This is a genomic window from Pseudoxanthomonas sp. 3HH-4, from assembly GCF_006716465.1.
Classification (GTDB): Bacteria; Pseudomonadota; Gammaproteobacteria; order Xanthomonadales; family Xanthomonadaceae; genus Pseudoxanthomonas_A.
This window is the reverse complement of the sequence record NZ_VFPB01000004.1, coordinates 369,290-426,503: the sequence shown is the minus strand read 5'-3', so window position 1 is coordinate 426,503 and position 57,214 is coordinate 369,290. Positions and strand designations below refer to the sequence as shown.

General features: G+C 67.0%; 51 protein-coding genes, 1 other RNA gene and 1 pseudogene (1 of these 53 only partly in view). 22 read left to right on the top strand and 31 right to left on the bottom strand.

Annotated features, from left to right (window positions below; all coding sequences use genetic code 11):
• Positions 1–102: 102 nt before the first annotated feature.
• Positions 103–2,031, top strand: coding sequence for a GGDEF domain-containing protein (locus FB548_RS14140; protein WP_185742117.1), 1,929 nt, complete (start codon positions 103–105; stop codon positions 2,029–2,031).
• Here FB548_RS14140 and FB548_RS14135 read toward each other — a convergent pair.
• Complete coding sequence (locus FB548_RS14135; protein WP_142125414.1) at positions 2,028–2,912, bottom strand: LytTR family DNA-binding domain-containing protein; 885 nt, start codon at positions 2,910–2,912, stop codon at positions 2,028–2,030. The genes FB548_RS14140 and FB548_RS14135 overlap by 4 nt on opposite strands.
• A 154-nt stretch (positions 2,913–3,066) precedes the next feature.
• On the opposite strand from FB548_RS14135, the gene FB548_RS14130 reads away from it, so the two are divergent.
• Entirely contained in the window at positions 3,067–4,278 is a 1,212-nt protein-coding gene (locus FB548_RS14130) for an acyltransferase family protein (protein WP_142125413.1), read from the top strand.
• Positions 4,279–4,287: 9 nt separating this feature from the next.
• Here FB548_RS14130 and recJ read toward each other — a convergent pair whose 3' ends face one another.
• The 14 genes from recJ to hrcA all read right to left on the bottom strand — a co-directional run bounded on the left by recJ (position 4,288) and on the right by hrcA (position 21,775).
• Complete coding sequence (gene recJ, locus FB548_RS14125; RefSeq protein WP_142125412.1) at positions 4,288–6,012, bottom strand: single-stranded-DNA-specific exonuclease RecJ; 1,725 nt, start codon at positions 6,010–6,012, stop codon at positions 4,288–4,290.
• Positions 6,009–6,962 carry a phosphoglycerate mutase gene (locus FB548_RS14120; protein ID WP_142125411.1) on the bottom strand — a complete coding sequence of 318 codons (954 nt, stop codon included), beginning with the start codon at positions 6,960–6,962 and terminating at the stop codon, positions 6,009–6,011. The genes recJ and FB548_RS14120 overlap by 4 nt, the downstream gene beginning before the upstream one ends.
• Positions 6,963–6,966: 4 nt before the next feature.
• Positions 6,967–7,431 (bottom strand): transcription elongation factor GreA, encoded by a 465-nt coding sequence (greA, locus tag FB548_RS14115; protein ID WP_185742123.1) that lies wholly within the window; start codon positions 7,429–7,431, stop codon positions 6,967–6,969.
• Positions 7,432–7,439: 8 nt separating this feature from the next.
• On the bottom strand, positions 7,440–10,685 hold the full coding sequence (carB, locus tag FB548_RS14110) for a carbamoyl-phosphate synthase large subunit (protein WP_142125409.1): 3,246 nt from the start codon (positions 10,683–10,685) through the stop codon (positions 7,440–7,442).
• Positions 10,686–10,816: 131 nt separating this feature from the next.
• Positions 10,817–11,437, bottom strand: a complete 621-nt coding sequence (locus FB548_RS14105; RefSeq protein WP_142125408.1) for a hypothetical protein — start codon at positions 11,435–11,437, stop codon at positions 10,817–10,819.
• On the bottom strand, positions 11,437–12,561 hold the full coding sequence (carA, locus tag FB548_RS14100) for a glutamine-hydrolyzing carbamoyl-phosphate synthase small subunit (protein ID WP_142125407.1): 1,125 nt from the start codon (positions 12,559–12,561) through the stop codon (positions 11,437–11,439). Before carA ends, FB548_RS14105 begins: the two co-directional genes overlap by 1 nt.
• Positions 12,562–12,787: 226 nt before the next feature.
• Entirely contained in the window at positions 12,788–13,507 is a 720-nt protein-coding gene (dapB, locus tag FB548_RS14095; protein ID WP_142125406.1) for a 4-hydroxy-tetrahydrodipicolinate reductase, read from the bottom strand.
• A gap of 51 nt (positions 13,508–13,558) precedes the next feature.
• Positions 13,559–14,833 (bottom strand): EAL domain-containing protein, encoded by a 1,275-nt coding sequence (locus FB548_RS14090; RefSeq protein ID WP_142125405.1) that lies wholly within the window; start codon positions 14,831–14,833, stop codon positions 13,559–13,561.
• Positions 14,834–15,025: 192 nt separating this feature from the next.
• Complete coding sequence (locus FB548_RS14085) at positions 15,026–15,739, bottom strand: MOSC domain-containing protein (protein WP_142125404.1); 714 nt, start codon at positions 15,737–15,739, stop codon at positions 15,026–15,028.
• The gene (locus FB548_RS14080) at positions 15,736–16,842 is read right to left on the bottom strand and encodes a prephenate dehydrogenase (protein WP_142125403.1); all 1,107 of its coding nucleotides are present in this window, start codon (positions 16,840–16,842) and stop codon (positions 15,736–15,738) included. Before FB548_RS14080 ends, FB548_RS14085 begins: the two co-directional genes overlap by 4 nt.
• 55 nt (positions 16,843–16,897) lie before the next feature.
• The gene (dnaJ, locus tag FB548_RS14075) at positions 16,898–18,016 is read right to left on the bottom strand and encodes a molecular chaperone DnaJ (RefSeq protein WP_142125402.1); all 1,119 of its coding nucleotides are present in this window, start codon (positions 18,014–18,016) and stop codon (positions 16,898–16,900) included.
• A 127-nt stretch (positions 18,017–18,143) separates the two neighbouring features.
• Positions 18,144–20,060: a molecular chaperone DnaK gene (dnaK, locus tag FB548_RS14070; RefSeq protein ID WP_142125401.1), complete on the bottom strand. Its 1,917-nt coding sequence runs from the start codon at positions 20,058–20,060 to the stop codon at positions 18,144–18,146.
• A gap of 104 nt (positions 20,061–20,164) precedes the next feature.
• Positions 20,165–20,683 carry a nucleotide exchange factor GrpE gene (gene grpE / locus FB548_RS14065; protein ID WP_142125400.1) on the bottom strand — a complete coding sequence of 173 codons (519 nt, stop codon included), beginning with the start codon at positions 20,681–20,683 and terminating at the stop codon, positions 20,165–20,167.
• Between the two features lie 42 nt (positions 20,684–20,725).
• Positions 20,726–21,775: a heat-inducible transcriptional repressor HrcA gene (hrcA, locus tag FB548_RS14060; RefSeq protein ID WP_142125399.1), complete on the bottom strand. Its 1,050-nt coding sequence runs from the start codon at positions 21,773–21,775 to the stop codon at positions 20,726–20,728.
• Positions 21,776–21,864: 89 nt separating this feature from the next.
• On the opposite strand from hrcA, the gene recN reads away from it, so the two are divergent.
• Positions 21,865–23,532, top strand: a complete 1,668-nt coding sequence (gene recN, locus FB548_RS14055) for a DNA repair protein RecN (protein WP_142125398.1) — start codon at positions 21,865–21,867, stop codon at positions 23,530–23,532.
• Between the two features lie 41 nt (positions 23,533–23,573).
• Here recN and fur read toward each other — a convergent pair whose 3' ends face one another.
• The gene (gene fur / locus FB548_RS14050) at positions 23,574–23,978 is read right to left on the bottom strand and encodes a ferric iron uptake transcriptional regulator (RefSeq protein WP_142125397.1); all 405 of its coding nucleotides are present in this window, start codon (positions 23,976–23,978) and stop codon (positions 23,574–23,576) included.
• A gap of 102 nt (positions 23,979–24,080) precedes the next feature.
• On the opposite strand from fur, the gene bamE reads away from it, so the two are divergent.
• On the top strand, positions 24,081–24,473 hold the full coding sequence (bamE, locus tag FB548_RS14045) for an outer membrane protein assembly factor BamE (protein WP_142125396.1): 393 nt from the start codon (positions 24,081–24,083) through the stop codon (positions 24,471–24,473).
• A 15-nt stretch (positions 24,474–24,488) separates the two neighbouring features.
• Here the strand turns inward: bamE and FB548_RS14040 are convergent, their stop codons facing one another.
• Entirely contained in the window at positions 24,489–24,737 is a 249-nt protein-coding gene (locus FB548_RS14040; RefSeq protein ID WP_142125395.1) for an RnfH family protein, read from the bottom strand.
• 1 nt (position 24,738) lies between these two features.
• Positions 24,739–25,167 (bottom strand): type II toxin-antitoxin system RatA family toxin, encoded by a 429-nt coding sequence (locus tag FB548_RS14035; RefSeq protein ID WP_142125394.1) that lies wholly within the window; start codon positions 25,165–25,167, stop codon positions 24,739–24,741.
• Between the two features lie 41 nt (positions 25,168–25,208).
• On the opposite strand from FB548_RS14035, the gene smpB reads away from it, so the two are divergent.
• Together smpB and ssrA are read left to right on the top strand one after the other, a co-directional pair.
• Positions 25,209–25,697: an SsrA-binding protein SmpB gene (smpB, locus tag FB548_RS14030; protein WP_142125393.1), complete on the top strand. Its 489-nt coding sequence runs from the start codon at positions 25,209–25,211 to the stop codon at positions 25,695–25,697.
• Positions 25,698–25,929: 232 nt separating this feature from the next.
• Positions 25,930–26,283, top strand: a transfer-messenger RNA (tmRNA) gene (gene ssrA / locus FB548_RS14025).
• Between the two features lie 89 nt (positions 26,284–26,372).
• On the opposite strand, the gene FB548_RS14020 is transcribed toward ssrA, so the two are convergent.
• The gene (locus tag FB548_RS14020; RefSeq protein ID WP_142125392.1) at positions 26,373–26,783 is read right to left on the bottom strand and encodes a hypothetical protein; all 411 of its coding nucleotides are present in this window, start codon (positions 26,781–26,783) and stop codon (positions 26,373–26,375) included.
• A 125-nt stretch (positions 26,784–26,908) separates the two neighbouring features.
• Between FB548_RS14020 and FB548_RS14015 the strand changes: the two genes are divergently transcribed.
• From FB548_RS14015 to FB548_RS13995, 5 genes are all read left to right on the top strand, one after another.
• Positions 26,909–27,385: a hypothetical protein gene (locus FB548_RS14015; protein ID WP_142125391.1), complete on the top strand. Its 477-nt coding sequence runs from the start codon at positions 26,909–26,911 to the stop codon at positions 27,383–27,385.
• Positions 27,386–27,597: 212 nt separating this feature from the next.
• Entirely contained in the window at positions 27,598–28,248 is a 651-nt protein-coding gene (locus tag FB548_RS14010) for a DUF3348 family protein (protein WP_255470564.1), read from the top strand.
• 16 nt (positions 28,249–28,264) lie between these two features.
• Entirely contained in the window at positions 28,265–30,340 is a 2,076-nt protein-coding gene (locus FB548_RS14005; RefSeq protein WP_255470563.1) for a DUF802 domain-containing protein, read from the top strand.
• Positions 30,337–30,984 (top strand): OmpA family protein, encoded by a 648-nt coding sequence (locus tag FB548_RS14000; RefSeq protein WP_142125388.1) that lies wholly within the window; start codon positions 30,337–30,339, stop codon positions 30,982–30,984. Before FB548_RS14005 ends, FB548_RS14000 begins: the two co-directional genes overlap by 4 nt.
• Positions 30,974–31,597: a DUF2894 domain-containing protein gene (locus tag FB548_RS13995; protein ID WP_142125488.1), complete on the top strand. Its 624-nt coding sequence runs from the start codon at positions 30,974–30,976 to the stop codon at positions 31,595–31,597. The genes FB548_RS14000 and FB548_RS13995 overlap by 11 nt, the downstream gene beginning before the upstream one ends.
• A 537-nt stretch (positions 31,598–32,134) precedes the next feature.
• Here the strand turns inward: FB548_RS13995 and FB548_RS13990 are convergent.
• The gene (locus FB548_RS13990; protein WP_221625965.1) at positions 32,135–33,445 is read right to left on the bottom strand and encodes a DUF1343 domain-containing protein; all 1,311 of its coding nucleotides are present in this window, start codon (positions 33,443–33,445) and stop codon (positions 32,135–32,137) included.
• Between the two features lie 147 nt (positions 33,446–33,592).
• Here FB548_RS13990 and FB548_RS13985 point away from each other — a divergent pair, with 147 nt between their 5' ends.
• The gene (locus tag FB548_RS13985) at positions 33,593–35,653 is read left to right on the top strand and encodes a hypothetical protein (protein WP_142125387.1); all 2,061 of its coding nucleotides are present in this window, start codon (positions 33,593–33,595) and stop codon (positions 35,651–35,653) included.
• A 117-nt stretch (positions 35,654–35,770) separates the two neighbouring features.
• On the opposite strand, the gene FB548_RS13980 is transcribed toward FB548_RS13985, so the two are convergent.
• From FB548_RS13980 to FB548_RS13930, 11 genes and pseudogenes are all read right to left on the bottom strand, one after another.
• The gene (locus tag FB548_RS13980) at positions 35,771–38,134 is read right to left on the bottom strand and encodes a Tex family protein (RefSeq protein ID WP_142125386.1); all 2,364 of its coding nucleotides are present in this window, start codon (positions 38,132–38,134) and stop codon (positions 35,771–35,773) included.
• A 151-nt stretch (positions 38,135–38,285) separates the two neighbouring features.
• Positions 38,286–38,858 (bottom strand): annotated as a pseudogene (locus tag FB548_RS13975) (OmpA family protein); the annotation flags it as partial.
• Between the two features lie 210 nt (positions 38,859–39,068).
• The gene (locus FB548_RS13970; RefSeq protein ID WP_142125385.1) at positions 39,069–40,529 is read right to left on the bottom strand and encodes a wax ester/triacylglycerol synthase family O-acyltransferase; all 1,461 of its coding nucleotides are present in this window, start codon (positions 40,527–40,529) and stop codon (positions 39,069–39,071) included.
• Positions 40,530–40,588: 59 nt separating this feature from the next.
• Positions 40,589–42,007 carry a deoxyribodipyrimidine photo-lyase gene (locus FB548_RS13965; protein WP_142125384.1) on the bottom strand — a complete coding sequence of 473 codons (1,419 nt, stop codon included), beginning with the start codon at positions 42,005–42,007 and terminating at the stop codon, positions 40,589–40,591.
• Positions 42,008–42,037: 30 nt separating this feature from the next.
• Complete coding sequence (gene alr, locus FB548_RS13960; RefSeq protein ID WP_142125383.1) at positions 42,038–43,234, bottom strand: alanine racemase; 1,197 nt, start codon at positions 43,232–43,234, stop codon at positions 42,038–42,040.
• Between the two features lie 39 nt (positions 43,235–43,273).
• A complete protein-coding gene (locus tag FB548_RS13955) occupies positions 43,274–46,234 on the bottom strand; it encodes a sensor histidine kinase (RefSeq protein ID WP_185742115.1) in 2,961 nt (986 codons plus the stop codon).
• Between the two features lie 302 nt (positions 46,235–46,536).
• Positions 46,537–47,937: a replicative DNA helicase gene (locus FB548_RS13950; protein WP_142125381.1), complete on the bottom strand. Its 1,401-nt coding sequence runs from the start codon at positions 47,935–47,937 to the stop codon at positions 46,537–46,539.
• 224 nt (positions 47,938–48,161) lie between these two features.
• Positions 48,162–48,611 carry a 50S ribosomal protein L9 gene (gene rplI / locus FB548_RS13945; protein WP_142125380.1) on the bottom strand — a complete coding sequence of 150 codons (450 nt, stop codon included), beginning with the start codon at positions 48,609–48,611 and terminating at the stop codon, positions 48,162–48,164.
• 97 nt (positions 48,612–48,708) lie between these two features.
• The gene (rpsR, locus tag FB548_RS13940; RefSeq protein ID WP_055942998.1) at positions 48,709–48,939 is read right to left on the bottom strand and encodes a 30S ribosomal protein S18; all 231 of its coding nucleotides are present in this window, start codon (positions 48,937–48,939) and stop codon (positions 48,709–48,711) included.
• 11 nt (positions 48,940–48,950) lie between these two features.
• The gene (gene rpsF, locus FB548_RS13935; protein WP_142125379.1) at positions 48,951–49,379 is read right to left on the bottom strand and encodes a 30S ribosomal protein S6; all 429 of its coding nucleotides are present in this window, start codon (positions 49,377–49,379) and stop codon (positions 48,951–48,953) included.
• 214 nt (positions 49,380–49,593) lie between these two features.
• On the bottom strand, positions 49,594–49,932 hold the full coding sequence (locus FB548_RS13930; protein ID WP_142125378.1) for an iron-sulfur cluster assembly accessory protein: 339 nt from the start codon (positions 49,930–49,932) through the stop codon (positions 49,594–49,596).
• Positions 49,933–50,051: 119 nt separating this feature from the next.
• Here FB548_RS13930 and asnS point away from each other — a divergent pair, with 119 nt between their 5' ends.
• From asnS to FB548_RS13880, 10 genes are all read left to right on the top strand, one after another.
• The gene (asnS, locus tag FB548_RS13925) at positions 50,052–51,452 is read left to right on the top strand and encodes an asparagine--tRNA ligase (protein ID WP_142125377.1); all 1,401 of its coding nucleotides are present in this window, start codon (positions 50,052–50,054) and stop codon (positions 51,450–51,452) included.
• Positions 51,453–51,455: 3 nt separating this feature from the next.
• A complete protein-coding gene (locus tag FB548_RS13920; RefSeq protein ID WP_142125376.1) occupies positions 51,456–51,761 on the top strand; it encodes a hypothetical protein in 306 nt (101 codons plus the stop codon).
• Positions 51,758–52,066 carry a hypothetical protein gene (locus FB548_RS13915; protein WP_142125375.1) on the top strand — a complete coding sequence of 103 codons (309 nt, stop codon included), beginning with the start codon at positions 51,758–51,760 and terminating at the stop codon, positions 52,064–52,066. Before FB548_RS13920 ends, FB548_RS13915 begins: the two co-directional genes overlap by 4 nt.
• Positions 52,067–52,076: 10 nt before the next feature.
• Entirely contained in the window at positions 52,077–52,721 is a 645-nt protein-coding gene (locus FB548_RS13910; RefSeq protein ID WP_142125374.1) for an FMN-binding negative transcriptional regulator, read from the top strand.
• Positions 52,722–52,838: 117 nt separating this feature from the next.
• Positions 52,839–53,627 carry an SDR family oxidoreductase gene (locus FB548_RS13905; protein WP_142125373.1) on the top strand — a complete coding sequence of 263 codons (789 nt, stop codon included), beginning with the start codon at positions 52,839–52,841 and terminating at the stop codon, positions 53,625–53,627.
• 44 nt (positions 53,628–53,671) lie between these two features.
• Positions 53,672–55,093 carry an aldehyde dehydrogenase gene (locus tag FB548_RS13900; RefSeq protein ID WP_142125372.1) on the top strand — a complete coding sequence of 474 codons (1,422 nt, stop codon included), beginning with the start codon at positions 53,672–53,674 and terminating at the stop codon, positions 55,091–55,093.
• 15 nt (positions 55,094–55,108) lie between these two features.
• Complete coding sequence (gene can, locus FB548_RS13895; RefSeq protein WP_142125371.1) at positions 55,109–55,783, top strand: carbonate dehydratase; 675 nt, start codon at positions 55,109–55,111, stop codon at positions 55,781–55,783.
• Positions 55,776–56,207: a RidA family protein gene (locus FB548_RS13890; protein WP_142125370.1), complete on the top strand. Its 432-nt coding sequence runs from the start codon at positions 55,776–55,778 to the stop codon at positions 56,205–56,207. Before can ends, FB548_RS13890 begins: the two co-directional genes overlap by 8 nt.
• 1 nt (position 56,208) lies before the next feature.
• Entirely contained in the window at positions 56,209–56,757 is a 549-nt protein-coding gene (locus tag FB548_RS13885; protein WP_142125369.1) for a 3-hydroxyanthranilate 3,4-dioxygenase, read from the top strand.
• A gap of 44 nt (positions 56,758–56,801) precedes the next feature.
• Positions 56,802–57,214, top strand: partial view of a nucleotidyltransferase domain-containing protein gene (locus FB548_RS13880; RefSeq protein WP_255470562.1) — the 5' portion only. Its footprint extends 229 nt past the window's final position; the window shows 413 of its 642 coding nt (coding positions 1–413); its start codon is at positions 56,802–56,804; its stop codon lies beyond the right edge, outside the window.

The following is a 57,214-nucleotide window of genomic DNA, read 5'->3' as shown; positions in this document are numbered from 1 at the left end:
GGGGATGGAATCGGTCAGCAAGGATACCAGAGCGGTGCGCCACGCCGTTTCCGGAATGGTTCTTGCATCGCACCCGATGCCCTGCCCAGAGCCACCCACGGCATGACCATCCCCATTGCACCGTCCGCATCGCTGCTGTCCGGCCTGCTCGGCCTGGCGCTGGCGTCCGCCTTCTCCGCGGCCTGCGCGGGCGATGCGCCGACAGCGCCCGTGGCGGGGCGCGCAAGCCAGGTCAGCCAGTGCCTGAAGCTGAGGCGCGACGAACCCGCCAGGGCGGTCGCGCTGGCGGATGCGCTGCTGCAGGCGAAGGACCTAAGCGTCGAGGATGAACTCAAGACGCTGAGTTGCCTGGGCATTGCCGCCAGCCTGAGCGGTGACCCGGCGCGGGCGATCAGCGCCGCCGAGCGGATGGAACGGCGCGTCGATGACACGCCGGACCTCGCACCCGCACTGCAGATGCGGGCCTATTCGCAGATCGGGGCGATCTACCAGGGCGCAGGCCACATCCGCGCCGCGGAGGCCGCTTACCTCCGCGCCTACGACGTCTCTTCGCGGCTCGACGAACACGATGCCGGGCTGGTGCAGGCCGCCACACTCAACAATATCGGGCTGATCCATGCCGATTATCTGGCCTCGCCCGATGTGGCCGACACGTACTACCTCAAAGCCCTGGCCGCAGCGCACGACGTGGGACTGGAAGACCCCCTGATCGTGCACAACCATGCGCTCAACCTGGTCGCGCTGGAGCGCGATGCAGACGCCATGGAAATGATCGACGCGGGTGAAGCCATGGCCCAGCGCCAGCAAGCCCATACCGTGATGCATCGCCTGCGCAGCGAGCGCGCCGGCCTGTGGATCCGGCAGGGGCAATTGGAACTGGCCCGGCCGGTGCTGGCAGCGGCCATCCGCGAACAGGCGAAGAACAGAGACCTGCCCGGGCAGGCGGGCTCGCTTGCGAAACTGTCGGTCCTGCAGCGCAAGGCCGGTGAACACGTGCAGGCGCTGGAGACCGCCCGCGCCGCCTGGGCATTGGTCGACAACCAGCCTCAGCCGCAGAAACAGCGCGAAGTCCTGCTCGCCTGGATGGCGGCGCATGCCGCGCTGGGTGAGGCAGACGAAGCATTGGCGGTGGGTGCCCGCCTGCACGGATTGGAGATGGAAGCGCTGAGGCATCAGCGGCTGGAGTTGCTGGCCGACCTGCAGGCACGCAGCGATAGCGCGAGCGCCCAGCGCGAACTGGAGCAGATGCGCCACCAGGCACAGATCCGCGCGCTGAACGACGAGAAATCCACCCTCCTGCGTCGTACTGGTGTGGCACTGATGACCCTGCTGGTGCTGGCGGGCGTCGGCTTCGGTCTGTTGCAGCGTCGCAAGAACCGGCAGCTGCGCAAGGTCAGTGCCACTGATCCCCTGACCGGCCTGCGCAACCGCCGCGCCGCCACGGAGTCGCTGAAGGCCATGTCGTTGCAGCGCCACGCCGCCGGTACGCGCCATGTGCTGTTCCTCATCGACATCGACCACTTCAAGCAGGTCAACGATGGTCATGGCCACCACGCCGGCGACCAGGTGCTGGTCGCGCTCTCGCGCCAGCTGCGCGCACTGGGGCGCGCGGACGACGTCATCGCCCGTTGGGGGGGCGAGGAGTTCCTGATGGCGTGCGCGGACCTGACCGAGGCCCAGGCCTGCACGGTGGCGGCGCGCGTGCAGGAAACACTGTGCGATGTGCACGAGTTGGCGCCCGGCCAGCGCTGGCCATTGACCGTCTCGCTGGGCTTCGCCCCTTTCCCGTTCTTCGACAACGCCACAGGCGGTTGGGATTACGCGCTGCGCATGGCCGATCGCGCCCTGTATGCGGCCAAGGACCGGCGCAACGCATGGGCCGGTCTGTGGGGGCGGACGCTCCCGCCCGGCATCGCCCTTCAAACGCTGCTGGAGGAGCCTGAAGGCGCGGTCCGCAGCGGCGCCATCGAACTGGTGGCCAGTTACGCCGTGGAACGTCTGCCGCGCGTGCCGGCGACCCGCGCCGCCTAGGCGGCCTCGGCCCCGGTCCGCTGACGCAGGTCTTGCCGGTAGCGGCGGCTGCAGGGTAGCGCGCTGCCATCCTTCATGTGCACGCGCGCATCACCGGTGTCCAGCGGCTCGATCGAGGCCACCTGGTCCAGGCTGACGATGTAGCTGCGGTGGATGCGGGTGAAACGGCGAGGATCCAGGCGGGTCTCGATGCCGGCGATCGTGCTCCGCAGTGGGTAGTCGTGACCGCGTACCCGCAGGTTGACGTAGTTGCCTGCGGCCTGCAGCCATTCGATGTCGTTGGCCGCCACCAGGAACTCGCGGCCCAGCTTGCGCACCAGGAAGCGCTCCGGACGATCCACCGGCTCCAGCGGCGGACCTTCGTCCGGCTCGGCCAGCAGGCTCGCTTCGCCCTGCCAGCGCCGCAGCAGGAAGCGGTAGCCTTCCACCAGCACGACGATCGTGGCAAAGCTGCGGATATCCTTCAGGTACTCGTAGACCAGTTCGCGAGGCCAGGGGCCGAACTCGTAGGTCATGCCCTGGCTACGGTAGGCCAAGACGCGCAACGCGACCATGCCGACCACGTGGATGATGCAGACCACGATGCTCGCCAGCAGGTACTCGGGTATCCGCCGGCGCCAGTTTTCCCAGTGCAGGGGGAAGCGTCGGGTGTACCAGGCGATCGCCGGGATCAGGACCAGCAGCCATACCAGCGCACTGCTCACCTCCCAGACGGCCGGCTCCCAGGCCTCCACGCCGGAGCCCTGCCGCCGCATGTCGATCAGCGTGGTCATGCTGTTGCCGATGCAGTTGGCGCCGATCATCGCCACCCAGAACCCGATCTCCACCCATCGCCGCCAGGGCAGGTAGCGTTCGTAAGTCGGCGGGGCCCGTTCCGTCATGCGCGCATTCTAGCCCGCGGCTCCCGCATCACCGCCGCAACTCGTCCCTTGCTTCCCTCGACTGGCCCCTGCCCGTCCACCACGCGTCCCCTCGCAATGGCGCGGACACGCACGGCGCCCGACGCTGGCCGTCTTGTTGACGAAGGAGACGATCATGCAACGCCGCCACGATCTGGACTGGGTCCGCGTCTGTGCCTTCGGGCTGCTGGTGCTGTACCACGTGGGCATGTACTACGTGACCTGGGACTGGCACGTGAAAAGCCCCGGCGCCAGCCACGCGCTGGAACCGTTCATGATGCTCAGCTCCCCCTGGCGACTGTCGCTGCTGTTCCTGGTGTCCGGCTGCGCCACGGCATTCCTGCTCGGCAAGGCGCGGCGGGCCGCCGATGCTCCGGGGGGGCGGATGCGCTTTCTTGGGAGCCGTTCATGGCGGCTGCTGGTGCCGCTAGTCTTCGGCATGCTGGTGATCGTGCCGCCGCAGTCCTACTACGAGGTGGTCGAACAGTTGCCTGGCGGCTACCACGAGGGCTACCTGGCGTTCTACGCGCGCTACCTGACCGGTCATGACGGCTTCTGCGATGCCGACGGCTGCCTGGACGTCCCGACATGGAACCATCTGTGGTTCGTCGCTTACCTGTGGGTCTACACCGTCGCGCTGTGGCTGCTCTGGAAGCTCGTGCCCCGCGGCATCAATGCAGCGGAGCGCCAGCTGGGTCGTTGGCTTTCCGGCATCGGCGTACTGGCCGGTCCCGTCCTGTTCCTCGGCGTGGCGCGCGTGCTGATGATCGGCCGCTTCGAGCAGACGCACGCCCTGGTGGACGACTGGTACAACCACGTGCAGTACTTCGGCGTGTTCCTGCTCGGCTTCCTCATCGCCCGTACGGACGGGGTGTGGGATGCCATCGAACGCCAGCGCTGGCCAGCCCTGGTCGCCTGGCTGCTGAGCTGGGCCGGGCTGGTCGCCTACTTCGCGCATTTTGCGGACGCGGCACCGCCCGACTGGGCACGCATGGGGATGCGGCTGGCCTGGGGGCTGAACCAGTGGTGCGCCATCGTGGCGGTACTGGGTTTCGCCCGGCACTGGCGTCCTGCCGACAATCGTGCGCTGCGCTATCTGGTGCCGGCGGTGTTTCCCGTCTACATCCTGCACCAGACGGTGACCGTGGTCGTCGCCCACCATCTGAAACCGTTGGCGATACCGCCGACGGTGGAGGGCCCCTTGCTGGTAGCGATCACCTTCGCCGCGTGCTTCGCCGGCTATGAAGTGATCCGCCGCGTGGGATGGCTGCGGCCCTTGTTCGGATTGAAACGTGCCGGGGAAGTGCCGTCCCGCAGTCCGGAGCCCCTGGCCTGGTCGGAGCGCTGACCGGCGCCCTCAAGCGGCCGGTTGCCAGTGCCGGACCAGCAACTGGATGCCGCGACGGTTCTGCCAGTCGTCGGTGTCCAGTTGATAGGCGGCCTGTATGCGGGAAGGCGGTGGCTGGTCGTGCCAGCCGTTGAACTGGATCGCGTTCAACGGTGCCGCATGCCCGGGCAGGCGCAACGAGAACTTCAGGTGCTTCTCGCCCACCACGCGCCAGTCCAGCACGTCGAACACGCCATCGAACATGGGCTCCGGGAATCCCTGCCCCCATGGCCCCGCGCCACGCAGCGCTTCCGCGTGCACGCGGTCCAGTTCGCCGGGCTGGAGTTCGCCGTCACTCAGGAGTTCTTCCTGCAGCAAGGCGTCGTCGAGCATCGCGGCGGCATGGCGGTGGAAGGCATCACGGAACACGGGCAGTGCACTTTCATCGAGCGACAGCCCCGCCGCCATCGCATGGCCGCCGAAGCGCTGCATCAGGCCGGGGTTCGCAGTGTCGATGGCCGCAAGCGCGTCGCGGATGTGGAAGCCGGGAATCGAGCGCGCCGACCCGCGCAGCGTGGCGCTGCCCGGCTCTGCGGGCGCGAAGGCCACCACCGGGCGATGCAGGCGCTCCTTCATCTTCGAGGCGACCAGACCCACCACGCCGGGATGCCATTCCGGATCGAACAGGCACGGGGCGAGCGGCGCCTGCCCGCCCTCCGCGACATCAATGCGCGCGAGCGCAGCCTGCGCCTCATCCACCATCTGTTGCTGCACGCCACGACGCTCGGCATTGATGCCTTCCAGCACACGCGCCATCTCTTCGGCCTGCGTGGCATCGTCGGTCAGCAGGCAGGCGATGCCAAGGGCCATGTCCTCCAGCCGTCCGGCCGCATTCAACCGTGGCGCGATGGCAAAACCTATGTCGGCTGCGGTCAGGCGCGCCGGCTCGCGGCCTGCCACACGCATCAATGCCTGCAGGCCCGCACATGCCTGCCCGGCCCGCAGCCGGCGCAAGCCTGCGCCGACGAGGGCGCGGTTGTTCGCATCCAGCGGCACGAGATCGGCCACGGTGCCCACGGCGACCAGATCCAGCAGCGTGGAGAGATCCGGCCCCGCGCCGTCGAACGTGCCCCGTTCGCGCAGGAGTCGTCGCAACGCCAGCAACACGTAGAACATCACCCCGACGCCGGCCAGCACCTTGCTGGGAAACGGGTCATCGCGCAGGTTCGGATTGACGATGGCGTCGGCCGGCGGCAACGTTTCGCCGGGCAGATGGTGGTCGGTGACAAGCACTTGCCAGCCCCGCGACTTCGCCGCCGCGATGCCGGCGTGGCATGCGATGCCGTGATCGACCGTGACGAGCAGGTCGGGTTGCAGCGCGGCGAGTTCATCCACCAGCGAAGGCGACAATCCATAGCCATGCACCATGCGGTTGGGCACCGCTGGCGTCACGTGCCGCGCGCCCAGCAGGCGCAGGCCACGCACGCCGACCGCGCACGCCGTGGCGCCATCGCAATCGAAGTCACCCACGATGACGATGTGCCGGTCCTGCGCGATCGCATCGGCGAGCAACGCGGTGGCGCCGCCAAGGCCGCCGAGCTGGTCGGGCGGCAGCAACTGCGCCAGGCGTGGTTGAGCCTGGTCCATCGAAAGCGCACCGCGGGCTTCGTAGAGGCGTTGCAGCAGCACCGGCACGCCTTCGGGCCACTGACCATTCGCCGCGATGGTCCGACGGCGGATCCTGGGCGAGGTCATGCCGGAACGTGGTCCGGGCGTAGCGTGTCCAGGCGCTGCATCGGGCGGCGCCAGAGGCGCCAGCGTTGCTCGCGGCGCAGCGCGAACAGCGCGCCATCCTCGAAGTCCAGGGTCAGCCCATCCAACTCGCGCTTGTGCAGGGCGTCCAGCAGAGGCTGCAACGCGTCACGGCACAGCAGATCCAGATTGCGCAGATGACGCAGGTCGATCAGCGCATCCACGCCGCCCTCCCCGTTCGCGTGCACGGGTTCCACCCCGGCCGCATGCGCCAGCGACTGCAACAGCACATCGTTGCCTTTGACCTGGCGGAAACCAGTGCGTACGAAGTCCGGCAGCACGCCGCCGCCCCAGAACCAAAGCGAGTTCACCGGCGGCTTGCCCTGCGCGACGCGCTGTGCGTTCCAAGGGTGGTTGTGCAGCAGCACCTGCGCTTCGCTGAGCAGGGCACGCCAACGGCGGCCCGCTTCGCCTTCCGGCAGGTGCGCGAAGAGATCGTCGCCCAGCACGTCATTCACCGGCGCGAACACCGGAAGTTTCGCGTCGGGCGGCAGGCGCAGGTACCAGCGGGCGGGATCCGGCGCGTCCAGCAGCATGCCGGCATCGCCGAACAGCGGCTTCAGTGCCGGCAGCAACTCCGCGATGTCTTCGCCGCCCAGCGCCAGCGCCTCGCCATACGCCAGCATGCGCGCGCCATTCATGTCGGGCGACACGCGCGCAGGATCGGCACGCAGCCACAACGCGCCGGCGGCATCCCTTGCGTCGCGCTGGCGCGTCAGGGCTGCGACCGGCCAATGGTCCGGCACCAGTTGGAAGTGGCGCCGCAGCTGCGCATGCTCGCCTGCCTCACCGGCCGCGCGATCCGCGCGCCCCAACGCCCGCGCCACATCGGCCGGCAGTGCCTGTCCCACCAGGCGGGTACGCGGAGGCAACAGCAGCGTGGCCTGCGCCATCGGCTCAGTCTGCGTAGGAAACGCTGACGATTTCGTATTCGCGCTGGCCGGCAGGCGCGTCGATCGTGACGCTGTCGCCTTCGTGCTTGCCGATCAGCGCCCGGGCCAGCGGCGAGGAGATCGCGATCAGGCCCAGCTTGATGTCCGCCTCCAGGTCGCCGACCACCTGATAGCGCTTCTCCTCGTCGGTGTCGACATCGGCCAGCACCACGCGGGCGCCGAACACGATGCGCGTGCCGGCGTTGAGCTTGCTGACATCGATGATCTCGGCGTGCGACAGCTCGCCTTCCAGCTGCTTGATGCGGCCTTCGATGAAACCCTGCTGCTCGCGGGCAGCATGGTATTCCGCGTTTTCCTTCAGGTCACCGTGCGCGCGCGCTTCGGCGATGGCGGTGATCACTTCCGGCCGCTTAACCGTCTTCAGCAGATCCAGTTCCTGGCGCAGGCGCTGCGCGCCCTGCATGGTCAATGGGGCTCTCACCCTTGAAGCTCCTTGTGCAGTTCCTGCAATGCCAGCACCGGGCCCGTGCCACGGTATTCCAGCGAATGCACCAGCGCCTTGGCGCCGGCAACGGTGGTTGAGTAGGTGACGCGGTGCTGCAAGGCCTCGCGCCGGATCGAGAAGGAGTCGGCAATGGCCTGGCGTCCTTCCGTCGTGTTGACGATATACACGATCTCGCCGTTCTTGATCAGGTCCACCACGTGCGGACGGCCCTCGACCACCTTGTTCACCTGCTCGCAGTCGATGCCGCGCTCACGCAGCCACGCGGCGGTGCCGGCGGTGGCCACGATGCTGAAACCGCGGCCTACCAGCTCCTGCGCCACCGGCAGCACGCGCTTCTTGTCCGGGTCGCGTACCGAGATGAACACCTTGCCGACCGGCGGCGCCTTGATGCCACCGGCTTCCTGCGCGCGCGCCATGGCGGCGCCGAAACTGCGGCCCACGCCCATCACCTCGCCGGTGGAACGCATTTCCGGGCCCAGGATCGGGTCCACGCCCTGGAACTTGGCGAACGGAAAGATCGCCTCCTTCACCGAGTAGTAGTCCGGCACGATCTCCCGGGTAGCGCCCTGCCCTGCCAGCGTCTTGCCGGCCATGCAGCGGGCCGCGATCTTGGCCAGCGGCATGCCGGTGGCCTTGGATACGAACGGCACCGTACGCGAGGCGCGCGGGTTCACTTCCAGCAGGTAGACGATGTCGTCCCCACCATCCTCGGCGGCCTGGATGGCGAACTGGGTGTTCATCAGGCCGACGACCTTCAGTGCCTTGGCCAGTTCCACCACCTGCCGGCGCAGTTCGTCCTGCGTCTTGGCCGACAGCGAGTACGGCGGCAGCGAGCAGGACGAATCGCCCGAATGCACGCCCGCTTCCTCGATGTGCTCCATCACGCCACCGATCAGCACGTTGCCTTCGGGGTCGGCGATGATGTCCACGTCCACTTCCACCGCATTGTCGAGGAAGCGGTCGAGCAGCACCGGCGAATCGTTGGAGACCTTCACCGCGTCGCGCACGTAGCGGGCCAGGTCGGATTCGCCATAGACGATCTCCATCGCGCGTCCGCCCAGCACGTACGACGGACGCACCACCAGCGGATAGCCGATTTCCCGGGCCAGCAGCAGCGCTTCCTGGTCGTTGCGGGCGATGCGGTTCGGCGGCTGCTTCAGACCCAGCCTGTCGACCAGTTGCTGGAAACGCTCGCGGTCTTCGGCCAGGTCGATCGAGTCCGGCGACGTGCCGATGATCGGCACGCCATTGGCTTCCAGGGCCTGCGCCAGCTTCAGCGGGGTCTGCCCGCCGTACTGCACGATCACGCCCTTGGGCTGCTCCAGCTCCACGATGGCCAGCACGTCTTCCAGCGTGAGCGGTTCGAAATACAGGCGGTCCGAGGTGTCGTAGTCGGTGGACACGGTTTCCGGATTGCAGTTGACCATGATGGTCTCGAATCCATCCTCGCGCAGCGCGAGCGCTGCATGCACGCAGCAGTAGTCGAACTCGATGCCCTGCCCGATCCGGTTCGGACCACCGCCCAGGATCATGATCTTGTCGCGGTTGGTCGGCTCGGCCTCGCACTCGTCCTCGTAGGTCGAGTACAGGTAGGCGGTGCTGGTGGCGAACTCGGCCGCGCACGAGTCCACGCGCTTGTAGACCGGCTTCACCCCCAGTGCCTTGCGCAGCACGCGCACGGCGGCTTCATTCGTGTTCGCCAGTTGCGCCAGGCGCGCATCCGAGAAACCCATGCGCTTGAGACGGCGCATGCGCGCCTTGTCCAGCGAGCCGAGCCCATCGGTGGCCAGTTGCTGCTCGGCGGCGATGATCTCTTCCATCTGGTCGAGGAACCACGGATCGATGAACGACAGCGCATGCACCTGCTCCACGGTCATGCCGGCACGGAAGGCGTCGGCGACGTGGAACAGACGCTCCGGGCCGGGCGCCTTCAGTTCGCGGCGCAGCGTGGTCAGGTCGTCTTCGCTGGTGAGGTCCAGGCCGGTCGGGTCGAGGCCGACCTTGCCGGTTTCCAGGCCGCGCAACGCCTTCTGCAGCGATTCCTGGAAGGTGCGGCCCATCGCCATCACCTCGCCCACCGACTTCATCTGCGTGGTCAGGCGTGCATCGGCCTGCGGGAACTTCTCGAACGCGAAGCGCGGGATCTTGGTGACCACGTAGTCGATGGCCGGTTCGAACGAGGCCGGCGTCAGGCCGCCGGTGATCTCGTTCTTCAGCTCATCCAGGGTGTAGCCCACGGCCAGCTTCGCCGCGACCTTGGCGATCGGGAAGCCGGTGGCCTTCGATGCCAGCGCGGACGAACGCGACACGCGCGGATTCATCTCGATGACGACCACGCGCCCGGTCTGCGCATTGATGCCGAACTGCACGTTCGAACCGCCGGTGTCCACGCCGATCTTGCGCAGCACCGCGATGGAGGCATCGCGCAGGCGCTGGTATTCCTTGTCGGTCAGGGTCTGCGCGGGTGCGACCGTGATGCTGTCGCCGGTGTGCACGCCCATCGGGTCGAGGTTCTCGATGGAGCACACGATGATGCAGTTGTCCGCGGTGTCGCGGACCACTTCCATCTCGAATTCCTTCCAGCCCAGCACCGACTCCTCAACCAGCACTTCGGTGGTCGGCGACAGTTCCAGGCCGCGGGTGACGATGTCGATCAGTTCTTCGCGGTTGTAAGCGATCCCGCCACCGCTGCCGCCCAAGGTGAAGCTGGGCCGGATGATGGTGGGATAGCCGACGCGGGTCTGGATCTCCAGCGCTTCTTCCAGCGTGTGGGCCACGGCGGCTTTCGGACATTCCAGTCCGATCTCGCCCATGGCCACGCGGAACAGCTCGCGGTCCTCGGCCATACGGATGGCTTCGCGCTTGGCGCCGATCAGCTCGACCCCGTACTTCTCCAGTACCCCGTTGTCGGCCAGGTCCAGCGCGCAGTTCAGCGCGGTCTGACCCCCCATGGTCGGCAGCAGCGCGTCGGGTTTCTCCTTGGCGATGATCTTCTCGACCGTCTGCCAGTTGATGGGCTCGATGTAGACCGCATCCGCCATCTCCGGGTCGGTCATGATGGTCGCCGGATTGCTGTTGACCAGCACCACCCGGTACCCCTCTTCCCGCAGCGCCTTGCATGCCTGCGCGCCGGAATAATCGAACTCGCAGGCCTGGCCGATGACGATCGGGCCTGCGCCGATGATCAGGATGGTTTTAAGGTCGTTGCGCTTGGGCATGGGAATCTACTTCTCGGATTGTGTGGGGCCGCCGCCCTGGGCATCTGCTCCAGGCGCGCGTCCGACAGGGGCGATGGACGGGCCACGCTCCACCTCTTGTCCCGGCGCGCATGGGCGCGCACGGGTGCACATCACATCAGGGCACCTGGCGACACATCGCACGCCTTCATGCCCTGGAACATCATCTTGATGGCCGCCATCTCGCCCACCGACTTGCCGTCGGCCTTGCCGCCATCGCCGGCGAGCACATCGCCGAAACCACTCAATGCGCGGAAATCGCGGTACCCGGGATCGCGCGCGATGGTGAGCAGCGCCAGCAACTGGTCCGCACTGGCCGTCCGCATCAGGTCGGCGGGATCCAGGTCGGTGTCCGTCTTCGCCGAGGCGATGCCCGCCTGCACGATGCTGCCGAACACCGGCGCCGCCGTGCGCGCCAGTTGCAGTTCTTCGGCGAACCGGCCCGGATGTGCCACTGCGTACTCGACCACTTCTGCCCGCTTCACACGGCGGAAGCCGTCGCGGGAAAGTTCGTTGCGCAGGCAGGCCAACTGCACGGGCGTGACGGCATCAGGCTTGTCCTGCACCGGCCAGGCGGGATTCTCGCCGGCCGCCTCTTCCATGATGGCGCCGACCGGCAGCATGCTGACCAGCAGGTCGGTCATCTCGTCGATCTGCTTTTCACCGGGCGTGGCCGCAGCAGCCGGTAGCGCAAGCGCCATCAGCACAGCGGTGACAGCAAGGCACACGCGCATCAGCGTGTCTCCATCGAGGCCACGAACCGGTCGAACAACGGCGATACATCATGCGGGCCCGGCGATGCCTCCGGATGCCCCTGGAACGAGAAGGCGGGTGCATCCGTCAGTTCGATGCCCTGGTTGGTGCCGTCGAACAGCGAACGATGGATCACGCGCACGTTGGCCGGCAGCGTCGCTTCATCCACCGCGAAGCCGTGGTTCTGCGAGGTGATCATCACGCGACCGCTGTCGAGATCCTGCACCGGGTGATTGGCACCGTGGTGGCCGTGGCCCATCTTCATCGTCTGTGCGCCAGCCGCCAGGGCCAGCAGCTGGTGGCCCAGGCAGATGCCGAACGTCGGAACCTTCTTCGCGATGAACTCGCGTATGGCGGTGATGGCGTAGTCGCACGGCGCGGGGTCGCCCGGGCCGTTGGACAGGAACACGCCATCCGGCTGCAGCGCGAGCACGTCGGCGGCGCTGGTCTGCGCGGGCACCACGGTCACGTCGCAACCGCGTTCGGCCAGCATGCGCAGGATGTTGTGCTTCACGCCGAAATCGTACGCCACGACCTTGAACTTCGCCGGCGCCTGCACGAAGGCGTTGCGGTCCAGGTCCAACTGGCCGTCGCGCCAGGGATACGGTTTGTCGGTGCTGACCACCTTGGCCAGGTCCATGCCTTTCAGGCCGGGGAACTTGCGCGCAGCTTCCAGCGCCATCTCTGCGTTGATGCCCTCGCCCGCCATCAGTGCGCCGTTCTGCGCACCACGCTCGCGCAGGATGCGCGTCAGCTTGCGGGTGTCGATGCCGGCGATGGCGACGATGCCGCGCGACTGCAGCCATTCCGGCAACGCCTGCTGGCTGCGCCAGCTGCTGGGGCGGCGCGGCACGTCGCGCACGATGAGGCCGGCGCACCAGACCCTGGCGGCTTCGTCGTCCTGGTCGGTGCAGCCTGTATTGCCGATATGGGGATAGGTCAGGGTGACCAGTTGGCGGGCGTAGGACGGGTCGGTCAGGATTTCCTGATAACCGGTCATCGCGGTGTTGAACACCACTTCGCCGACCGAAAGGCCGTCGGCGCCTACGGAGTCGCCCTCGAATACGCTGCCGTCTTCGAGTACGAGAATTGCGGGTCGTGTCACGGGGTTCGCCTTGGGGTGGAGGAACCCTGCCCCACCGACTTGCGGCTGCAAGAAACCGCGAACGCGGCATTTATCCGGTCCGTGGCGATGGGTAACAGGCGAGCGGGAATTGTACGGGGATGGCCTGTTCAGCGCCACCGTTTTTTTGCCTGTCCGACGGACAGCACCCGCCCGCGGCGAGGCGTGTTCATATTCCGGCGTCCGTATCAGGACGTCCGGCCAGCCTTCAATCCAGCAGATCCCGCACGTGATAGGCGCCCGGCGGGCGTCCCGACAGCACGCGCGCGACGTGCAGGGCGCCACGTGCGAAGACGTCGCGATGCGTGGCACGGTGCGTCAGCTCGATACGCTCGCCGAGCCCGGCGAACTGCACGGTATGTTCACCGACAATGTCGCCGGCCCGCAGACTGGCGTAGTGCACCTGCGCACCCGCACTGCCGGCGGCCTGTCCCAGCGTCAATGCGGTGCCGGACGGGGCATCCTTCTTGTGGACATGGTGGGACTCCACGATGTCCACGTCCCACCCCGGCAACGCCGCCGCCACGCGTTCGACCATGTCGGCCAGCACCGCCACTCCCAGGCTGAAATTCGTCGCCCACACCAGCGGAATGCGCCCACTGGCCGCGGCCAATGCCTCCTGCTGCACGGGGGATATGCCGGTGGTGCCGGAGACCAGTGCCCGGCCACGGTCGGCACACAGCGCCAGCACCGGGTCGAACCCTTCGGGCAGGCTGAAGTCGATCACCACGTCAAAGTCGGGCACGCCCGCCAGTTCGCTGGCCGCAAAGTGCGGCACGCCGTCGACCACCCGCTGCGTGGGTGCGCGCCGTGTCACGGCCGCCACGGTCTGGTACAGCGCTGGCTGCTCGGCCGCCAGTCGAAGCAAGGCCTGCCCCATCCGGCCGGAGGCACCATGGATCAGGAGACGTATCGGGGAAGTGTCCATGCAGGCATGGTAGCGGGCGCGTGATGCCAACGCGAACCGGCAGTGTCCGGATCAGGGAGCCTGCGGATAGCCCAGGTGGAATCCCTGTGCGAATGGCACCCCCAGCTCCTTCAGCGTCTGCAGTTGCCGCTCGTTCTCGACGCCTTCCGCGATCAGTTCCGCCTGCGTGCCCTGCGCGAATGTCAGGAGCGCCGCCACGAGCGACTGCACGCGCGGACGCTGGTCGATTTCACGCACCAGCGTGATGTCGAGCTTGATGATGTCCGGCGCCAACCTCAGCACGTGGCGCAAGCTGGCGAAACCTGCCCCGGTATCGTCCACGGCGATGCGGACGCCGGCCCGCTGCAGCGAGGACAGGCACTGGCCAAGGCGCGCGTAATCTTCCACGGCGGTGTGTTCGGTGATTTCCAACACCAGCCGTTCCGGGGCGTGGCCGGCGAGCAGGTCCTGGAAGCGTGCGTTGCAGGCGGTTTCGGGCGATACGTTGACGGCGAGGAAGGCGTCATCGGGAAGGGACGGCAAACGCGCCAGGGCGACCGCTGCGGCGGCCAGCTCCAGTTCCACGCTCAAGCCGCTCCTCGCCGCATCCTCGAACCAGCGGCCTGTCGACAGGTCGTACTCCAGCGGAAACCGCGCAAGCGCCTCGTAGCCCACCACCACGCCGTCGGCGAGCCTGACGATCGGCTGCAGGGCTGCCGTGAGCTGCGCCCCGTCCAGCACCTGCAGCAAGCGCTCCCGGGCGTCCTGCGCATGACGCCGCTCGCGTTCGCCCTGACCCATGCGGGCATCCAGCGCTGCGCGCATCTGCGCATGTTCGATGGCCTTGTACATGCTCGCGGCCACGAGGGTACTCAAATGCTCGAGCGTCCTGCAGTCCGTGTCCGCATAGGCGGTGGGCGTGGTCGCCAGGACCTTCAGCACACCCACCACCTGTCCGCGGAAGCTCAGGGGCGCTACCAGCATCGATCGCAACCCCACGCTGCGGCAAGCCTCACGATTGACGCGCGGATCCACTTCGCTGTCATCGCATTTCAACACCCGTTGCTCTTCGATGCAGCGCCCGGACAAGCTGCCGGACACCGGCAGGCTGAAGCCGACCTGCCCTTGCGCGATCCCGCTGGCCGACCAATAGCGCATCACGTCGCCATCACGGATTTCCAGCACCGCGCCGGCTGAGCGCGTGAGTTCCTGCGCACGATGGGTGATCGCGTCCACGACCCCCTGCGGTTCGGGGCCTGCGGCAGCGATCTCGCTTTGCGCCGCGACGATGCGCTTCAGCAAGGCGATATCGTCGGCGGCCGACGAAGCCGCTTCGCCGTCTCGCATGTCAGGCCGCACTGACGACAACGACGTCAATCTGTTATCCCGGCTCATCTCCCCACACTCCCTGCGGATGATGAAAGCGATGCCATGCATGCCGGCACCGGACACATGCGATGCTAGTGGGACGACATCACCCTGTCGAGTAAACGCATGTATCTGGCAGGTGGCCGCTCGCATGAAACGCCGTGCGGTGCTTCATGCGTGCGAAGAAGCGCCCGTCAATCGTTTGCCCCAATCCTCGATGGCGCCCTGCGCAAGGCGGCGTTCGAACAGCGTCCGCCATGACGGCACCAGTGGCAGTAACAACACATCGCGCAGCAGGGCGGGCTCTGGCGATCGCCGGTACAGCAGCTCGATCAGGCGCGCGAGTGGCCACGTCGGATGTGGCCGAGCCTCCAGCGTCATGCGGTCACCTGCCTGCACTTCTCCCTCTTCGAGCACGCGGTAGTACCAGCCGGTCCGCCCCGACTCCTGCACGCGACGGGCCATGTCGGACACGGCGAAACGGTCCGACAGTTTCCAGCACGGCTGTCGGGACTGGGACACTTCAACCAGCGCCGTCCCCAGCCGGAAGCGGTCGCCAAGACAGATCGCGTCCTCGGTCATGCCATGCGTACTGATGTTTTCGCCGAATGCACCGGGAGCATCGAGCAGTGGATGCGCCCCGATATCGTCGCGCCATCGGGCGTAGTGGTCCGCAGGGTAGTGATGGATGGCCTTGTCCGGCCCGCCATGCACGCGCAGGTCGCCCTGCTCGTCACCCAGGATGCCCAGCAGGGTGACCGGCTGCCTGCCCTCAAGCCGTGATTTCGCGATCGCGCTGCGACTGCCGGGACGGGTGAACTCGACAGCCTTCCCCGCGAGCACCCCATCGATGGTCAAGGCCATCACCTCCATCGTCGCGCTCATGCCAACACCTTCCCCAGGCCCGTGTCGTTGATGTCGCCCACCACGCGGGCCAGCGCCAAGGGGTCCACGTCCGCATCGAATCCGATGCGGAAATGCACCTCGCCCTCCGGCGTGCGCGATGAATGGATCGATGACAGGCTGACGGCGTGCCGCTCGAACACGTGCAGCAGGGCGCGCAGAGAGCCCGGCCTGTCTTCCGGCAGGTGCACGCTGAGTGCTTGCGCGCCGGCGAGATCGGCCAGCAGATAGCCGATGCGCTCGTAACTGTAGTTGCCCTCGGCCAAGGTCGTGTCGCCGAACGCTTCGCGGTTCTCGCGCAGGAATTCCTTGCGGAACGCCGCGCGCGCCATGTCCGTCCCCTCGCCCACCAGCGACGCCATCCGGGTGATCTGCGTGCCCAGCGCCCGCAGCGTTTCGCCGGCATAGGGATTCCCGAACTGGATGTCTTCGTAGATGGCCGGATTCAACGACAGGATGCGCGCGATGATCGCCGCATCCATCTCGAAGGATGCGGAGCGGAACGGCATCAACGCGGCCAGGTGGCCGACCCTCGCCGATTGCGCGCGCAGGACGCCCGCCTGGGCCAGATGCGAGGCATGCACCATGGCCTGCACCAGCGCCATGACCCGGTCGTGCTGTTCCGGCGTTGCCTGCACGCACTCGGCTTCCAACGTGGCCAGCAATCCGGCCAGCCACGGCCGCCAACTTTCCAGGCGCGCTTCGCAGACCACCATGACGCGGCCCTTCAGCGTGGGTGCCTTGGGTGGCGCGGTCATCGGGTGCAACCCCACGACTTCGGCTCGTGACTGCAGCATGGCGGCGACGGGGGCCGCCTTGATCGACGTGATGTCCAGCCACAGCTTTCCCGTTTCGCTGCCGTCGGCCAGTTCGATGTAACGTGCAACCAGCGTGGTGGTGTGGCGGATCGGCGCGGAGAACACCAGCACGTCAGCACGCCGCACCAGTTCCGGCTCGTCGACGGAGCCGGGATCGGCGGGATCATGGCCAATGACCTGCAGGCCCATCCGCATGCGGAAGAAGTTCTGCAGCCAGCGGCCGTATGCGCCTGCACTGCCGACGATGCCGATCAGGGGTCCGGACACGAATAGGGCTCCGCCAGGGAGCCCTATTCTAGAAGCAAGCCGGAAGTGCGGGGTGTCAGGACGTCATCCGGTCCCAGAAGCCCTTGACGCCATCCAGGAACGTGGCCGACTTCGGCGAGTGCTTGCGCGCCTCGTCGCCGCTGAAAGTGGCCTCGAATTTCTCCAGCAGTTCCCGCTGCTCGGGGGTCAGGTTGACCGGTGTTTCCACCACCACGCGGCAGTACAGATCGCCCTCGCTGCGGCTGCGCACGGACTTGACGCCCTTGCCGCGCAGACGGAACAGCTTGCCGGTCTGCGTTTCCGCGGGAATGCGGATCTCCGCCTCGCCATGCAACGTGGGAACGCGCACGGTGTCGCCCAGCGCCGCCTGCGAAATGCGGATGGGCACTTCGCAGTGCAGGTCGTCGCCATCGCGCTGGAAGATGTCGTGTTCGCGCACGCGCACTTCCACGTACAGGTCACCGGGCGGCGTGCCCGGCGGGCCGGCTTCACCCTCCCCGGCCAAGCGGATACGGTCACCGTTGTCCACGCCGGCCGGAATCTTGACCGACAGGACCTTTTCTTCTTCCACGCGCCCGGCGCCATGGCATTCCGTGCAGGGATTCCGGATGATCTGGCCGCGACCACCACAGGCCGGACACGCCTGCTGCATGGCGAAGATGCCGCGCTGCATGCGCACGTTGCCGCGCCCACCGCAGGTGCCGCAGGTCTCCACCTTGCCGTCGGCCGAACCCGAGCCCTTGCACGGCGCGCAGGCGACCAGCGAGGGAATGTCTATGCGCTTCTCGACACCAGCGACGGCTTCCTCCAGGTCCAGCTCCATCACGTAGCCGACATCCGCGCCGCGCCGTGCCGCGCGGGCACCGCCTCCGCCGAAGATGTTGCCGAAGATGTCGCCGAAAATATCGCCCATGTCGGGGCCGCCGGGACCACCGCCGCCCATGCCGTGCTCGAACGCGGCGTGTCCATGCGCATCGTAGGTACGGCGCTTGGCGCCGTCCGACAAGACCTCGTAGGCCTCCTTGCACTCCTTGAACGCAGCCTCGGCGGCCGCATCGCCCGGGTTGCGGTCCGGGTGGTGCTTCATCGCACAGCGGCGATAGGCCTTCTTCAGGTCTTCGTCACTGGCGTCGCGGGCCACGCCCAGGACTTCGTAGTAGTCGCGTTTGCTCATGGAGCCGTGATTCGTGAGGGGTTATGGGTGATTCGCAAAAGCAGCTGCCTGTTCGATGTCCTGGATCCGCGATGGAAGAAGTGGAGCTTGCGCTCCACCTTTCCGAATCACGAATCCGAATCACTCATCACGGCTTCTTGTCGTCTTTCACTTCGGTGAACTCCGCATCGACCACGTCGTCGGCGGCATTGCCCTGGCCCGCGTCGGCGGCGCCCGGCTGTTCGGATGCGGCGGCCGCATACAGCGACTGGGCGGCTTCCTCCAATGCCTTGGACTTGGCTTCGATCTGCGCCTTGTCGTCGCCCTTCATGGCGGTGTCGAGGTCGGCGATGGCGGCCTCGACGCGGCCGATCACGTCGCCCGGCACCTTGCTGCCGTGTTCGGTGATCGCGCTGCGGGTGGCGTGCAGCAGGCCGTCGGCCTGGTTGCGAGCCTGCACGAGTTCCTGGAACTTCTTGTCTTCCTCGCGATGCGCTTCGGCATCGGCGACCATGCGCGCGATCTCGTCCTCGGACAGGCCCGAGCCGGCCTTGATCTCGACCTTCTGTTCCTTGTTGGTCTTCTTGTCCTTGGCCGACACGTGCAGGATGCCGTTCGCGTCGATGTCGAACGACACTTCCACCTGCGGCATGCCGCGCGGTGCCGGTTCGATGCCGGACAGGTCGAACTTGGCCAGCGACTTGTTGAAGCGGGCCTGCTCGCGCTCGCCCTGCAGCACGTGCACCGTCACCGCGGACTGGTTGTCCTCGGCGGTGGAGAAGGTCTGCGAGGCCTTGGTCGGGATGGTGGTGTTCTTCTCGATGATCTTGGTGAACACGCCACCCAGCGTTTCGATGCCCAGCGACAGCGGAGTCACGTCGAGCAGCAGCACGTCCTTGACGTCGCCGGCCAGCACGCCGCCCTGGATCGCGGCGCCCAGCGCCACGGCTTCGTCCGGGTTGACGTCCTTGCGCGGTTCCTTGCCGAAGAACTCGGCCACCGCCTGCTGCACCTTCGGCATGCGGGTCTGGCCACCAACCAGGATCACCTCGCCGATGTCGCTGGCGCGCAGCCCGGCGTCGTTCAGCGCGATACGGCACGGCTCAATGGTCTTCTTAACCAGGTCTTCGACCAGCGCTTCCAGCTTGGCGCGGGTCAGCTTGATGTTGAGGTGCTTCGGACCGGAAGCGTCGGCCGTCACGTACGGCAGGTTCACTTCGGTCTGCTGCGAGCTGGACAGCTCGATCTTGGCGCGCTCGGCCGCGTCCTTCAGGCGCTGCAGGGCCAGCGGATCCTTGCGCAGGTCGATGCCCTGGTCCTTCTGGAATTCCTCGACGAGGTAGTCGATGACGCGCTTGTCGAAGTCTTCGCCGCCCAGGAAGGTGTCGCCGTTGGTGGCCAGCACTTCGAACTGCTTCTCGCCGTCGACGTTCGCGATCTCGATGATGGACACGTCGAAGGTGCCGCCGCCCAGGTCATAGACGACGATCTTGCGGTCGGCGCCGCCGTCACCCTTGTCCAGGCCGTAGGCCAGCGCGGCCGCGGTCGGCTCGTTGATGATGCGCTTGACGTCCAGGCCGGCGATCTTGCCGGCGTCCTTGGTGGCCTGGCGCTGGCTGTCGTTGAAGTACGCCGGCACGGTGATCACGGCTTCGGTGACGGTCTCGCCCAGGAAGGCTTCGGCCGTCTTCTTCATCTTTTCCAGGATGCGCGCGGAGATTTCCTGCGCGGACAGCTTCTTGCCGTCCGAGGTCTGCACCCAGGCGTCGCCGTTTTCATGCGGGATGATGGCGTACGGGACCAGGTCCAGGTCCTTCTTCACTTCGGCGTCGGTGAACTTGCGGCCGATCAGGCGCTTCACCGCGTAGAAGGTGTTCTTCGGGTTGGTGACCGCCTGGCGCTTGGCCGAGGCGCCCACCAGCACTTCGCCGTCCTTGGTGTAGGCGACGATGGAGGGCGTGGTGCGGTCGCCTTCCGAGTTCTCGATGACGCGGGCCTTGCCGCCGTCCATGATCGCCACGCACGAGTTGGTCGTGCCGAGGTCGATGCCGATGATCTTGCCCATGGTGGATGCTCCCTAGCAAATTCTGTCTGGATCCGGCCGTGGCCGGGTGGATGGTCTCGATATAGGGGTGCGATGGCGCCGTTCAAGCGCCCCCGCGAGTGCGTTCAGTCGTGTTTCGCCACGACGACCAGGGCCGGACGCAGCAGACGGCCGTTGAGTACATAGCCCTTCTGGAACACCTGCACCACGCTGCCGGGATCGGCGCCGGGGGCGTCCGCCTGGCTGATGGCCTGGTGGTGTTCGGGGTTGAAGGCTTCGCCGGCCGGGTCGAGCAGGGTCAAGCCGTTGTCGCCAGCCACCTTCAGCAGTTGCTTGTATGTCAGCTCAAGTCCGTCGCGCAGCGGACTGGGCTCATTGCCCGCCGCTGCGAGCCCGGCATCCAGACTGTCGAACACCGGTAGCAGATCGCCCAGCAGGCGTTCGTTGGCGAACTTGCGCGCCTGCTCGATATCGCGCGCCACGCGCTTGCGCTGGTTGTCCAGGTCGGCGCGCTCGAGCAGCGATGCCGCGCGAAGCTGGTCCACTTCGTTGCGGAGGGTTTCCAGTTCGGCGATCAGCGCACCTTCGACGTCCTGCGGCTCGTTGCCGCCGCCCAGGTCGGAATCATGTTCGTGTTGGTTCATTTCGGGTCCCATCGCGGCAAGTCCGGCCGCCCAAGCCCCAACCTATGGGGCCGGCGTTTCCGGATTCAAGGCCGCACCGAGTACATCCGCCGCCGCCTGCACCACCGGGATGACCCGGTCATACGCCATCCGGGTAGGCCCGATGACGCCCAGCACGCCCAGCACCTGCCCGCCCGCCATGTAGGGGGCGGTCACCACCGAGACGCCGTCGTGCGGCGCCAGGCCCGTGTCCTCGCCGATGAAGATGCGTACGCCCGGCGCCCGGATCGTGCGTTCCAGCAATTGCAGGATCTCGCGCTTGCGGGCGAAGGCCTCGAACAGGTCCCGCAGCCGTTCCAGGTCGGACAGTTCCTGCACCCCCATCAAGCGGGTCTGCCCTGCCAGCACCACATCGTCGTTGGGTGGCGTCAGGGCCTGCTCCGCGAGTTCGATGGATTCGGCCAGCAGCCCTTCCATTTCGGTCTGCGCCCTGCGCAGGTCGTGCAGCAGGTTCGCGCGGATCTCGGACAAGGGCCGGCCGGCGAACTGGGTGTTCAGGTAATTGGCGATGCGCTCCAGTTCCGGGCGCTCATAGGCACGCCGTGTTTCGATCACCCGGTTCTGCACGTCGTTGTCGGCGAACACCAGGATGGCCATCACCCGCTGGCCATCCAGCGGGACGAAGTCGATGTAGCGGAAGGCGAACTGCTCGCGCCGCGGCACGCTGACCACGCCGACGAAATGGGTCATGGCCGACAGCAGCTCGGAGGCGTTGCCCAGCAGCGCCTGGGTCCCGGCGCCGGCCGGGAGTTCCGAACGCAGCCGGGCCACTTCGCCGTCCCCCAGCGACTTCACCTGCACCAGGCTGTCCACGAACACGCGGTAGCCCTGCGCCGTCGGAATGCGCCCGGCGGAGGTATGCGGCGAACTGAGCAGCCCGACCTCCTCGAGTTCCGAGAGGATGTTGCGGATCGTCGCCGAACTGACTTCCAGCCCGGCGTGCCGGGCCAGCGTCTGCGACCCCACCGGCTCGCCGTCGCGGATATAGCGCGAGATCAGCGTACGCAGCAGCTGGCGGGCGCGCGGATCCAGCGGGGGGGACGGCGAATTCATGTCCGTTAGATAGCGTTGCGCCCGCAGCATTGCAAGTCGAGCGCCCCAGCGTCTCAGAACCTGAGCCGGCACCGCTTACAATCCGCCGCATGCTCAGACACCTCGCCATCAAGGATTTCGCCGTCGTCCGCGCCGCCGAGCTGGAGTTCGGCGATGGCATGACCGTCATTTCGGGTGAAACCGGCGCCGGCAAATCGCTGCTGGTGGACGCCCTAGGATTCCTGTCGGGCCTGCGGGCCGACAGCGGCGTGGTCCGGCATGGCGCCGAACGCGCGGAGCTCTCCGCCGAGTTCTCTGCCAGAGCGGGCTCGCCGGCACAGGCATGGCTGGCGGACAACGAACTGGATGACGACGGCCAATGCCAGTTGCGCCGGGTGATCCGTGCCGATGGCGGCTCGCGCGCCTGGATCAATGGCCGCAGCGTGACGCTGTCGCAGCTTTCCGACCTCGCGGCCCGCCTGGTGGAAATCCACGGCCAGCACGAACACCAGGCCCTGCTCGCCCGCCAGAGCCAGTTGGACCTGCTGGATGCCTTCGCCCGCAATGGCGACCAGCGCAGCGCGGTGCGCGGCGCGGCGCAACAGTGGAGCGCCCTCCTGCGCGAGCGCGAACAATTGTCCGGCCAGGGCGATGTCTCGGACCGGATCAATTATCTGGAGCACCAGCTGGCAGAGCTGCAGCGCGAGGACCTGTCGCCGACGGCGCTGGAGGCATTGGTGGCCAGCCATCGCCGCCAGGCCCACGCCACCGGCCTGATCCAGGCCTGTAACGCGGCGCTGGACCAGTTGGCCGGCGAGGACGCTCCGTCGCTGACCCGCCACCTGCAGCAGACGCGCGCCGACCTCGCCCGCCAGGCCGAACACGAGCCGCGGCTGCGCGACGTGGATGCACTGCTGGATGGCGCGGCGATCCAGATCGAGGAAGCCCTGTCCTTGCTCGGCCAGGTGCGGGACGACCTCGATGGCGAACCCCTGCAGTTCGATGCGCTGGAGCGCAAGCTCGCCCGCGTGCATGACCTGGCGCGCAAGCACCGCGTGCCGCTGGACGGCCTGCAGGAGCAGCATGACCGGCTGGCGGCCGAGCTGGAATCACTGCGCGGCGCCGGCGAACGTCTGCTCCAGCTCACCGGCGACATCGATGCCGCGCGGGCACATTGGCGCGACGCTGCTTCGGCACTGACCCGCACGCGCCAGCATGCGGCGAAGACCCTCGGCGCCACCACGACCACGTTGATCGCCGAGCTGGGGATGGGCGGTGGCCGTTTCGAGATCGCACTGGAGGCCCAGGAGGGAGAGCGTCCGGACCCGACAGGCGCAGAACGCGTTGAATTCCTTGTATCCGCCAACGCTGGCCAGCCGCCGCGCCCACTGCGCAAGGTCGCTTCAGGCGGCGAACTCGCACGCATCTCGCTGGCGATCGAAGTAGCCGCGCTCGGCCTGGATGCCGTTCCCACCATGATCTTCGACGAAGTGGATACCGGCATCGGCGGCGCAGTCGCCGAGATCGTCGGCCAGAAACTGCGCGCACTCGGCGCCCAGCGACAGGTGCTGTGCGTCACCCACCTGCCCCAGGTCGCCGCGCAAGGCCATGCGCACTATCGCGTCAGCAAGGCGCCGGTGGAGGGCATGACCCAGAGCGCGGTCGAGAAGCTGGGTGCGAAGCAGCGCGAGGAAGAGCTGGCCAGGATGCTGGGCGGCGTGGAAGTCAGCAAGGAAGCCCACGCCGCTGCGAAGCGGCTGCTCGCCAACGCGGTCTGATCCACCCTTGTTCGCTCCCACAGTCCGGGATTACAGGGCTATCAGCGCTTCTTGCGCACGTACAGCACCAGCGAGTGCTCTTCCAGCTCGTAGCCGTGCTTGGCGGCGATCTCGCGCTGCAGTTTTTCGATTTCGGTGCTTTCGAACTCGATGATCTTGCCGGTGTCCACGTCCACCATGTGGTCGTGGTGGCCGCCGCGGTCCAGTTCGTAAACGGCCTGGCCGCCCTCGAAGTTGTGCTTCAGTACCAGGCCTGCCGCCTCGAACTGGGTCAGCACGCGATACACCGTCGCCAGCCCGATCTCGTCACCGTGATCCAGCAACTGGCGATAGATGTCTTCCGCGCTCAGGTGATGCTGGGAGTTCTTCTGCTCCAGCAACTCCAGGATGCGCATGCGCGGGTGGGTGACCTTGAGGCCGACTTTGCGAAGGTCCTGCGATTCCATGGCGTCTCCGTTCACTCTCGGTTTAGCGCCAGCTGCCTGAAGCTCGGTTGCGGCGGTGCGCGGGAGTGTATCATCGGCCCGGTTTCCTACCGTACCTGCCCCATGCGCAAATTCCTGCTGGTCGCCGTCCTTGCTTCCGCCACTGCCGGCTGCGGCATTCTCTACAAGCAGCCGATCTACCAGGGCAACCTGCTCGAAAAGACGGCCGTTGACCAGTTGCAGGCGGGCCAGACCAAGCAGCAGGTGCAGTCACTGCTGGGCAGCCCGTCGATCGCCGATCCGTTCCATGCCGACCGCTGGGACTACACCGCCAGCAACCGCACCAATCGCCGTGGCACGACCGAGATCAAGAATCTCACCCTGGTATTCAACGGCGATGTACTTGCCAGTTGGGAAGGCGAATACTTCCCCGAAGCCGACCTCCAGCTGTCGCGCGATGTGCGCAAGTTCGGCCCCAATCTGGCCAAGGAAAAGAAGAAGGGCGGCCGCCGTTGAGGCGCGGCTGACCCGCTATCTGCGCGCCCGTCGACGGCGCGCGTCCTTCGGGTCGATCAACAGCGGCCGCAGCACTTCCACGCGGTCGTTCTCGTTCAACACGGTTCCTGTCGTCGCATTCACGCCGTGAATCGCGATCGCCGCCGATTGCACGCCGTCGAAACCGCTCGCAACCAGCGCATCAGACACGGTAGCGCCGGCTGGCAGATCCAGTTGCACCGACTCGAACCGGTGCGGCCAGGCCCGGATCACCTCGACGCGCATCTCATTCCCCGCGGTCGGCGGCGCGCACGAAGTCGTCCACCATGCGATCCGCCAGGGTCTGGAAGCCGATCGCCATCGCCGGCGCCAGCAGGCGGCTGGACGGCTCGAATTCCAGCGTCAGCGTGACCTTGCAGGCCGATTCATCCAGCACATGGAAATCCCAGCGGCCATGCAGCTTGCGGAACGGGCCATCGACCAGGTTCATGTCGATGCGGTGCGGACGGTCCAGCGTGTTCTCGGTGGTGAACCACGTGCTCAGCGAACCCAGCCCGAGGTCCAGGCGGGCCACCAGGCGGCTTTCATCCTGCTCGATGAGCCGGGCGGCGCTGCACCAGTCGAACCGGCGGGGATAGGCCGCCACGTCATTGACCAGGTCGAACATCCGTGTGGCCGAGTGTTCGACCAGTGCGCTGCGGCGGATCGTGTGCATGTGGCTCGCGTAGGGTTCCGCCTTCGGCGACAATAGGACGGATGGCAAAGAAACCGGACAAGAATAAAGCAACGGGCACGATCGCGCTGAACAAGCGCGCCCGTCACGAGTACCACCTCGAGCAACGCCACGAGGCGGGCCTCGCCCTGCAGGGGTGGGAGCTGAAGGCCATCCGCGCCGGCCGTGCCAACATCACGGAGGCCTACGCCACCATCCGCAATGGCGAGATCTTCCTGTTCGGCGCGCAGATCACCCCGCTGATCCAGGCTTCGAGCCATGTGGTCGCGGACGATCGCCGCACGCGCAAGCTGCTGCTGCACCGGAACGAGATCGACAGCCTGATCGGCAAGGTCGAACGCGACGGCTACACGCTGGTGCCCACCTCGCTGTACTGGAAAGGCAACAAGGTGAAGGCCGAACTGGCGCTGGCCAAGGGCAAGCAGACTCACGACAAGCGCGCCACCGAGAAGGACCGCGACTGGGCCCGCGAGAAGTCGCGCGTCATGCGCCGGCACAACAAGGATGCGTGATTCCATCGCGCGACGCGATGGAACCCCCAAGATTCGCCTTGCGAATCTCGGGCCCCGACGCGCGCTGCCGATCCCCCATTCGCGCTGACGCGCGAATCGCCCCCTTACCAAGGGGGCTTGGTTCGAAAACCACAGTGGCTTGGCTCCAAAGACTGAACGCCGGCACCGACGTGCCTTGTGAAGCGGGGTGCCCGCCCCTACACTGGCCCTTGTCAGGAAGTTTCTGACTCCCGGGGGTGCACTGGCTTCGACGGGGGTTGCGAAGTTGCCTGGTGCATGCCGAGGGGGCAGCTTTCCTCGTAAATCCAGCGGCAAAACTCTAGTTGCCAACGACGACAACTACGCTCTCGCCGCTTAAGGCGTAAGCCCTGAAACTGCTTGTGTCCGTGCTCGCAGCGTAAGGTCATCATCACGGAATCGCCGGGAGTGGTTGCCTGTCAGCACCCGGTTAACCTAAAACAGGCTGGTTCTGCGGTGCGCTTGGCCCACCGTGCTGCTGCAGGACGAGACTCAACGGTGGGATAAGCATGTAGTACCGGGGATGGAGTGCCTTCGGACGGCGGTTCAATTCCGCCCACCTCCACCATTCAGCGAAAAGGCCGGGCCCGAAAGGGTCCGGCCTTTTCGTTTGGTTGATCGAACACAGACGGGGTCCGTCGGTATCTCGCTACAGGATCAGCGTGTTTGCGGCGGCCTGTACTGCATCTGGCTCTGCTGCTGTGGCTGAGCCTGCTGACTAGATGGCTGGTCGAGGTACTTCACAGCTTCAGCTTCGACAACAGTGTGGCGGTCGTTGTTCGAGCGACTACTGCGCACCACCACCGCGTCAGCACCAAGCTTCATACCGGCCTCGCGCAGCTGGGGGACGGCATCGCCGACGGTCGGATCGGTCCAGCCTGGCTTGTAGCGCTTGGCGGAAACCACGCCTATGACCTCGTATGGTCGTGTCGGATAGCTGTAGAGAACCTGGACCACGCCGTTGGCTGGCGCCGTTGTCGCCACGCCAACCGCTCGGTTGTCGTAGATCTGTGTGGTGCTGCACGCCGCGAGCCCGGCCAAAGCAAGGATGATCGTGAGCTTCCGCATAAAAATCCCCCTCAAATATCCCCGTACGCAGTATGCCGTTGTGGAAGCCAGCCTTGACGCGCAACTGACGGACGGCACCAAGTGCCCCCGGCCGGTATGCTGCGCAAAACTTTTTTGGGGGTGCCATGAGCGAGTTGAGCGATAAAGAGTTCTTCGAGTTCCAGCGGGAAACTAACGCCGAGATGTTCAATCACAGCCACGGGTACATTCAGGGCCTCGTGGTGGTCGCGTACGCTGGCTTCTTCGTGCTCTGGGATCAAGCGAAGGAATTCTCGAGCCCTGGCGTGTGGGCGGTTGCCGGGCTGTTACTGACCACCTCGCTTGGGTTCTATGCAGCCTGGGAGGCTTTTGCCTTCCTCTTCAGGCAACGGCTGATGATGAGAATGGCCGAGGCGATCACAGTGTCTGAGCCCAGCCGCGAGACATACCAGATGGCCGCGCGCGAAATGCTCGTCGGGCTACAGCAGTTCGTCCGCAGATTTAGGACTTGGTGGCGCGCTGGTATGTGCTGCATCCTTGTGCCCCTCGCAGCGGCTTGGGTCTTGATCGTCGCGCTGTACTTGATTCGAGTTATCCGCCATCTGACTGCTTGGACTGCCTGACCTGATCTGCCGGTACCCTACTGCGGGTACAAATGGGGGTACCGTCCGCCACGCCGAGGTCAGAAGTTTGCGCAGATCAGGCCCTTGTGCCTTTCTCGGTAGAGCCAACCAGCATTCAGCCGAAAGGCCCCGCCCTTTCCGTTCGCCGGTTTCGTGAGACGGCTCATCGCCCAGCCCCTTCCTGTAAAATCCCCGCTCTTTTGAGCCTCTGTGTGACCACTGTGCAGTACCGGACGCCCACGGCGGCCCCCGCCTTCGTCCGTCTCCTCGCCCGCCTGGGCGGGGCCGACCTGCCCGATGCCGGCCCGGTGCTGTCCGAGCGGCTGGGCCAATGGATCGACTGGAACCGTGCGGTCTCGCTGTCGCGGGCGCTCGATGGCGCCGTTGCGCCTGCGGCTGGCGCCGCGCCGGGCATCGACGCGCATGCCGAGGCCGTCGCCCGGGTCCGCACCTCGCTGACGGACGCGATCCAGCGTGGCGCCCCCGCCGACGCGGACGGCGACGACTTCGCGCCCTTCCGCCGCTACTGCCTGGAACGCCAGCGCGCCATGCTCACCGGCACCGGCCCCCTGCGCGGACGCCTGCGCGATGCCCTCGCCCTGCGCGGCGGCGACCTGGCCCGCCTGGCCGAGGTCGACGCCGTGATGGAAATGACCCTCAGCCCGCGCGAACAGACCCTGCTGGCCCACACCCCCACCCTGCTCAGCCTGCACTTCGAACGCCTGCGCACCGCCGTGGACGGCAGCCCCGACAGCGCCTGGCGGACGCTGTTCCGCCGAGACCTGCAGGACGCCCTGCTGGCCGAACTCGACCTGCGTTTCCACCCCATCGACGCGCTGCTCGCCGCGCTTCGTACCCCGTGATGCCTGGATGCCTTTGATGAAACAGCCCTTCTCCACCGCCCTCTTCCTCGCCGGCCTGGCCATCGTCGGCTGGATCGGCGTCGGCTACGTCGGCACGCACGCATTGGGCGTAGTGGTCACCCTGGTGATCGGCGCGTGCTACGTGGCAGGCGCAGTGGAACTGCAGCGTTATCGCCAGGCCACCGCATCGCTTGCCCGCGCGCTGGACGACACCGCGCCCGCGGGCAACGGCCTGCAAGCCTGGCTGGCACCGCTGCACCCCAGCCTGCGCCAGGCCGTGCGCCTGCGCGCGGAAGGCGAACGCGTCTCCCTGCCCGCGCCTTCGCTCACGCCGTATCTGGTTGGCCTGCTGGTGCTGCTGGGCATGCTGGGCACGCTGCTGGGCATGATGGTGACCCTGCGCGGCACCGGCCTGGCGCTGGAAGGGGCCACCGACATCGACGCGATCCGCGGCTCGCTGGCCGCGCCGGTCAAGGGGCTGGGCTTCGCCTTCGGCACCTCGATCGCCGGTGTGGCCGCGTCGGCCATCCTCGGCCTGCTGTCCGCGCTTAGCCGGCGCGAGCGCGTACTGGTCGCGCAACGGCTGGACGATGCGATCGCCACCTCGCTGCATGTGCATTCGCAGTCGTTCCAGCGGGAGGAATCCTTCCGCCTGCTGCAGCAGCAGGCCGCGCTTATGCCGGAACTGGTCGAACGCCTGCAGGCCATGGTCGCGGGCATCGAGCGCCAGACCACCGACGCCGCCGCGCAGCAGGCCGCGCGTCAGGAAAGCTTCCACGCCCGCACCGAAGCGGCCCAGGCCGAGCTCGCCTCCACGCTGGTGGCCACGATGCAGGCCGGCGTGGACAGCAGCGCACGCGCGGTCGGCGCAGCACTGCAACCCGTGGTGGAGGCCACGCTGGCAGGCGTGGCGCGCGAGACGGGGGCGCTGCAGCAGACCGTCGGCACCGCCGTGCAGCAGCAGTTGGAGGCATTGACGGCCGGCTTCGGCACCGCAACCACGGCGGCGGCCGCGGCATGGCAGGCCGCCCTCGCCCGCCAGCAGGACGCCCACGACGCGCTGGTCGCACGCCTGGAAGACCACGCCCAGCGCCAGGCGACCCAGTTCGACCAGCGCTCGCAGGCCTGGCTCGATGCGGCGGCCGGCCAGCTCGAACACACCGCGACCACGCTGGCGGAGGGCTGGACGCAGGCGCTCAGCCAGCAGGCCAGCACCGCCGACGGCATTGCCACGCGCCACGCGGACGCCCTGTCCGCGGCCGGCGCCGATTTCCGGACGCAGGCCACCGCCCTGGTCGAAGCGGTCGACGCCTCGCATGCCTCGCTGCAGCGCACCCTGGCCGAACAGGACGATGCCCGCCTGGCGGCGTGGGCCGCCCAGCTGGCCACGATGGGCGCCGCCCTGCGCGGCGACTGGGAACGCACCGCCGCCGACGCCGCGCGCCTGCAGCAGGACATCTGCGACGCGCTGGCCCGCAGCGCGAACGACATCACCGCGCAGGCGCAGACGCACGCCCAGCAGACCATCGCCGAGATATCCCAGTTGGTGCAGGTGGCCTCGGAAGCCCCGCGCGCCGCGGCCGACGTGGTGGCCGAACTGCGCCAGAAGCTGTCCGACAGCATGGTGCGCGACACCGCCCTGCTGGAAGAACGCACCCAGATGATGGGCACGCTGCAGACGCTGCTGGATGCGGTGAACCACGCCTCCACCGAACAGCGCACCGCCATCGATGCGCTGGTGGCGACGTCCGCCGATCTGCTGGAACGCGTGGGCACCCGCTTCACCGACCACGTGCAGGCCGAGACCGGCAAGCTGGAACACGTCGCCGCGCAGGTCGCCGCCGGCGCCACCGAAGTCGCCGGCCTGGGCGATGCGCTGGGCAGCGTGGTGGAACGCTTCGGCCAGACCAACGACGCGCTGCTCGAACGCCTGCAGGCCATCGAAGGCGCGCTGGAGCGCTCGCTGGTGCGCAGCGATGAGCAACTGGCCTACTACGTGGCGCAGGCGCGCGAAGTGGTCGACCTCAGCCTCTCCGCACAGCGCCAGATCACCGTCGACCTGCAGCGCCTGGCCGGGGCCGACGCCGCATGAGCGTGGAGACCGGAGACGACGCGGACCTTGGCGCGCCCATCTGGGCCAGCTTCGGCGACCTGATGTCGGTGCTGCTGGGGGCCTTCGTGCTGGTGCTTGTCGGCGTGATCGCCGTGCAGGCGCAACTGTCGCAGCGCCTGGACGAAGAAGTCCGCAGGCGCGAGCTGGAAACACAGCAGCGCGATGCGCTCCAGAAGGCCCTCGCAGTGCCGCTGGCCGAAGGGCGGGTGACGCTGGTGGATGGCCGCATCGGCATCCGCGGCAACGTATTGTTCGCGCTGAACTCGGACCAGTTGCAGCCCGAAGGCCGCGACCTGCTGAAGGGTCTCGCCGCCCCGCTTGCAGGCTACCTGCGCACGCGCGACGAGATCCTGATGGTCAGTGGTTTCACGGATGATCGCCAGGTGCGCGACAGCAATCGCCGCTTCGTCGACAACTGGGAACTCTCGGCGCAGCGTTCGCTGACCGTCACACGCACGCTGATCGCCGAGGGCGTGCCATCGTCGTCGGTGTTCGCTGCTGCGTTCGGTGCCGAGCAACCGGTCAGCGCGAACACCGACGAGGAAGGCCGCGCGCGCAACCGCCGTGTCGAGATCGCACCTATCCCCCGCCCCGCCAAACGCAGCGGTGACGATGGACGGTGACGCGTTGCCGCTGACGGCGCAGCTGCAGGCGTGGCGTGCCCAGGGCGCGGACCGCGCGGACCCGGCGCGCTTCGACATCCTGCAGGCGCTCGCCGCACGGATCAGCGCGCACGAGGGAGAAGCCCGTCGCCTGCTGGAAGCGCGACTGTCCGGGTTGATCCGGGCGTACGAAAAGACCCTGGCGCAACGACCGTCCGCCGCACCCGCAGCGGAGCGCGCGGCCGTGCCGACTTCCGGACTGCGCGAGCTGGTCGCCGCGTTGCAGGCGCGCGCGGAGCACGTTCCAGCCGCTGACACATCCCCCGCCGCGCCTGTGCAACTGACCGAAGCGCGCGATACCTGGGCCCGGATCCGCATCGACAGCCAGCTGCGCGCGTCCTTGCACAACGTGCCCGAAGACGCCGGCCCGTTGAACTCCGGCATGCTGGTGCATCGCGCCCTGCACCTGATGCGTGCGGTGTCGCCGGGCTATCTGCAGCACTTCATCGCCTACGCAGACACCCTGTCGTCACTGGAACAGCTCCAGCAGGCGGTCGCCCCGCTGACCGCGGCACCGGAAGCCCAGCGCACGACCCGACGCACCCCGCGCAAACGGAAAGCAGTGGCGACGTAGCGGCTGCAGCACGCGTGGGCGTCGTCTGGCATGTGGGTGTGGGAGCGACGTCAGTCGCGATGAAGCGTTACCGATAGCCCCTCGCGACTCACGTCGCTCCCACGCCTTTGCCGGTCGCAGGCGTCTTCGTCATTCCGAGCCCTTTTGGCGGCGCTCGATGTGAGAAGGATGCCACTGCGAGCGTGATCGTTCGGGCTGGATGTGAGAAAGATCGGGCTCCGAGCCTCCTCCGCAAGGCGGGGAGCTCCGAGGATCGCTTTCGGAATGCCATCCCATCGATCTCGGAAAACCATCGATGGCTTTCAATGCGAGACAGATCGCATTCCGAGCCCCATCCGCAAGACTCGGAGCTGCGCGGATCGCGATCGCAGTGCCATCTTCATCGCATTCTGAGTGTCATCGACGGCGTTCCGAATCCCATCGCTGGCTCTCAATGTGAGACGGATCGCCCTCGGCGCTCGAACGTTGGGGCCCCGGAGCCCCATCGCTCACGCTTCGAGCTCCGTCGCGGGGGCTCACGGTGAAACGGCCGCGCGCTCAGGGCATCGGATACAGCAGATGCTGCCGGCGCAGCACCTCAAACGCCGCCAGCTCCGGCTGCCAGCGTGCTTCGATGACCTCTAGCGTGTCGCCGCGTTCGATAGCCGCGCGCAGGTCACCCACGCCAGCCAGCCGGTCGAAGAACGGCGGCTCGCCGGGCAGGAAGGCGAACTCCTTCGGATGCTGGTCGTGCAGGGCCTTCAGGACCGCAATGCCGGTACGCACGGGAAGGAACGCCGCGCGATCGGTCACGTGCAGCTGCACACCGCCGCAGACCTTGCCTGCATGCTTCGAGAACGTGGGCGTGAACCACGTGGCACGGAAGCGTACCCCAGGCAGGCCCAGTGCGTTGAGTCGCGCGGCCAGCGCCTGAGCATCCACCCACGGCGCGCCCACGATTTCGAATGGCCGCGTCGTGCCGCGTCCCTCGGACACGTTGGTGCCTTCCAGCAGCCCCATGCCCGGATACACCAGCGCGGTGTCCGGCGTGGGCATGTTGGGCGACGGAGGCACCCACGGCAACGCACCGCGCAGCGGTTCATCGCCACGCTGCCAGCCCTGCATCGTGACCACATGCAGTTCGGCACCGATGCCGAACCCGGTATTGAACAGCGTCGCCAGCTCGCCGATGGTCATGCCATGGCGGATCGGGATGGGGAACATGCCGACGAACGACGCCAGCGCCGGATCCAGCACCGGGCCCTCGACCTGCACCCCACCGAGCGGATCGGGCCGATCCGCCACGATCACGGGAATGCCAGCGCGCTTTGCCGCGCGCATCACGCCCGCCAGCGTGTACGGATACGTGTAGAAGCGCGTGCCCACATCCTGGATGTCGAACACGAGCACGTCGACGCCGGTCAGCATCTCCGGCGTCGGTTCGCGGTGCTCGCCATACAGGCTGTGCACCGGCAACCCGGTGGCGGCATCGCGCGATGAGGCGACCTTGTCGCCGGCCTGCACGTCGCCCCGCACGCCATGCTCCGGCCCGAACAGCGCCACGAGCGTGAAGTCGGTGCGTGCGGCGAAACGGTCCACACTGCTGCGCAACGCATGGTCCATGCCGGTGGCATTCGTCACCAGACCCACGCGCTTGCCACGCAGCAGGTCCAAGCGCGAGGAGAGCAGGACATCGATGCCCAGCAGCGGCGCCGTGGCGGCGCAATCGCAGGCTGCGGGAGCCGGCGGCGGCGTCGCGGCGGATACCCCGCTCGCTCCGCATGCCAGCACCACGCCGAGTGCAAGCATCGCGATGCGCCGGCGCGGGTGGCGCGGCGCGGCATGCAACGGTCGCACGTTCCGGGGCATAGTGTCGCTCTCGTTTGCTATCGTTGTCATGACGATAGCAGCCCGCGTCGGGCGCCGCGCAAGGGGAACATCGCCGGTCTCGACACCGTCTTCCGTTGTCTGATGAGGGATCCGATGTCCCGTACGGCGAAATGCATCATGCGAAGCATGTCCTTCCTTGCCATGGCCGGTGTCCTGGCCCCCGCCACTGCGCAACCTGCGCCGTCGCGCCTGGGCGTGACGCCCTCGGCGCAGTCGCAGGACTTCGTGGCGCACAAGCAGCAGTTCCAGTTGCACAGCCTGCTGACCGAACAGCGCCACCCACGCAGCTTCGACTTGAGCACCCGCATCGCGGCCGACACCACCGACGGACTGGCATCGCTGCTGGCGGTGGACGAGGACATCGCGAAGGCCCTGCAGGGCGTGGCCGACGATCCGGCACGGCGGGCAGCGCTTGAAGCGGCCTCGCACGACATCACCCGCGCGCTGCGCGACGGGCATCGCCTGTACTTCTATGGCACCGGCTCGACCGGACGCCTCGCTGAAACAATCGAAAGCGGATTGTGGCGCCCGTTCTGGCAACGCGCCACCGCATCGCCGGCGATGGCCAAGATCGAGGCGCGCTATCCCGGCCTGGGCGAACGCGTGCGTGGCGAAATCACCGGTGGCGACCGTGCACTGATCGCCTCGCTGGAAGGCTTCGAGGACATCCCCGAGATCGGCCGCCTGCAATTGCAGGACAACGGCATCCAGCGCGATGACTTGGTCTTCGCTGTCACCGAAGGCGGCGAAACCTCGGCCGTGATCGGCACCGCCCTGGCGGCCGCAGACCAGGCCGGCGTGGACGCGCGGCGTACGTGGTTCGTCTACAACAATCCCGACGACGTGCTGCGTCCGTTCGAGCGCAGCCGTCGCGTGCTGGACGATCCGCGGATCACCAAGATCGCGCTGCCTACCGGGCCGCAGGCCATCACCGGCTCCACCCGCATGCAGGCCACCACCACCAGCCTGTACGTGCTGGGCGTGGTGCTGGAGGATGCGACGCGCACGCTGTTGAGCGAGGTGCTGACGGCGGAAGAACTGGCCTCGCTGGGCTTCGGCGAGTCGGGTATCGCCGATCGACTGCGCGGCTTCGCCGGCATCCAGCAGACTGTCGCGGCGGCCGCTCCGAAACTCGCGGCGTGGACCGACCGCGAAGCCGCCGGTTACGCCGCCGGACATCGCGCCACCTACCTGGCCACGCGCGCGTTGATGCCGGTGTTCGTGGATGTCACCGAGCGCGCGCCGACCTTCCGGCTCGGCCCGCTGGACCCCGTGGACGCACCGGAACGGCGTTCGTGGATCCAGGTATGGACGCCAGCAGGCAATGCACAACAGGCCTGGCAGGCACTGCTGCATCGCCCCTTCCATGGACTGGACAAGGCGCTGTACCTGCCACCGTTCGAAACCGGCATCCCGGACCCGTACCTGCGCGAGTCCGCGCTGCGCGGGCTGGCCAACGCAGGCGACGAACAGCAGGCGTTGTACGACCTGTCGTATTCAGACGCCAACATGCGCCGCAGCGGACCGCAGGCGGGCGATTCCGGCGCGCTGATCCTGCTCGGCGATGAAGCGCACGACGAGGCGAACCGGCAGTGGCTGCGGGCTTTCTCTTCAGCAGGCGCGGAACTGGTGCTGGTGTCGGTGTCCGCGCGTCCGCTGGCCTCCGAGGTCGTGCGTGATGCCGCCGCCCTGCCCCGCCCGGTGCCGGTGATCGCGGTGACGGTGCCGCAGCGCGATGCGTTCGAGCTGGACCAGACCATCGCGCTGAAGATGCTGCTCAATGCCCATTCCACCGGCGTCATGGCCAAGCGTGGCCGCGTGGTCGGCAATACCATGACCAGCGTGCAGCCGGGAAACCTGAAACTGATCGGCCGCGCGACCTGGCTGATCCTCTCGCACGTCAATGCGGTGCTGGAGACGCCCGTGTGGCGCAGCGCACACGGCGCGACTGAACCGCTGTCCTACCCCGAAGCCAATGCCGTGCTGTTCGAGGCGATCGAACAGCGCCGCAATGCGCCGGAGGCGAGCGGGCTGCCGGAGGTGGAGTTGTCGGTCGTGGCCGTGCTGGACGCGCTGAAAGCCGGCGCGCCGGTCGACTGGAGCGCGGCCGCCACGCGGTTGCGGGCCGGTGGATTGAGCCACTATCTCGCGCCCTACGCGTCCGCGAGGCAGGACAAGGCGCCGTGATGTGCAGGAGCGATGCAAGTCGTGATCGGTAAGGAAGCCCTCACGCACCTTCTCTTTGCGGTGCCGGCCTGCCGGTAGGCTTTCGCGACTCACGTCGCTCCCACATCACCATGTCGATCAGCCCTGCCCCTTCGCCCGGGCGAACGCAGCAGCCAGCGCATTGTCGGCTGGCGCTCCGCCGGGCTTGGCCGGGGCCGGACCACGTCGGTTGTCGCGGGACGGTCCACGTTCCTGTCCGCGCGACGGACGCGGATCGTTCGCTCGCGCCTCGCGCGGTGTCTGCGGCACAGGCGCATCGTCGAGGCGGCGCGTCAGCGCGATGCGCTTGCGGGCCACGTCGACCTCCAGCACCTTCACCTTGACGATGTCGCCGGCCTTCACCACCTCGCGCGGGTCTTTCACGTAGCGATCGGCCAGCGCGGAGATGTGGATCAGGCCGTCCTGGTGCACGCCGATGTCGACGAAGGCGCCAAAGGCGGCCACATTGCTGACCACGCCCTCCAGGATCATGCCTTCGCGCAGGTCCTTGATGTCTTCCACGCCTTCGGCGAAGCGCGCGGCCTTGAATTCCGGGCGCGGATCGCGGCCGGGCTTTTCCAGTTCCTTCAGGATGTCGCGGATGGTCGGCACACCGAACTTCCCGTCGGTGTACTGCTCAGGCTTCACCGCGCGCAGGAACATGATGTCGCCGACGATCTGCTTCACTTGCCGCCCGCTGCCGGCGAGGATCCGCTCGACCACCGGATAGGCTTCCGGATGCACCGATGAGGCATCCAGCGGTTCGTCGCCATCGGCGATGCGCAGGAAGCCGGCGCACTGTTCGAAGGTTTTCTCGCCCAGGCGCGGCACGCCCAGCAGCGCCTTGCGCGAGCGGAAGGCGCCATGCTCGTCGCGGAAGCGCACGATGTTCTCGGCCACCGTGGACGACAGGCCGGAGACGCGGGTCAGCAGCGCGGCCGAGGCGGTGTTCACGTCTACACCAACCGCGTTGACGCAGTCCTCCACGCGCGCATCCAGCGCACGCGCCAGGCGGAACTGGTCAACGTCGTGCTGGTACTGGCCCACGCCGATCGCCTTGGGTTCGATCTTCACCAGCTCGGCCAGCGGGTCCTGCAGGCGGCGCGCGATGGAGACCGCGCCACGGATGCTGACGTCGAGGTCCGGGAATTCCTTCGATGCGAATTCCGAGGCGGAGTAGACCGATGCCCCGGCTTCGCTGACGACGATCTTCTCCAGCTTCAGGTCCGCGGCCTGTTTGATCAGGTCACCGGCCAGCTTGTCGGTTTCGCGACTGGCGGTGCCATTGCCGATGGCGATCAGCTCCACCTGGTGCTTCGCGCACAGCGCACGCAGCACGTGCAGCGACTGGTCCCATTGGCACTTGGGTTCGTGCGGGTAGATGGTGGCGTGGTCGACCAGCTTGCCGGTGCGATCCACTACCGCGACCTTCACGCCGGTGCGCAGACCCGGATCCAGGCCAAGCACAGCCTTCGGCCCCGCAGGCGCCGCCAGCAGCAGGTCCTTCAGGTTGTCACCGAACACGGCGATGGCCTCGGCTTCGGCCTTCTCGCGCGCCTGGTTGAACAGGTCAAGCAGCAGGTGCATGTGCAGCTTGGCGCGCCAGGTCAGGCGGCAGGCATCCAGCAGCCACTTGTCGGCGGCGCGGCCCTGCGAGGACACACCCGCATGCACCGCCACGCGGCCTTCGGCCTGCAGGTGGCCGGCCTCGGCCTCCATGCCCGGGTCGAGGTCGAGCAGCAGGATTTCTTCACGGCGTGCGCGGAACAGCGCCAGCAGGCGGTGCGAGGGAATCTTCGCCAACGATTCGGCGTGGTCGAAGTAGTCGCGGTATTTGGCGCCTTCGTTCTCCTTGCCCTGTGCCACCTTCGCGCGGATCACGCCGACCTCGGTCATCCACGCGCGCAGCTCGCCGACCAGGGCGGCGTTCTCGCCCCAGCGCTCCATCAGGATGGCGCGCGCGCCGTCGAGCGCGGCCTTGGCGTCGGCGACACCCTTGTCTGCATCGACATATGCCGCGGCGGCGGTTTCGGGCACCTGGGTGGGATCGGCCAGCAGGCCATCGGCCAGCGGTTCGAGTCCGGCCTCGCGGGCGATCTGCGCGCGCGTGCGGCGCTTGGGCTTGTAAGGCAGGTACAGGTCTTCCAGGCGCGCCTTGCTGTCGGCGGCTTCGATGTCCGCACGCAGTTCGTCGGTCAGCTTGCCCTGCTCCTCGATACTGGCCAGCACGGCGGCGCGACGGTCTTCCAGTTCGCGCAGGTAGGTCAGGCGAGTCTCGAGATCGCGCAGCTGGATATCATCCAGCCCGCCGGTGACTTCCTTGCGGTAGCGGGCGATGAAGGGAACGGTGGCGCCTTCGTCCAGCAGCGCGATGGCGGCCTTGGCCTGCGCGGTCTGTGCGCCGATCTCGGCGGCGATGGTGGCGGCGATGTGCTGGGCGATCTGGGGATTGCGGTCTTGCATTGCGTCCGTACTGGAAAACCCGATGGACCGGGTGGGATGCCGATTGTGGCAATGGATGGCGGCGCTGGGAACGGGTTGACAGCGCGAAGCGGAAGCGACAAAGAAAACGGGCCGCTTGCGCGGCCCGTTCTCCACACGCTGCGACGATGGCTTACGAACGCACGGGCAGCACGCGGACTTCGACGCGGCGATTCATTGCACGACCTGCGTCGGTATCGTTGCTGGCGACCGGGTACCGCTTGCCCATGCCGACGATCTCGAAGCGCTCGCGCTGCAGGCCCTGGCCGATCAGGTAATTGCCCACCGCGGCCGCACGCTGCTCGGACAGGCGCTGGTTGACCGCGTCGGAACCGATGCTGTCGGTGTGGCCACTGACTTCCACGATGGTCTGGTTGTACTCGCGCAGCGTGGACGCCACGTTGTTGAGCGCGGGATAGAACTGCGACTTCAGGTCGGCCTTGCCGAAGTCGAAGGTCACGCCATCGGGCAGGTTGAGCTTGATGACGTCGCCGTCACGGCTGACGTCGATGCCGGTGCCCGCGGTCTGTCGGCGCAGTTCGGCTTCCTGGCGATCCTGATAGGCGCCGATGGAGCCACCTGCCAGGCCGCCGACACCGGCACCCACCAGCGCGCGTTGGCGGCGTTCGGTGGCATCGCTGCCGCTCAGCAGCCCGGCCACGGCACCGATACCGGCACCGATCAGGGCGCCCGTGCGGGTACGGTTGGGGTCGTTCGGATCGTTGGTCTGGCCGGTATAGCTGGCGCAACCACCCAGCATGGTGACGGTGAGCGCTGCCAGGGCGCCGGTCTTCAGCATCGTATTCATGGATCCTCCTTGTGGCGTCGGGTGAATACCCGGAACGGTCGCAAGCCTAACCATCGTGCTGTGTAGAACATGCGATTTCCCCCCTGTTCATTCAGGTGGCGGCGGGGATCAGGACAGCAATGCGCTCGCCGTCGGCGCGTCCAGCGTCCGTTCCCAGTCGCCCATCAGCGACAGGTACAGCAGCTTGTCGAACTCCGGTCCGAAACGCCGGATCACCGCGTCCGGGTCCGGGATCAACTTGGCGTCGGCGATCAGTCCGAAGTGCACGCGACCGTTGTAGCTGAGGATGGAGACGCCGATGCCGATGGAACCGGTCTGCGGCACCCAGAACATCATCTCACGCAGCCGCGAGCCACCCATGTAAAGCGGCTGCTGGGGACCGGGCACGTTGGTGGCCACCGCCGTGGCCTTGCGCGAGAACAGCTCGAGCGCGACGCTCTGGATGGCGGAAGGAGCCATGCCAAGCGCCGCCAGAAGTCCAAAGGCAACAATGGCTTGTCGCGAGTTCTTCAAGTCACGCATGCACTCCGCCACACGCTCCAGCCGACGGATCGGATTGTCCTCGCCCACCGGCAGATCCAGGAACACGAGGCCGAAATGGTTGCCCAGCTTGCGGGCGTGTTCCAGCGGCCGCAGGTTGACGGGAACGGTGGCGCGCAGGGTGACCCCATCGATCTGCTCTCCACGCTCCAGCATGTAGCTGCGCAGCGCGCCGGAGGCTGCGGCCATCAGCACATCGTTGACGGTGCAGTCGCAGGCGCGACCGACGGCTTTGACTTCCTCCAGGTCCAGCGGCTCGGCCCAGGCCACCCGCTTGCTGACGCCCAGCTTGCCGCGCAGCAGCGTTGGCGGGTCGTCCGAGAGCGACAGCGCATGCAGCAGTTCGCGACCGATCTCGCCCCCCTCCTTCGCCAGCACCGTGGCCAAGGTGGGATCGCGGTACATCTCCATGCCCTTGCCCAGTACCTTGCCGCCGAGTTGCATATAGCGATCGATGGCGCCGACCCGGCGCACGACCTCCACGCCATCCTTCTTCAGCCAGGCCGAGCGCAGGTCCTTGCCGGCATCCGGCTTGCGACTCGTATCGGTCAGCGACAGCAGCACCTGCACCAGCGCGATGCCGTCGGCATAACTGTGGTGGATGCGCGCGACCAGCGCCGAACCCGTGCCGTAGCGCTCGATCAGGTGGAACTGCCAGAGCGGCTTGGTCTTGTCGAGGGGTGTGGATGCCATCTGGCTGGTGAAGCGTTCCAGCGCCTTCTTCTCTGACGCCGGGTCGTGCCGGCCAGGCAGCGCCGACAGGCGCACGTGCCAATCGAGGTCGAAGTCGGGATCGGTCACCCACGACGCGCCTGCGGGCGTGTCGACCGCCTTCTGCAGGAAGCGTGGATAGGCAAGGAACCGCTTCTTGATGACCTGTTTCAATCGCTCGAGCGTCATCGGCTCGTCGAACATCAGTACACCGGTGATCATCATCGGGTTGGTCGGACGACACATCCGCAACCAGGCGGTATCCACCCGCGACATCGGTTCGCGACGCGGCTTTGCCGGCGCCTTCTTCGTGGCCATGCTTGCCCTCCTCTCCCGCGCCGAGTGAAGCACGCGGCGACGAAAGGCGTCAACGCAGCTCAGCTCACGGTCTGGCGGTAGGCGGCCAATGCGCCGTCGCGACCAGCGGCAAGATCAACGATGGGGTAGCGCGGGTACGCCGGCGCGAGCCTCGCCAGCAGCTCCGGCCTCTGCCACGGTGAAAAGCGCAACGGCACCGGCACCTCTGCCAGTTCCGGCACCCATCGCGCGATATAGCTGCCTTTGGGATCGAACTTCTCCGCCTGCGTGACTGGATTGAAGACGCGAAAGTACGGAGCGGCATCGGCGCCCGTGCCCGCGGTCCATTGCCAGCCTAGCGTGTTGCTGGCGAGATCGGCGTCCACCAGCGTGTCCCAGAACCAGCGTGCGCCGTGCAGCCAGTGGTAGCGCAGGTGCTTGGTCAGGTAGCTGGCCACGACCATGCGCACGCGGTTGTGCATGTAGCCCGTGGCCCAGAGTTCGCGCAGGCCGGCGTCGATGATGGGCACGCCCGTGCGGCCGTGTTGCCAGGCGTCGAGGGCTGCGGGATCGACCTTCGCCCAGTCGAAGTGTTCGAAGCGGGGATTGAGGTTCTGTGTGGTGGTCTGCGGGAAGTGGTGCAGCAGGTGGTAAGCGAACTCGCGCCAGCCCAGCTCGCGGATGTAGCCTTCCATGTCGGCGCTGTTGGCGGCCGTGCGCACGCGCTCCAGTTCCGTCACGATGCGCCACGGTGCGATCTCCCCGAAGTGAAGGTGTGGGGACAGGCGCGAGGTACCGGTGCGGTCCGGGCGGTCGCGGTCGCTGCGGTAGCCATTGAGTGCACCGTCGATGAAGATCTCGAGTGCTTCGCGCGCGCCTGCCTCACCCGGCGTCCACGCGCCCCAGAAGCCTGCATCCCAGCCGGGCGACGGCGCGAGTTTCCAAGCATCCAGCGGCTCGCTCCGGAGCGTGGCGTCGACGGGCGGCAGGAGCGCCGGCGCCGTCGACGGTTCGGGGACCCGCCACTGCGACAGGGCCGCGCGCCAGAACGGGGTGAAGACCTTGTAGGGCGTGCCCTGTTGCGTGGCGAGGTCCCACGGTTCGAACAGCAGCACGCCCTTGAAGCTCTCGACCTGCACGCCGCGTTCGCGCAACGTCTTTTTCAGTGCCGCATCGCGCGGCTGGGTGGCCGGTTCGTACTTGCGGTTCCAGAACACGGCCTGCGCGCCGGTCTCGTCGAGCAGCGCGTCGAACGATGCCGCGCTTGGACCACGCCGCCGCAGCAGACGCGATCCGCGGCGCTGGAGGTCGGCATCCAGCGCGGCCAGCGAGCGATGCAGCCAGGCGTTGGACGCTTCGCCTGGCCTCCACTCGCCCTCCTCGTCCGGCGCATGGAGATACACCGGAACGGGCGTGAACCCCTGCTCCAGCGCGGCCCGCAATGCTGGATTGTCGTCCAGGCGCAGATCGTGGCGGAACCAGACGAGGGCGGTCGGCATGCGGAAAATTCGATGGGACGGTGCGCTTGCTTACGTCGCGGACGCCGAGCCGGATGCGGCACCGACGTATTCGCGCGGGATGCGGGCATTGAGCCCGGTCAGGATCTCGTACGGGATGGTGCCCGCTGCAAGCGCCACGGCTTCGCAGGTAATGCCATCGCCGCCCTGGCGGCCGATCAGCACCACTTCGTCCTCGTTGTAGGCGCTGCCACCCGGACCGAGGTCGACCATGAACTGATCCATGCACACACGCCCGACAATGGGGTGGCGCGCGCCCCGCACCAGCACTTCGCCACGCGATGACAGCGAACGCGGATAGCCGTCGCCGTAGCCGATCGGCACGGTGACGATGCGGGTATCGGTCGGCGCCGTCCAGGTGGCGCCATAACTGACCGTGCGTCCAGCGCCGACCACCTTGAAATAGACCACCTTCGAAACCAGCGACAGCGCGGGCTTCAACGCCACGGTCGGGCGCGAGGCGGGATCAGGCATCACGCCGTACAGCGCGATGCCGGGGCGCACCATGTCCAGGCGGGTTTCGGGGAAATGCAGCACGCCACCCGAGTTGGCCAGGTGGCGGATCGGCATCGGCGCACCGATGCGCTCGAAATGCCGGCAGGCGTCCAGAAAGCGCGCCAGTTGTTCCAGCGTCATCGGCGAGGCCGGGTCATCCGAACATGCAAGATGGGAATAAACGCCCTTCACGGTGCACCAGCGTGAAGCCAGTGCCGCTTCGATCAATGGCCCGGCATTCTCGCTGTGCACGCCGATGCGCTCCATCCCGGTGTCCACCTTCAGATGGATCACCGCGTGGCGTCCCAGCGATTCCGCCGCCAGTTCAACCTGCCGCAGTTTGGCGATCGAAGATACGGTCACTTCAAGATCGCATGCCAGGAACTGGCTGACCTGCGGCGCATGGATGCCGCCCAGCACCAGGATGGGTACCGTCACGCCCGCGCGCCGCAGGGCGATGCCCTCCTCCACCAGCGCCACGCCCAGTTGCCCGATGCCCTGGGCCTGCAGGTGCCGCGCGACCGGCACCAGCCCGTGCCCATAGGCATTGGCCTTGACGATACCCATCACCGGCACGCCCGCGTGCGCCTGCAATGCATGGAGGTTGTGGCTCAACGCGCCCAGGTCCACGCGGATACGCGTGGGACGGTCGTTCGCCTCGGGCCGGAACGAGGCCGCGAAGTCCATTTCCTCGATGTGGTCAGGTCCAGGCATGGGGGGATTGTAGCGGTGCGGACGCGGGTGCCTTCTGCCTCAGTGGCCATCCTTCGCATCACGACGCCAGCGCAGCCAGCGTTGCCACCTGCGGGAGCGCGCGCGGTACGCAAGGGCTGCCGGCACTCGGACCTCCACGCAGGTGCCTCCCGTCGGCAGAGACACGATATCCAGCGTCGCGCCCAGCCGCTCTGCGCGTTCGCGCATGCCGGCCAGCCCCCAGTGCCCGTGCCGGCCTCCGCTCGCCAGCACATCGGGCTCGATGCCACGGCCGTCATCGATGAAGCGGACGCGCACTCCATCCGTTGCCTGTTCGATCACTACCTCGATGCGCTCCGCGTAGGCATGGCGGAACGCATTGAGCAGCGCTTCGCGCCCGATCTGCACCAGTTCGTCCTGCACGATCGGATCCAGCTGCGCGTCTTGTCCTTCCATCGTCACCCGGCAGGAAACATCCGTATCGCTGGCCAGGTCGGCCGCCATCCGGATAAAGACATCCGACAGGCCGCCCGCATGGTGGCTCGCACGCAGATCGAGCACGCGGTCGCGCGCCTCTACCAGCACGTCGTCGGCGCGCTCCAGCACCGACTCGAGGGCCTGGCGCCCCGGCGCGCTCGCCCCCAGCGATCCCGCCACCGCATGGAAGCGCAAGATCAGCCCCTGCACGCTCTGCAGCAGGGTGTCGTGCAACTCGCGGGCGATACGCTCGCGTTCCCGGTGGCGCTCCTGCAGGCGGTCATGGATCTGCCGGGATACGCTCCGAAGACGCATCAGGTAGGCGACCCACAGCAGTCCTGCGACCAGGGCGAGGCACAGCAAGGCGAACCAAGGCGTCTGGTAGTAGCGCGGCGCTATCGAGAAGGCGATGCTGGCGCCCTCCTCGTTCCACACGCCATCGTTGTTGGCGGCAAGCACGCGAAAAACATAGTGCCCCGGCCCGGGATTGTTGTAGTAGGCCACGCGACGCGTGCCGGCTTCTTGCCATTCCTGCTCATAGCCTTCGAGCCGGTAGCGAAACCGGACCCGTTCGGGGATGGCCAGACTCAACGCGGTGTAGCCGATCTGCAGATTGCGCGCGCCGGCAGGCAACGACAGTGATGCGCCTTCGAGGCGATGCATCCGGCCGTCGACGGACAGCGAGCGGACCACCACCGGCGGTGGCAATGGATTGCGCTTGATCGCCTTCGGATCGATCGACACCACGCCGCTGGTGGTGGCGAACCAGAGTTTTCCATCGCCGGCCTGCAGTGCGGTCGGGATGGGCCGGAACTGCGCGGGGACGCCGGGCAGTCCATCGAGGAAGTCGAAGAGATCGTACGCAGCCTGAGGCGCACCCTCGAGCACCGCCTCGATGGCGTTGGCCGGGACCCGCACGATGCCGCGCGCGCCGTTGAGCCAGAGATCACCCTCCGCTGTCTCCACGATGCCGGAAATACCGCGGAACGGGCTGTCCGCTTGCGCATGCAGGCTCTGGATGCGGTCACCGCGCAGGCGCGCGAGACCCTGCTCGCCCCCGATCCAGATAGCGGCACGCCCCTCATGCAGCGCGCTCACGTTGCCCACATCCAGCCCCCTGGACGGACCGAATACCTGCAGGCTGCCCTCCCGCATCCGCGCGATGCGATTGTGCGCGAAGCCCATCCACAACTGCCCTTCCCGGTCGGCAAGCAGGCTCAGCGGCGACGAACCGTCGCGCGTGCCCGCAAGTTCCTGCAAATGGGTCCAGTGGCCGTCACGCAGACGATGGATGCCTGGTGTGTTCAACGACACCCACAGCGTGCCGTCGGTCGTGCGCGCGATCGCCTGCACACCCGAGTACGCCCTGACCGGCAGTGGCGCCGCCGGCGCCAGCGTGTCGTCACGCAATGTCCAAAGTCCTTTGGGGCCGCCCAGCCAGACCACGCCTTCGTCGTCCCTGTACGCGGCGGTCAGCGGGGGAGGCAGGGGCAGCGTCTCGAGCATGCCATCCCGCAAGCGCAACAGGGGCCGGTTGCGACTTCCCGCCAGCACGGACGCTCCCTCACCGGCGACGATGGCGAAGTCGTGCGCGCCATCCGGCAGGCGGGCGAGCACAACATTGGCATGGCGGAAGCGGTCCAGCCCGCGACTGCTGCCCAACCAGATCGTGCCTTCGCGATCCTCCAGCAGCGGCAATGCGTAGTCCGAGCTCAGGCCATCGCGCTGGCGATAGCTCTCGAAGTGCGGCCGCCCTTCGCCGGCCAGCCGGTAGACGCCGTCACCCAGCGTGGTGGCCCACAACGCGCCGTCGCGATCGAACAACAGGCCGGCCGATGGCAGTGGGAGCGCAGCGGTCGACGCCGCAGTATCCGGCAAGGGCAAAGCGCGTACCGCGCGATCCGCCTCGGCAATCCAGATGCCGCCGTCCGGCGCCTGCGAAAACTGGCTGATCCGGCCAACCTTTGCATGCACGCGCTGGAAGGCCCGGGCTCCGCGTGGCAGGAAGGCAACGCCTTGCTCGCTCGCCACCCACAGCGTGCCGGACGCATCGTTGAAAACGGTGCGCGCCTGCCGGCCGGGGAATTTCCATGCCGGCCCCAGCGCGTGCCATCGTCCCCGTTCCAGATAGACCAGCCCGGTGAAGGTGGCTGCCCACAGCCGGCCATCGGCATCGCGCGCGAAACCGAAGACGGTGCCACTGGGCAGGCCTTGTGCCTCACCGTAGTGAGTCAGCGCGCCACGATGGATGTGGCTGACGGCGCCGTAGCGGAACCCCACCCAGAGCCCGCCTTCTGGAGATGCATGCAGGGCCGAAACACTGGTCGCGGGCAGCGCCTCGCCCGCCGGCGGTTCGTAGCGCTCGAACTGCACGCCGTCGAAGCGATACAGGCCGATCTGGGTGGCCAGCCAGAGGTAGCCGTCCGCTGTCTGCGCAAGCGCGGTGATCTGACCCGGCGCACCGTCCTTGACGCTCCAGGCCGTGTGATGGAATTGAGACAGCTGGCGATGGATCTCGAGCGCGGACGCCGTCTGTACGAGCATGAGCAACACCAGACCGACCCATGCTGCCCGCCAGCCACGCCATCGCCTGCTTTTGCCCGCGCCCGACGCACTGGCCACTGGATTCCCCTGGATGTGTTCGCTGGCAGATCGGCTCCCGCCAGAACCATCGCCGCTGCGGCGGACCATCTGCTGGTCATTCGTGATCCGGACCACCACCGTACCGGGCATCTCGTCCGGACGCCCCGCAGCGCCCGTCAATGCCTGATGTCGGCTCCCCCGTGGACCGGTCCTGCCGGATGCAGCGTACTACGCGGCACACACCGACGTGAATATCGACGCGATCACTCGAATGCGCCGATGCTGTCGTGGCTCAGGTTATCGAAGCGTGTGTATTCGCCGAAGAAGCGCAGCTTGCACGAACCGGTCGGGCCCGAACGCTGCTTGCCGATGATGATTTCGGCCAGGCCTTTGTCCGGCGACGTTTCCTTGTTGTAGTAATCGTCGCGGTAGATGAAGACGATCATGTCGGCGTCCTGCTCGATGGCGCCCGATTCGCGCAGGTCCGCCATCACCGGACGCTTGTCGGTACGCGTTTCCAGCGAACGATTGAGCTGCGACAGCGCGAGCACCGGCACATTGAGTTCCTTTGCCAATCCTTTCAGGGACCGCGAGATCTCGGAAATCTCGGTGGCGCGGTTCTCGCTGTTGCCCGGCACGGACATCAGCTGCAGGTAGTCGATGACGATCAGGCCCAGGTCGTGTTCCCGCTTCAACCGGCGCGCCTTCGAGCGCAACACGTCCGGCGAGAGTCCGGGCGTATCGTCGATGAAGACCTTGGCCTGGTCCTTGAGGATGCGGATGGCGCTGGTGACGCGGCTCCAGTCCTCATCCTCCAGCGAACCGGTGCGCAGTCGCGTGGCATTGATGCGGCCGACCGAAGAGATCAGTCGCATCGCCAGCTGCCCGGCCGACATTTCCATCGAGAACACCGCAACGGCCTTCTTCGACTTGATGGCCGCGTACTCGGCGATGTTCAGCGCGAACGTGGTCTTGCCCATCGCCGGACGCGCCGCCAGGATCACCAGGTCTGTGGGCTGCAGGCCCGCGGTCATCATGTCGAACTCGGTGTAGCCGGTCGGCAGGCCGGTGACCGTGCCGCCGCTTTCCGAACGTACGCGCAGGACTTCGAACGCATCCTTCAACGCATCGTTCATCGCCACGAAGTCGGTGCGTCCGCGTGCGCCCTGCTCCGCGATCGCGAACACTTTCTGTTCGGCGACCGCCAGCATCTCGTCGCTTTCCTTGCCCTCCGGCTGGAACGCGTCGTTGACGATCTCGGTGCCGACTTCGATGAGCTGGCGCATCACCGCCTTGTCGCGCACGATCTCCGCATAAGCCGTGATGTTCGCCGCCGAAGGCGTAGTGCTGGCCAGTTCCACCAGGTAGGCGCCGCCAGCGACCAGTTCCATGTGCCCCTGCGACTCGAACCACTCTCCCAGCGTCACCGCATCGAACGGACGGTTCCGTTCCGCGAGTTCGCTGATAGCGCGATAGATCAGCTGATGGTCGCGACGGTAGAAGTCATTCGAAGTGAGCTTGTCGTTGATGCGGTCGTACGCTTCCGGCGCCAGCATCAGGCCGCCCAGCACCGCCTGTTCCGCCTCGATGGAGTTCGGCGGAACGCGCAGCTGTTCGATGCGCGAGTCGTGCGGGTCGGTGCGGAAGCCGGTACGTGCGGGCATGGACAGTACAACCAGGTCGGAATGGGGCCGGACCAGACATCGTAGGAGCCCGGCCTGTGGGCACGCGACGGAACAACCTGTGGATAAGTGCCTGCAGGCTGATCTTTTGTCGTCTCACCCGCTGCGACGGCGCGGGCCACCTGTCGGCATGCACCGACGGCGGAAACAGAACGGGCGCCTTTCGGCGCCCGTCTGTCGGCATCACGGATGATGCGCTTGCTGGATCAGGCTTCCGCCTGCACCACGACCTTGACGGTCGTCTGCACGTCGGCGTGCAGCTTCACGGCGATTTCGTACTCGCCGATGTTGCGCAGCGCGCCTTCGCCCATGATGACTTCGCTCTTCTCGAGCGGCAGGCCGGCAGCGGTGAACGCATCGGCGATGTCGCGCGGACCGACCGAACCGAACAGCTTGCCTTCGGTCGCGGCATTGGCGGTGATCGTGACGCTCGCACCTTCCAGCTTGGCGGCGCGGGCTTCGGCGTCGTCGTGCACGGCCTTGGCCTTGGCTTCGTACTCGGCGCGCTTGGCCTCGAACTCGGCGACGTTGGCGGCGGTGGCCGGCACTGCCTTGCCCTGCGGCACCAGGTAGTTGCGGCCGTAGCCCGGCTTCACGTTGACCTTGTCGCCCAGGATGCCCAGGTTGGTCACTTTCTGCAGAAGAATCAGTTCCATCGTATTGCTCCGTATTCGTTAGCAGGCATGGCCTGCAGCGATTGGCTGTCCGAATGACAGTAGGAAGAAGAACCTCCCCGCACGGGGAGGTCCTGGATCACACGTCGTGGTTGTCCGTGTACGGGATCAGCGCCAGGAAACGGGCACGCTTGACCGCGGTGGACAATTGGCGCTGGTAGCGCGACTTGGTGCCGGTGACGCGGCTCGGCACGATCTTGCCGTTCTCGGTCAGGTACTGGCGCAGGGTGTTGAGATCCTTGTAGTCGATCTCTTTCACGCCTTCGGCGGTGAACTTGCAGAACTTGCGGCGGCGGAAGAACTTGGACATGGGTAGGATCCTCAGGCGGCTTCGGCAGTGTCGGAATCGGTCGAAGCCTCGGTGCTGGCCTCGCCCTCGTCGTCGTCACGGCGACGACGCTCGCCACGCTCGGGCTTGTCGCCCTTCTCGTCCTTGTTCTTCATGATCAGGGACTGCTCGGTATCCGGGCCATCGCGCTTGATGACCAGGTTGCGCAGCACCGCATCGTTGAAACGGAAGCTCTCGACCAGTTCATTCAGGACGGCCTGGTCGGCCTCAATGTTGAGCAGCACGTAGTGGGCCTTCACCAGGTTCTGGATCGGGTAGGCCAGCTGGCGGCGGCCCCAGTCTTCCAGACGGTGGATCTTGCCGTTGCCCGTCTCGATCAGCGACTTGTAGCGCTCGATCATGGCAGGCACCTGCTCGCTCTGGTCCGGGTGGACCAGGAACACGACTTCATAGTGACGCATCGTTTTTACCTTTCGGATGTGGGCCCGGCACGCGGAATGCGCACTGGGCAGGACAGCCCCCCGACCACTCCGCGCGGATGCCGGCGGGGTGCGGTGGGGCAAGGACCCGCGGCCAGCAGGCCATCGGGAGCCGGAAATTATGTCAGGTCAGTGACTTAGGGGCAAGCCGGGCGATTCATGCCGGCGGCGGGGCTGCATCCCCCACCCTGTGCGCTCAGGCTGCGTCGGCCGTGGTGGTGAAGCTCTCGCCGCAGCCGCATTCGGCCGCCGCATTGGGATTGTTGAACAGGAAGGTCTCGCTCAGGCCCTGCTTCGCGAAATCGATCTCGGTGCCATCCACCAGCACCAGGCTGTCGGCATCCACATAGATCCGCACGCCCTGGAACTCGAAGACCGTGTCCCCTTCGCGCTGGTCGCGGGCCAGATCGGCCACATGGCCCCAGCCGGAACAGCCGGTGCGGGTCACTCCGAAACGCAGGCCCAGCGTACCCGGGGTCTGTTCGACGAAACGCTGCACGCGTTCGAGCGCAACCGGGGTGAGGGTGATGGCCATGCGGTGCTCCTGCGGGACAACTGGGGAGGAATTATAGCGGTGGCCACGCAGCGTGGGCCGCGCGGCTCTTGTAAACTCCGCGTTCCATTAATGTGTCTGTTTACGGAAGGATTCAAGCCATGACGGTGGTGAGCGTCGAACATGCGCTGGCGGGCAAGCTCCCGGCCGGTGGCGAAGTCACGGTGCGTGGCTGGGTGCGCACGCGGCGCGATTCCAAAGCGGGCCTGTCCTTCGTCAACGTCAGCGACGGCTCCTGCTTTGCGCCCATCCAGGTGGTGGCGCCCGACTCGCTGTCCAACTACGAATCCGAAATCAAGCATCTGACCACCGGCTGCGCGGTCGTCGCGACCGGCACGCTGGTCGCCTCGCAGGGCCAGGGCCAGAGCTTCGAGATACAGGCCTCATCCATCGAGGTCGTGGGCTGGGTGGAAGATCCCCTCACCTACCCCATGCAGCCCAAGCAGCACTCGCTGGAGTACCTGCGCGAGTTCGCCCACCTGCGTCCGCGCACCAACCTGTTCGGCGCGGTCACCCGCATCCGCAATTCGCTGGCGCAGGCGGTGCACCGGTTCTTCCACGAGAATGGCTACTTCTGGATCAGCACGCCGATCATCACCACCTCCGACGCCGAAGGTGCCGGCCAGATGTTCCGCGTGTCCACGCTGGACCTGGTCAACCTGCCGCGCGACAAGGAAGGCGCGGTGGATTTCTCGCGCGACTTCTTCGGCAAGGAGACCTTCCTGACCGTCTCCGGCCAGCTCAACGCCGAGGCCTATGCGCTGGCGATGAGCAAGGTCTACACCTTCGGCCCGACCTTCCGTGCCGAGAACAGCAACACCACGCGCCACCTGGCCGAGTTCTGGATGATCGAGCCGGAGGTCGCGTTCAACGACCTGGCCGCCAACGCGCAACTGGCCGAGGACTTCCTGAAGTACCTGTTCCGCGCCGTGCTCAGCGAACGCGCCGATGACCTGGCCTTCATCGCGGAACGCGTCGAACCGACCGCGCTGACCCGTCTGGAAGCCTTCGTCAACTCGCCGTTCGAACGCATCGACTACACCGATGCGATCTCGCTGCTGCAGAAGTCCGGGCAGAAATTCGAGTTCCCGGTCGAATGGGGCCTGGACTTGCAGACCGAGCACGAGCGCTGGCTGACCGAGCAGCACGTCGGCCGCCCGGTGGTGGTGACCAACTACCCCGAGCACTTCAAGGCGTTCTACATGCGCCTGAACGACGACGGCAAGACGGTCGCTGCGATGGATGTGCTGGCGCCCGGCATCGGCGAGATCATCGGCGGCAGCCAGCGCGAGGAGCGCCTGGACGTGCTGGACATGCGCATGGCGCAGTTCGGGCTGGACCCGGCGCATTATGGGTGGTACCGCGACTTCCGCCGCTACGGCTCGGTGCCGCATGCCGGCTTCGGCCTCGGCTTCGAGCGGCTGGTCGTGTATGTCTGCGGACTGTCCAATATCCGCGACGCCATCGCCTACCCGCGCGCACCGGGCAACGCGGAGTTCTGATCGATGCTGTTGTTCTTCGCTCTCTGCTTCGTCGGCATCGCCATCGCCGGGTTCTGCGCGTTCGTGATCTTCTGGCCGCTGACACTCGTGCACATCCGTGACCGCCATGCCGCCCTGGGCGCGCAATGGGGCGAAGGTGCCTTCCTCAAGCCGGTCGCGCTGCGCTGGCTGTTGGGCGGTGGCTATCGCCAGATCACCGACAGCTCGCTGTCGGGCCTCGCCACCCCGGCGCGGATCTCGCTGTGCGTGATCTTCATCGGGCTGGGCATGGCCGGGCTGTTGTGGCTGTGGGCGGAGGCCCTGGGATGAGCGACCACATGAGCGAACACTGGTACCTGGCTTCATTGGGCCGCACGCTGATCTGGGCGCGATTGCACGTGCTGGAGGCGGGCACGGCCGAGGTATTGGACAGCGACGGGCATACCCTGCCCTACGACAGCGAGGACACCGCGCGCGCCGCGCTGTTCGATGCCGAATTCGTTGCCTGGGATGGTCTGGACGAAGATGACGCGCTCGCGCGCGGCTTCTCGCTGCATGACGTATCTCCCCCGCATGCGGACAGCGACGACCTGCTGCGACCAATGATGGTGCAGTCGCTGGGCGCCCGCGCCTGAGGCACGCGTCATGTACACCCCGCGCGCGTTCGCTGAAACCGATCTCACCGAACTGGACCGGCTAGTCGCCCACGACGCTTTTGTCACGCTGGTCACGGTCGTCGACGGGCTCCCTTTCGTCAGCCATTTGCCGGTGCTCTACGCGCGCGATGGCGAGCGCATCGTCATCGAAGGCCATTGGGCCCGACCGAACCCGCAGGCGCGCCATGCAGGCCCTGCCCTGCTGATCGTGCACGGCCCGCACGCCTATCTGTCGCCGGGCTGGTATCCGGACAAGGAGGAAGCCGCACGCGTGCCCACGTGGAACTACGCGGTGGCGCACCTTCATGGCGTGCTGGAGACCACCGACGACGCAACCCGATTGGCCTCGATCGTCGATCGGCTCAGCCAGGTCAACGAAGCCCGGGTGGGCAACGATTGGCGCTTCGAGCACGACCGCGACGATCATGTCCGCCAGTTGCGAGGGATCGTCGGGTTCCGTTTCGCCGTCGAACGGGTAGAACTGAAGTTCAAGCTCAGCCAGAACCATCCTGTCGCCAACGTCGAAGGTGCCGCTGGCGCGCTGCGGCAGCTGGGTGGCGAAGACAACATGGCGATCGCCGACCTGATGATCGAGCGCTTGGAACGCAGAAAGGACTGCGCGGGAGCGACGTAGGTCGCGACCGAGCACTTCAGTACGCCGGGTTTACCGGGAAAGCATCGCGACTTGCGTCGCTCCCACTACGTCGCTGCCACACCGCTAAACTCGCACCATTCCTGGTTTGGAGCTCGCATGGACCTCAACCTCATCGGCCGGCACGCCCTGGTCTGCGGCGCTTCCGAAGGCATCGGCCGCGCAGCGGCCCATGAGCTGGCCCTGCTGGGCGCGAATGTCACCGTGCTGGCACGTCGCGCCGATGTCCTGGCGGACGTGTCCGCTGCACTGCCTTGCGTCACCGCTGGACAGCGCCACGGCAGCATCGCCCTCGACGTCGCCGACGCTGCGGCACTCAAGGCCAACGTTGCTGCGCTCGCTGCGGCCAACCCGGTCCATATCCTGGTCAATAACACCGGCGGGCCGCCCGGTGGCCGCGCCATCGACGCCGCGGCCGACGCGTACCTCGCCGCCTTCCAGCGCCACCTGCTCGCCAACCAGGCGTTGGTGCAGGCCACGCTGCTCGGCATGCGCGATGCCGGCTGGGGGCGCATCGTCAACGTCATCTCCACGTCAGTGAAAGAGCCCATCGCCAACCTCGGCGTGTCAAACACCATCCGCGGCGCGGTCGCCAGTTGGGCCAAGACGCTGTCGAGGGAACTGGCCCCGGATGGCATCACGGTCAACAACGTGCTGCCCGGCTACACGCGCACGCAGCGGCTGGAGCAGATCCTGCGCGATCGCGTGCAGGCCTCGGGCAAGGACGAGGCCGCTGTCAGTGCGGCCATGCTCGCCACGGTGCCGGCGGGCAGGTTCGCCGAGCCCGGCGAGATCGCCGCCGCCATCGCCTTCCTTGCCTCGCCTGCCGCCGGCTACATCACCGGGGTCAGCCTGGCGGTGGACGGGGGCCGCATGCAGTCGATCTGAGGTTGCCGGACGGGGGGCTTGCCAGCCGGGTTAAGCTAATGGGCATGGACCGCTTCGGCCACTTCATCGAAGGCGAACCGCGCCCCGGCAGCGCTTGGCGCCCCGTGTTCGAACCGGCGTCCGGCGAGGTCTATGCGGAAGTCGCCGATGGCAGCGAGAACGACGTGCTGCTGGCCGTACAGGCCGCCGAATCCGCCTTTCCCGCCTGGGCGGCGCTGACCACGAGCGAGCGGTCGCGCTGGCTGGAGAAGCTGGCCGACGCGCTGGAACAACGACGCGACGCCTTCGCCGCCGCCGAATCGCGCGACACCGGCAAGCCGCTGTCTCTGGCGCGGGACGTCGAGATTCCGCGAGCCATCGCCAACCTGCGCTTTTTCGCGCATGCGGCCACGCAGTTCGCCAGCGAATCTCACCACGGCGAAGCCGGGTTGAACTACACGCTGCGGCAGCCGCTGGGCGTGGTCGCGGCGATCTCGCCGTGGAACCTGCCGCTCTATCTGTTCACGTGGAAGATCGCGCCGGCGCTGGCGGCCGGCAACACGGTGGTCGCCAAGCCATCGGAGATCACTCCGGCCACCGCCACCCTGCTCGGCGAACTCGCCGCGGAGATCGGCCTGCCACGCGGCGTACTGAACATCGTGCATGGCAGCGGTCCGGTGGTGGGCGAACCGCTGGTGCTGCATCCCACGATCAAGGCCGTGTCGTTCACCGGCAGTACCACGGTGGGCCGGCGCATCGCCGGGCTTGCCGGACCGCTGCTGAAGAAGGTCTCGCTGGAACTGGGCGGCAAGAACGCCACGCTGGTGTTCGCCAACAGCGACTGGCGCGCACACCTGGACACCCTGCTCCGCTCCGCTTTCCAGAACGCCGGGCAGATCTGCCTGTGCGGGTCGCGGTTGCTGGTGCAGCAGGCCATCTACGAAGAGTTCCGCGATGCATTGATCGAGCGCGCGCGGGGACTGAAGGCGGGGCCGCTGGACGACTCCACCACGCGCCTCGGCGCGATGGTGTCGCAGGCGCACTTCGACAAAGTGCTGGTCTGCATCGCGCGGGCGCGAACCGAGGGCGGCCGTGTGCTGCTCGGCGGGCATGCGCTGGAGCGGCCCGGCTGGTTCATCGCGCCCACGGTCATCGAAAGTCTGGGGCCCCAGGCAGCCACCAACCGCGAGGAAATCTTCGGCCCGGTCGTGACCCTGCAGCCGTTCGAGGACGAGGCCCATGCGCTCGCGCTGGCCAATGCCGGCGACTACGGCCTGGCGGCCACCGTGTGGACGCGCGACCTGGACCGGGCCCATCGGCTGGCGTCGCAACTGCGTGCCGGCATCGTCTGGATCAATACCTGGATGACCCGCGACCTGCGTACGCCATTCGGCGGCACGGGCGCGTCCGGCCTGGGCCGCGAAGGCGGTCTCGAGGCCATGCGTTTCTTCACTGAACCCAAGAACGTCTGCATAGCGTTGCGCTGAGGATCACCGAACCGAATGTCCGACCTTTCCGAACTCGAACAACTGTTGCAGAACAACCGCGACTGGGCCGCCCGCATCAAGCAGGAGGATCCCGGCTTCTTCAAACGGCTGTCGCAGCAGCAATCCCCGCGTTACCTGTGGATCGGCTGCTCCGATTCGCGCGTGCCGGCCAACCAGATCCTGGGCCTGGATCCGGGCGAGGTCTTCGTCCACCGCAACATCGCCAACGTGATGTCCCACGGCGACCTCAATGCGCTGTCGGTCGTCCAGTTCGCCGTCGACATCCTGAAGGTCGAACACATCCTGCTGGTCGGTCACTACGGCTGCGGCGGCGTGCACGCCGCCATGACCGGCCTGCGCGTGGGCCTGGCCGACAATTGGCTGCGCCATGTCGCCGATGTCGCGCTCAAGCACAACGATCTGCTGGAACAGGTGGATACTGAATCCCTGCGCCATGCCCGCCTGTGCGAGCTCAACGTGATCGAACAGGTGTTCAACGTGTGCCAGACCACCGTGGTACAGGACGCTTGGGCCCGCGGCCAGCCGCTCGCCATCCACGGCTGGGTGTACAGCCTGTTCGACGGCCGCGTGCGCGAATTGGGCATGGACGTGGCCGCAGCGGACGAGTTGCAGCCCGCGTACCAGCGCGCCCTCGCCGCCGTGCCACCCAAGGGCAAGCGCGATGAGTGAGGTCGTACAGGCCGGCGGCGCGCCGAAGCCCGTGGGTCACTATCCGCACGCGCGACGTGTCGGCGACCTGCTGTTTCTGTCCGGTATCGGCCCGCGCGATCCGTCCAGCAACGCCATCGTCGGCAACGTGCACGACGCGGACGGACGGCTGATCAGCTACGACATCGATGCGCAGTGCCGGGCCGTCTTCAGCAATGTGCGGGCGGTCCTGAAAGCCAGTGGCGCGCGCTGGGAGGACCTGGTGGACGTGACCGTGTACCTCACCGACATGGCGCACGATTTCAAGGTGTACAACCAAGTCTGGGCGGAGCATTTTCCCGACGCAGCCGCCGCGCCCTGCCGCACCACGCTCGGCATCACCGCCTTGCCCACGCCGATCGCCATCGAACTGAAGTGCATCGCGCGCCTGCCGGAGCGCCGCTGAGATGCTGCCGAACCCGCTCAATTTCCAGGCATGGATCGACGAGAACCGCCACCTGCTCAAGCCGCCGGTGGGCAACAAGGTGATCTACGACGGCGACTTCATCGTCATGGTGGTCGGCGGCCCGAACGCGCGCACCGACTACCACTACGACGAGGGTCCGGAATGGTTCTACCAGCTGGAAGGCGAGATGGTGCTGCGTATCCAGGAAGATGGCGCGGTCCGCGACATTCCCATAAGGGCGGGCGAGATCTTCCTGCTGCCGCCGCGCGTGCCGCATTCGCCGCAACGCATGCCGGGCTCGATCGGGCTGGTGATCGAACGCAAGCGCCTGCCGCACGAGGACGACGGCCTGCTGTGGTTCTGCGAGCGCTGCAACGCAAAGGTCTATGAGGAGTACTTCCACCTCAACGACATCGAGCAGGATTTCTTCCGCGTGTTCGAGGCGTTCTACCGCAACGACGACCTGCGCACCTGCAAGGCCTGCGGCCATCTGAACCCCCGCCCGAGCCGCTATGAGATGCAGGCCGATTCGCAAGCCGACATCACCTGAGCTTGCACTTGCCCAATTCGGGCATTATCGTGCCCGATATGGGCATGAACAATGATTCCAAACCTCCCAGAGTCAGTGAAGCGGCGGCACGCTACGCGACGGCCAGCTTGTCGAGCGCGCTGTTCACCACCACCCAGCAGCGCGTGCTGGCCTGCCTGTTCGGCGAATCCCGGCGCAGCTACGCGGTCAACGAACTGATCCAGGCCACGGGCGCCGGCAGTGGCGCCGTCCAGCGCGAACTGGCCCGGCTGGCCGGCAGCGGATTGCTGACCGTCGAGCATGTCGGCAACCAGAAGCGTTATCGCGCCAACCCCGCTGCCCCGATCCACGACGAGCTGGTCTCCATCGTCCGCAAGACCTTCGGCCTGGCCGAGCCGCTGCGCGAGGCACTGGCACCGCTGGCCGGCCGAATCCAGGCTGCCTTCCTTTACGGTTCGGTCGCAAAGGGCAGCGACAC

Bases quoted from the DNA above. Each gene is read 5' to 3' on its own strand.
- FB548_RS13995 (WP_142125488.1), top strand. From the start codon at position 30,974: ATGGACGGTGACGCGTTGCCGCTGACGGCGCAGCTGCAGGCGTGGCGT.
- recJ (WP_142125412.1), bottom strand. From the start codon at position 6,012: ATGACCTCGCCCAGGATCCGCCGTCGGACCATCGCGGCGAATGGTCAG.
- FB548_RS13890 (WP_142125370.1), top strand. From the start codon at position 55,776: ATGAGTGAGGTCGTACAGGCCGGCGGCGCGCCGAAGCCCGTGGGTCAC.
- FB548_RS14090 (WP_142125405.1), bottom strand. From the start codon at position 14,833: ATGCGAGACGGCGAAGCGGCTTCGTCGGCCGCCGACGATATCGCCTTG.
- FB548_RS13885 (WP_142125369.1), top strand. From the start codon at position 56,209: ATGCTGCCGAACCCGCTCAATTTCCAGGCATGGATCGACGAGAACCGC.
- FB548_RS14005 (WP_255470563.1), top strand. From the start codon at position 28,265: ATGAAACAGCCCTTCTCCACCGCCCTCTTCCTCGCCGGCCTGGCCATC.
- can (WP_142125371.1), top strand. From the start codon at position 55,109: ATGTCCGACCTTTCCGAACTCGAACAACTGTTGCAGAACAACCGCGAC.
- FB548_RS13950 (WP_142125381.1), bottom strand. From the start codon at position 47,937: ATGCCCGCACGTACCGGCTTCCGCACCGACCCGCACGACTCGCGCATC.
- FB548_RS14020 (WP_142125392.1), bottom strand. From the start codon at position 26,783: ATGCGGAAGCTCACGATCATCCTTGCTTTGGCCGGGCTCGCGGCGTGC.
- FB548_RS14130 (WP_142125413.1), top strand. From the start codon at position 3,067: ATGCAACGCCGCCACGATCTGGACTGGGTCCGCGTCTGTGCCTTCGGG.
- alr (WP_142125383.1), bottom strand. From the start codon at position 43,234: ATGCCTGGACCTGACCACATCGAGGAAATGGACTTCGCGGCCTCGTTC.
- FB548_RS13915 (WP_142125375.1), top strand. From the start codon at position 51,758: ATGAGCGACCACATGAGCGAACACTGGTACCTGGCTTCATTGGGCCGC.
- grpE (WP_142125400.1), bottom strand. From the start codon at position 20,683: ATGAACCAACACGAACATGATTCCGACCTGGGCGGCGGCAACGAGCCG.
- FB548_RS13955 (WP_185742115.1), bottom strand. From the start codon at position 46,234: ATGCTCGTACAGACGGCGTCCGCGCTCGAGATCCATCGCCAGCTGTCT.
- FB548_RS13910 (WP_142125374.1), top strand. From the start codon at position 52,077: ATGTACACCCCGCGCGCGTTCGCTGAAACCGATCTCACCGAACTGGAC.
- bamE (WP_142125396.1), top strand. From the start codon at position 24,081: ATGCGCAAATTCCTGCTGGTCGCCGTCCTTGCTTCCGCCACTGCCGGC.
- asnS (WP_142125377.1), top strand. From the start codon at position 50,052: ATGACGGTGGTGAGCGTCGAACATGCGCTGGCGGGCAAGCTCCCGGCC.
- FB548_RS14015 (WP_142125391.1), top strand. From the start codon at position 26,909: ATGAGCGAGTTGAGCGATAAAGAGTTCTTCGAGTTCCAGCGGGAAACT.
- FB548_RS14135 (WP_142125414.1), bottom strand. From the start codon at position 2,912: ATGACGGAACGGGCCCCGCCGACTTACGAACGCTACCTGCCCTGGCGG.
- dapB (WP_142125406.1), bottom strand. From the start codon at position 13,507: ATGGACACTTCCCCGATACGTCTCCTGATCCATGGTGCCTCCGGCCGG.
- FB548_RS14105 (WP_142125408.1), bottom strand. From the start codon at position 11,437: ATGCGCGTGTGCCTTGCTGTCACCGCTGTGCTGATGGCGCTTGCGCTA.
- FB548_RS14035 (WP_142125394.1), bottom strand. From the start codon at position 25,167: ATGCACACGATCCGCCGCAGCGCACTGGTCGAACACTCGGCCACACGG.
- rplI (WP_142125380.1), bottom strand. From the start codon at position 48,611: ATGGAACTGATTCTTCTGCAGAAAGTGACCAACCTGGGCATCCTGGGC.
- rpsF (WP_142125379.1), bottom strand. From the start codon at position 49,379: ATGCGTCACTATGAAGTCGTGTTCCTGGTCCACCCGGACCAGAGCGAG.
- FB548_RS13900 (WP_142125372.1), top strand. From the start codon at position 53,672: ATGGACCGCTTCGGCCACTTCATCGAAGGCGAACCGCGCCCCGGCAGC.
- carB (WP_142125409.1), bottom strand. From the start codon at position 10,685: ATGCCCAAGCGCAACGACCTTAAAACCATCCTGATCATCGGCGCAGGC.
- FB548_RS13985 (WP_142125387.1), top strand. From the start codon at position 33,593: ATGTCCTTCCTTGCCATGGCCGGTGTCCTGGCCCCCGCCACTGCGCAA.
- FB548_RS14000 (WP_142125388.1), top strand. From the start codon at position 30,337: ATGAGCGTGGAGACCGGAGACGACGCGGACCTTGGCGCGCCCATCTGG.
- FB548_RS13970 (WP_142125385.1), bottom strand. From the start codon at position 40,529: ATGGCCACGAAGAAGGCGCCGGCAAAGCCGCGTCGCGAACCGATGTCG.
- hrcA (WP_142125399.1), bottom strand. From the start codon at position 21,775: ATGAATTCGCCGTCCCCCCCGCTGGATCCGCGCGCCCGCCAGCTGCTG.
- rpsR (WP_055942998.1), bottom strand. From the start codon at position 48,939: ATGTCCAAGTTCTTCCGCCGCCGCAAGTTCTGCAAGTTCACCGCCGAA.
- recN (WP_142125398.1), top strand. From the start codon at position 21,865: ATGCTCAGACACCTCGCCATCAAGGATTTCGCCGTCGTCCGCGCCGCC.
- FB548_RS13980 (WP_142125386.1), bottom strand. From the start codon at position 38,134: ATGCAAGACCGCAATCCCCAGATCGCCCAGCACATCGCCGCCACCATC.
- FB548_RS13990 (WP_221625965.1), bottom strand. From the start codon at position 33,445: ATGCCCCGGAACGTGCGACCGTTGCATGCCGCGCCGCGCCACCCGCGC.
- FB548_RS14120 (WP_142125411.1), bottom strand. From the start codon at position 6,962: ATGGCGCAGGCCACGCTGCTGTTGCCTCCGCGTACCCGCCTGGTGGGA.
- FB548_RS14085 (WP_142125404.1), bottom strand. From the start codon at position 15,739: ATGAGCGCGACGATGGAGGTGATGGCCTTGACCATCGATGGGGTGCTC.
- FB548_RS13965 (WP_142125384.1), bottom strand. From the start codon at position 42,007: ATGCCGACCGCCCTCGTCTGGTTCCGCCACGATCTGCGCCTGGACGAC.
- FB548_RS14140 (WP_185742117.1), top strand. From the start codon at position 103: ATGACCATCCCCATTGCACCGTCCGCATCGCTGCTGTCCGGCCTGCTC.
- smpB (WP_142125393.1), top strand. From the start codon at position 25,209: ATGGCAAAGAAACCGGACAAGAATAAAGCAACGGGCACGATCGCGCTG.
- FB548_RS13930 (WP_142125378.1), bottom strand. From the start codon at position 49,932: ATGGCCATCACCCTCACCCCGGTTGCGCTCGAACGCGTGCAGCGTTTC.
- dnaK (WP_142125401.1), bottom strand. From the start codon at position 20,060: ATGGGCAAGATCATCGGCATCGACCTCGGCACGACCAACTCGTGCGTG.
- FB548_RS13905 (WP_142125373.1), top strand. From the start codon at position 52,839: ATGGACCTCAACCTCATCGGCCGGCACGCCCTGGTCTGCGGCGCTTCC.
- dnaJ (WP_142125402.1), bottom strand. From the start codon at position 18,016: ATGAGCAAACGCGACTACTACGAAGTCCTGGGCGTGGCCCGCGACGCC.
- FB548_RS13920 (WP_142125376.1), top strand. From the start codon at position 51,456: ATGCTGTTGTTCTTCGCTCTCTGCTTCGTCGGCATCGCCATCGCCGGG.
- fur (WP_142125397.1), bottom strand. From the start codon at position 23,978: ATGGAATCGCAGGACCTTCGCAAAGTCGGCCTCAAGGTCACCCACCCG.
- FB548_RS14040 (WP_142125395.1), bottom strand. From the start codon at position 24,737: ATGCGCGTCGAGGTGATCCGGGCCTGGCCGCACCGGTTCGAGTCGGTG.